Genomic DNA, 57,671 nt, shown 5'->3' with positions numbered 1-57,671 from the left:
TTATCCTGAAAATGAAAGAACCAATCGCTGCCATCTTCCGCTTGAACCCAGGCGCCTTGGTGCGGACCGTTGATTGGGCTTAAGCCTTGCTCTAATACGATTTTATCGTCATAGGGGCCTTCAATATTTTCGCGCGAAATACCGACTGCCAACCAAATTCAACGCCGCCTGCCGGTGCAAAGACATAGTAGTAGCCATTGCGTTTATAAAACTTTGGCCCTTCCAGAGTGCGATAGCCGGGCAATTTGTTCGCATCGATAATGATTTTTCCTTCAGGATCCAAAATAGCTTTTGCGTCGGGCGATATACGGCGCAGCGTAAGCAAATTATTGATACCTGCACGACTTTTCGCCCAGGCGTGGAGCAGGTAAGCGTTGCCGTCGTCGTCCCACAAAGGTGTTGGGTCGATCAACCCTTTGCCGGCCAACAATAAACGCGGCTCGCTCCATGGGCCGGAAAAATTTTCGGCGGTCATTACATAAATCCCAAAATCCGGATCGGGGTAAAAAATCCAGAACTTGTTATCGTGGTGACGCAGGCACGGCGCCCAAACACCTTTACCGTGTTGCGGTACTGCAAACACCTTACGGGGGATTTGTTGCGGTAACGCGTATCCCACCAGCGACCAATTGACCATGTCATCAGATTGCAGCAGCGGCAGCCCCGGCGAGCTGTTGAAGCTGGAGGAAATCATGTAATAGCGATTGCCCGCCCGAATTGCATCCGGGTCTGAATAGTCGGCGTGGAGAATCGGGTTTTGATAAAACCCATTACCCAGGTCTGGCTGCCAGGGGGATGTTGGTGATTTGCTGGTTTGGCAACCAACAAGGCATAGAGCGAGCATGCAGCTAAGGGAAATAGGTTTATATCTGTCCCAAATGGCCAGAGATTGAGTCATTGGTGGCTCCTGGGTTTCTAGATGCTCTGCTTTTGTAAGAAAATCATAGAATTGATGATTTTTAAGTAAGATTATCCTATTAAGGCTGACCAAAAAAATTATTAATCTTAGCCATGCAATCTTCAACGAAATTAACTTTTCTTGCTTTTTGCGCTATTTTTGATAATGGATACGGTTTCATTGGTTTGTTTTATTGTTTTGATAACGGATACATTTTTTATTAATAGTAATATTTAATTAAAAATGTTTTTTTTCCTAAAAGTAAAATTTCCTAAAAAATGGGAATTATTGGGATGATTTAACCTTTGGTAAGCGGCTTTTCTACGCATTAGTGCGAAGCGCCGCTAGTGGCTGTTTGAAAACGATTACATTTCGTTTTTGCGCGTTTTTAGGCTATTGTCAGCGAGTTTCTCGGGGGGTACATTGAACTCGGTATTGACCGAATACCATTGCCGATTTTGAGGCGCCTCCACTTGGATGCGCCTTTTTTTATGGCCGGAATTTGAAAATGAAGCAATAAAAAAGGGGCCAGTTGGCCCCTTTTTTTGGTGTTGCGAGTGAGACCTAGAACTTCAGTGTACCCTGGATAGCAACGCTTCTTGGGCGCTCGTAGAAGGCGTAGTAGCCTGAACCAGTACCGCGAGTCACGGTGGACGCAACTGGCAACCCATTGGCGTAAGACACGATGGATTCATCAGTCAGGTTTTTACCAATCAGGGCGAGTTCCCACATGTCATCATTACCACTCAATGCGATACGGGCGTTGATCTTGGTATAGGCCTCTTGTTCAAAGCGAGGGTCCAGTGATGGCGTTGTCAGGTATTCGTCGCTGTAGATAAAGTCCAGCGTGTTAACCAGCTTCAGTCCATTGCTAAATTCGATGGTGTAATCGGCTCCGACATTGCCTTGAATTTCCGGGGTGAATTCGCGGCGCTTTCCGGTTGCATCGCAGACTCCATCGCCAGCCGGGGCAATATTATCCGGCTGCCCGAAATAGCATTGCGAGGTGGGGAAGTCGGTGTATTCAAAATCGATAAAAGCAACGCCGCCACGCGCGAGCAGGCTGTCAGTAATTGCCCAGCGCCCATCGACCTCAAGGCCTTGCACGACTGCTTGACCCGCATTGGTAACGTTGAAGCTCAAACTGCCATCAAATTGGCTGGTTTGCATATCGTCGAACTCAGAGCGGAATAGTGCTGCATTGAGTTCCGCTGAGCCTCCGCCAAATACGAATTTGCCGCCAAGCTCATAGTTTTTGACTTGCTCTTCTTCAAATTCCCATGTGCCCTGAATGTTAGGGTAAACGCCGCCCAGATCATTCGGGGCGGCGTTGGAGCGAACATCAAAACCTCCGGATTTAAAACCGGTGGTGTAGCTGGCATAAAGCATATCGGTATCATTGATATCGAATTGGAGGGTAACCAGCGGTGTGAAGGCGGATTCATCTCTGTCCCCTTTCACTGTATGAGGATCAACTTTGAACTGGCTCCAGATAATATTGTAGGGGTCAGTCACCGCGCCTTCAGGCAAGGTTACGCCAGTATTGCTTACGTGGTACTGAATTCGGTTCGCATCCTTTTGTTCGGCGGTGTAGCGAGCGCCGAGGATCAGGCGAGCAAAATCGGTAAAGTTCCAGGTTGCCTGGGCAAAGACTGCTGCCAGATCGGTATCCTGCTCAAAGTCGCGTTGGGTAGACGCATCACGTAGCAAGTTAGCAGCCGTCGCGCCAAGTAATGGTGTAAAGGCTGTAGCGATAAAACTGTCTTTCGGTACACGTACTGCGTCATGAAAATCCAGCGAGCTACTTTGGAAGAATACACCGCCCAGATAGCTGATGGTTTGGTCTTCCGGCGATGTTAAGCGAAGTTCCTGGCTTATCTGGCTGTAATCTTCATCCGATAGGATGTTGAAGCCTGATGCCCCGGTGAAGTCACAGTCACACAGCTCTTCATAGGTGTAAGCGTTGTAACCAGTCACCGAGGTTAAGGTATTTTCACCTATCTCGCGCTCGATGGTCAGGGTTACGTTTTCGGTGTCATTGTAGCTGTAGTCGCCATTGGACTGGCGGTTCCAGTCGTGGGTTGTGTCGAGCAAATACTTGCCGGCAGTGAAGAATTGCAGGGCTTTGGCGTAGGGAGTTTTGTTGCCTGTGGCATCGGGAATTTCGATGGGTTTTACGACTTCGATGTTACGGCCATCACTATCAAAAGAGCCATCTTCCATTTTCAGGATAATGTCCCATACATCAGTTGGCTTCCATTGCAGTGTGGCGCGTACCACGCGGTTCTTATCTCCCGATTCGTCGCGCTCCAGAGTGGTGTTTTCCATAAAGCCGTCAATGCGGCTCTCCAGAATTGCCAAACGCCCCCCAACTGTGTCGGAGATGGGGCCAGAAAGCACTAGGCGTACATCTTGTTCGCCATGTTCTGGTTCATAGAGAGCAGTGATTTTGGCTTCATGTGCATCGCCGGGCTTGGCCGTGGTGATGCTGATTGCACCTGCAGTGGAGTTCTTGCCAAAAATAATACTTTGCGGACCGCGCAGGACTTCTACTCGCTCCAAATCAAGAAAGGGAGCGCGAGCCAATTGGGCGCGTCCGTAGTGGATGCCATCAATAAATTGGGCGGCTGATTGTTCAAAACCCTGGTTAACCCCTGAGCTAATACCGCGAATGGCGATATTGGTACCAATGCCTGTTTGGGTCATGTTAAAGCTGGGGATGTAATCGGCTATACGCTCAATACTGGTTATGCCGGCGTCTTCAATTTTTTCGTTGTTCAGCGCATTTACCGAAATGGGGACATCGCGCAAGCTTTGTACGCGCTTTTGCGCAGTTACTAGAATTTCTTCCAGTGCCGGGCTGTCATCTTGGGCGAGTACAGGGAGCGCTGGCGCCAGAGCAATCGCGATTGCCAGCAGGTTGTGTGTGCGTACTTTCACGGGAGAATCTCCTGAAGCTTTTATTGTGAATGTGAGCGTGAAGTCTATTTGTCCTTAATAGGGGGCAATAAATATCCACTAATTAATAGCTTAAAGCGCGAAAAATACCAGTTAATGACAGGTTTTGCCTGTTGGCTGGAATAAGGCTGGCACTTTTGGTGACGCAAATCACAAAAAAGTGAGACTTTGTCGCGTAATGCTGCTTGCATACGACTTATGTGGCGAGTAAGGTGCCACTTCGGAGTCGGCTCGGCAGTCGCTCTGGTGTTAACGAATGGTCTCTCTTGAGTGATCGTTGGTGCATCGGGGAGGAAAGTCCGGGCTCCATAGGGTAGAGCGCCAGGTAACGCCTGGGGGGTGTGAGCCCACGGAAAGTGCAACAGAGAGTAGACCGCCTAAGCGCTCGCAAGAGTGACGGTAAGGGTGAAAGGGTGCGGTAAGAGCGCACCGCGCAACTGGCAACAGGCTGCGGCATGGTAAACCCCGCTCGGAGCAAGACCAAATAGGCCCTCTATGATGCGACCCGTATCGAGGGCGGGTAGGTTGCTTGAGGCTGATGGTGACATCAGTCCCAGATGAATGATTGTCCACGACAGAACCCGGCTTACAGGCTGACTCCGACGTATTGAAAAGCCTGAGCTTTGGGGGTGTTTCACCCCTTTTGCTTAGGTTGCTACAAAAAATGCTACAAACGCTGCTACAAAAACGCTCCAATGGTTATTACTATTTCCGCTGGGTGTGCCCTCCTGCTATCAGAAAAGTCCTTGGTAAGCGGGAAATCATCAAATCCCTTCGCACTACTTCAAAAATTCAGGCATTAGCCAGAGCGGGAGCTTATTACATGGCTGTTGATAAATTTAAAGCGTTGGAGCTTGAGCTTCAGTCCAAGTGCGATAATGGCTTAATGGAAGAGCAGGACGCTATTGATGAGTTCTGTTTGCAGTATTACGAAGACTATGCTCCCAAATTGTTTTCAATGCTGATGGCTGGCGAACAGCCTTACAAAGCGGATTCACTTCTTGATGCGGAGTGGGATAGGGCACTATTCACAGCTGGTATGGAGGCCTATCGTAAATCGCTGACCAATAGGTTGGGAGAGTTTGCAGAGGGCATTTCTATTTACGATACCGTTGAAAAAATGGTTAGCGATTACCCTAATATTCCAGAATTGCAAGGTAACGAGATTGTTCGTGCTCTACACATGGTTGGGCAGGCATTCAGTGATTCTCCGGTCGTGTATGACCGTTTCATAAAAGACTTAACTCAAGTTCAATATTTCAATATCGAATCCTTTCGAAAGGATTTGGAACCAAGCCTTTTAGAGTTGCCTATACCCAGATTTTTAAAGCGAAATACTGTTTCAGAGCAGGCAATAGCTCTTCCGTCCCCTTTACTCTCAGCGGTTTTTGAAGAATTTCTGGCTCATAAAATTTCTAATGAAGATCTCTCACTGGGAGCGCAAAAAGACTACCAGACTAACTTTCCCGTGCTGCTTCATTTTATTGGTGATGTGCCTATCGCTGATATTACAGGTAGGAAGGTAAAGGCTTGTTTGCAGGCTTGTTTAAAGTTTCCCAAAAGGACTTTAAAGCCATACAGAGGGAAGTCTGTAGCTGAGATTGCAGCTTTAGATATACCCGAAAATCACAGGCTTGCAGCAAAATCGGTAGAGAACTACAAGAAGCTTTTACAGGGAATTTTTGCTTATGCAAAAGAGCAGGAATATATCCAACAATCGCCAGCGGTAGATTTGAATCTTGGTATTAAGGTGCCTAAGGTGAAGGCGCCATTCAGTAATTCAGAAGTGAGAATATTATTGCGAGCAGCTAATGCTCTCAACGGCAAGCATGAAGAGCGAAAATGGATTGTGCTTTTGGGGGCTTATACCGGCGCTAGGTTAGGTGAGATTACACAACTAAGACGAGAAGACATAAAGGTCGATTTAGAGACTGGTATTAAATATCTGCGAATCACATCTGAGGCGGGCGCTCTAAAAACAGATAATGCCAACCGATTGGTTCCTATTCATTCTAAGCTTCTTGAGCTGGGTTTTGAGGCGTTTGTAGGTAGTGTTGATGGTGAGGGGCGGTTGTTCGCAAATTACTTTGGTAAAGCTAGGAAGATCACAAGTTGGTTCCCTTCTTTCGTCAATGGATTAGCTATCCCTAAACTGAATGACTTAAATCAGTCGCGTACCTTTCACAGTTTCAGGCATTCGTTTATTACGGAAGCTAGAGGTGCAAGTCAGTCCATAGATTTGGTGCAGGCAATTGTCGGTCATGAAAAAACATCTGCTGGACAGACAGACGTGTATACGGGGCATTACACAGTGGATAAATTGCAGCCCGTGGTTGAATCAATTACATACCTTTAGCTAAGCCCCTCCCACTCTCGCATTCAAAAAAGTGGATCGGGTGTTGGGATTTCTGTGTGGGATCTAATGGTTAGGTGTATTACTTTTAACGCTATGTTTTTAAAAGGATTTTTTCTCTGGAGTGATATTTTGGCTTTAGTTAATCTTTTAATTTGAGCAAAAAAGAGCATAAAATTTAAAAAAAGTCAATGCTTTATCTATCCTCGGCCTTGACTTTTTTGGATGTCTTATGGTAATATTAGTAATGGATGAGAGTTTTTTTAAGTAGTTTCATCTAATCAGCTAAGTCTGGAAATTCTTCCGGCATCTGAATGGATGCTCGTTTTTTCGCCGAGTGTCCCACATTGGTTCCCTTCCCGCACCAATCCTAATAGTCCCTTTTCGTAGATTGCTTATCTCCAAGCTTTTTAGCTATTGGATGAGTTTTTATTGTCTTTGGGTTAGGTTAATAGTCTTTAGGTTGTGCTGGTAAGGGGTGTAAAAAAATATAGGAGGGTAACAAATCAATTCGTAATGGGAAGTGTTAGAAAAATTTACTCAGGATATGAGTTCAAGGGTTACAAGATATTAGATCAAGCACGAATACAAAAAAATAAAGTAACAGCGTTTTACAAGTCTATTTTGGATGGCATTTATCGGTTAGCTGTAGATGCGATCAATTCAAATATGGTGAGGCCGGAGGCGGTTATGCTGTCTTTTGCTTTTACTGACGAGTTTAGTGATTACGAAATTTCCGATGTCATTGACCGGCTGCGAGATAAATTCAGAAAGGTTGGTGTCAATCGAAAAAAAGCGAGTGTATTTAGGCTGCGGTATTTGTGGGTGCGTGAAACAAAGTACCTAATCCCTAGTGATCCTGAGTACGAGCAGTCACTTACAAAAGATGAAAAGGCTGTGTTTCGCTCGGCCTATCAGGATGGGTGCCCCTTACCCTATCCGCATTATCACATGCTGTTGGTTCTTGATGGCCACAAGGCTACATGGAGTGCAGTAAGAAAGGTGATGCAGTCGTATGTTGATGAAGGGGTTGTAAGACCTGGGTTTCACTTCAGTGAGAACTGGCAATCGAAAAAGAAAGAGATGCCGTTAATATCTGAAAGCGAACTTGGTGATTACATGTACAGGGCGAGTTATCTAGCCAAAATAGATACGAAAGATGTAAGCAGTAATCGCTTCTGGTCAATGAGCCAGTAAGCGTTAATCCTTCCTGAAAAATCAAATTGACAAAAATGAATTGACTAAGCGATGAGCAATCATCTCGCCTATAGGTGAGCTATTGTCTGGAGATTTTTAGGGAAAACTTTGAATATTTAAATAGGAATTTTTTAATGATTTTAGATGTAACAAATAGTACTAATTTACTTGCAACTGTTGGCCATCAATTTTTGATGGAAGGTTGTAGGGTGAGCTATCCGATTGGCAGCTCCAGTGCGGTGCTAATAGATGAGCGTATACTGGTAGTAATAAAAATGGCGACTGATATTTTTCATGATAATGCCAGTCAGTTCACGGCTACCCAGGAGTGGATTGACACTTATGATCAGTTCTCTTTGAGCTATCATGTTTTTGTTGCTTGTTTTTGCAGGAAAGAAAAAAGATTTTGCACGTTGTCATGGGCTGAGTTTAAAAAAATGCGTAATGATCGCCTTCAGTCAATGAAGATTGAGGGTGAGAATCAATTTCCTTTTAGGGTTGAGGTGACAAGTAAAAAGAGTTTTAGGGCTTATGCTCTGGGTGGTGGGCGTAAATCTAAAAAAGTTGGCTTGGTTAAGAAATCTACTGGGTTGATCATTAAGGAAATAAGAAAGTTAATCAACTCATAATTGAGGTATTTGTTCATTTGAGTGTTTGGAGGCCTTGCGAGCCTGTAAAAAATTCTGTGTAACTGCCAGCTCAACGATAATCCATCAATCGCTCATCAAACACAATCATAAAATGATTGAGCGCTGCTCTCCAATTGCGAATGGGCATAGTCCATTTTTTGGAGGCATCCTGGATTGCCAAGAAAATCACTTTCTTGGCTGATTCATCCGTTGGAAATAATTTGCGCTTTTTGATTGCCTGACGGATTACGCTATTCAGCGATTCAATCGCGTTGGTGGTGTAAATTGCGCGACGAATGTCTTCAGGGTAAGCAAACAAGGTGCGTATATTTTCCCAATGGGTATGCCAGCAGCGACTAATTTGCGGGTACTTTTCATCCCAGCGCGCACCGAGCTGCGCGAGCGCCAGCAGTGCCTCTTCTTCAGTGATGGATTGGTAAATTCGCTTCAGGTCTGCCGTAACGGCTTTGTAGTCCCTCCACGGCACGTATTTCACTGAGTTGCGTACCATGTGTACGATGCACAGTTGAATCTGCGTTTCGGGAAAGGCCGCGTTAATCGCCTCCGGAAACCCTTTTAGCCCGTCAACGCATGCGATCAAAATGTCTCGAACACCGCGATTCTGTAGCTCCGTCAGCACGCCCAGCCAAAATTTTGAGCCTTCATTTTCCGAGAGCCACATGCCTAATAATTCTTTCTGGCCCTCCATGGTAACGCCCAATGCAAGGTAAATGGATTTGTTGATAACCTGCTTATCCTGGCGAATCTTTACCACGATGCAGTCGAGATAAACAATAGGATAAACCGAATCCAGCGGGCGCGATTGCCATTCGACGACCTGCTCAATAACAGCATCTGTCACTTTGGAAATAAGAGTAGCAGAGACGTCTGCACCATACATGTCCTTGAAAGTGGCTACGATTTCGCGGGTGGTCATGCCCTTGGCGTAGAGGCTTAGTATTTTGTCATCCATCGACGTAAAGCGGGTTTGGTGTTTCTTCACCAACTGCGGCTCAAAGCTGCCTTCGCGATCACGCGGCGTTTTGAGCTCCATCTCACCGTCTTCCGTTTTCAGGGTTTTGGTGGTGTAGCCGTTGCGGCTATTGGCAGCACCTGATTTTTGGTGTTTCTCGTAGCCAAGATGGGCATCAAGTTCACCGTTGAGAGCTGCCTCAACGGTGATTTTGGTGAGCATTTGACTGAAGTCGCTCAGGTCTTTCTCAGTCTTCATGTGCTTTGCTGCTTCGCGCGCAAAGGCTTCAAGGTCTTTTTTGTTCATACTGTTTATCCTGCCTATATGAGGTTAATGATAAACAGTTACACAGATTTATTTACAGTCTCGGCCTTGCGGCCTCCTTTTTGCTTATAATGTCTTGGTGCGACTTTGTTGTTCGGTATGAATTGTTCTGATTCCTATTTAAACAGTTTCTACTGGGTGTGAAACTTTTATGATTGGTCTATCACTTCAATAATATCGCCATTTAAATTAACTCTGACCTTAACGAAATTTTTTACCACTCCCCCAAATGCATTCTTTCCTCTAAAAGTGGTTTGAACAATTAGTGAGTCGATAGCATCGTTATCCCAATAGACGGTCTCTACATGCTCGTAGCTGTTTGGGTCATTCATTTGTTGTTTGATCATCCTTTCAAGTTGGATGTGTGAGCCATCCCAAGGGTGAAACTGCGACTTTATTTTTTCCTCTCGCTCCAGTTTGGCTGCTGCTTTCTCTTTTTCTTCTTTTTGCTTTTTTTGTAATTTGTCTGCGTAATACGATAATTTTTCTTTAAATTTCTCGTTGTTAGGATTCATGCTGACCAATTGTTGATATAGGTTTTTGTTTTCTTCTGTCTCGGAGCTTGGCAATTTCTTTGCTTTTTCCAGTAGCTCTTTTGTTCTTTTTTCTATCTGAATGGCGTTTAATGCTGATTTCGCATTTTTGTAGATGTCTATAACCTCTGTGTTTCCAGTAATCATATACTTTTCGGCGTTCGAGATTGCTGCTTCATAGTTTTTATTTTCAAAATCACTCTTTAAAGAGCTTATTACGGATTCTTTGTTTTCAAAAAAGTGCTTTTTTATTGCATTTATTGATTGCATTTCTTGGGCTTCTTTTCTCTTTGCTTCTGCTTCTGCTTGGGCAGCAGCTATTGCATTGTCTCGCTCTTTCTCTTCTTGGTTGACGAGTATAGGGGCGGAAATAAGGAGACCAGATACTATTAAGAATTTAATTTTCGGCTTTATAGAAATTGTTGTTTTTTTGTAAAAGAATTCCGTTGAAGCTGGTATTAAAAATAGACTGGCTAAAATAACACTGATAGCTGCTTTGTATGACAGTGTGAAAAGCGATATGCCGGTTATCACGAAAAATATGCCGACCAGCCAAAGCAATAATTTTTTAATAAGCTCCATAATTGGTGGTATCCCCTTGAATTCTAAATACTAGGTGTGTCAGTGAATAATTACTTGTATCTCATAACCGCCACTAGGCCAGTCAATTTTTTCAACGGTCACGGATGCGTTATTGATCGTGGTAGAAATATTAGATCTTGATGCTATCGCTGTTTTTAATGCCTGAGTAATCGCGGAGCCAGTAAATTCAGTTACAAGTAATGCAGCAGCCTTTTGAAGCTCTGCATAGGCATTTTTTGTGTTGCTTGTGTCGTTAAAGTTAAGGACGATTTTTACTTTGTCTACTTTTGAGCTGTTACCTTCGGCATAAAAGGCGAGGTTGTTCGGCAGGGGGTATGCATTGCCAATATCTTTGTAGGGGCTTGAGCATCCGTAAGAGTCTTCATATCTGTTTTTCCAGCCGTTGGTGATTAGTCCCACCTTCGCCATTGCGTTGCATGCTTGCTGTGGTGAACTTTTTGTTAGGTTGGATGCATACGTTGTGCAGCTTAGGGTGCCCAAGACTATTACTTTGCAGATAGTGGTTATTTTCATGAAGTGCTCCTTGTTGTTATATCTCAATGTCACGATTAGTGTGTTCACGATTAGAGCACATAAGCCCAGCATGGGCAAATGCCCAATCAATCCATTCGCAAAGCATTTGGTACTCGCGTTAGAGAGCTTCGTCTTGCCTCCGGCATGACTCAGGAAGCTTTTGCGGATCATTGTGGCTTTGCCAGAACCTACATGTCACGGCTCGAAACGGGTGGGGCAAACCCAAGCCTTGATGCCATCAAAACACTTGCTGACGCACTTAATGTTCCCTTAAAAGACCTGTTCGATGATCTCTAGTATCAACAATCGAACGGTTGCCGATACCGGCCAAATTTGCGTTATTTTGGTATCAAAAAAATAGCCTTTTAATTTTTCGATACTCTTGATATGATACCTCTAGGTTTTTTGATACCAAAAGAGGGGTTAATCATGGGTCGAGTTTTCGCATACTGCCGCGTGAGTACAGCAGATCAAACAACTGCTAATCAATTACATGAGATAACAGCCGCTGGCTTTGCTGTAGAAGCCCATAGAGCGATTGAGGAGGTTATATCTGGTTCGGTGGAGGCCAAGCAGCGAAAGGGCTGGAATCGACTTATAGAGCGACTGGAGAGTGGTGATGTGCTTGTCGTGACCAAGTTGGATAGGTTGGGGCGTAACGCGATGGATGTTCGTTCGACGGTCGAGGATTTAGCAGGCAAAGGTATTCGAGTTCACTGTCTGGCACTTGGGGGTGTTGACCTCACCAGTCCAGCCGGAAAGATGACAATGCAGGTCATAAGTGCTGTAGCAGAATTTGAACGTGATTTGCTGATAGAGCGCACTCAATCTGGCTTAGCAAGGGCCAAAGCGGATGGTACGAAGCTGGGGCGGCCTGTGGCCATTGAGACAAGAGCTAGCGTTCAAGAGTTGAAAGAGCAGAAGTTTAGTCAATCGCAAGTGGCGGCGAAGCTGGGTATTAGCTTGCCGACTGTAAAGCGGCACTGGAAAATAAAGGAATATTAATGGTGTTTGTAATGAAAAAAAGATCTAAACGGTGAGAGGATATAGTAATACCGTTGTTTTTAACATGTTATACACTTTTTATGCACAATAATAATAAAACGTTTTCCATCTTTATCAGTGTGATAACAGCTTTATCCACAGGCTTTTGTATGTTTATCCAGTTGCTGTTTTTTTTCTAAGCGGGCTGAAGGCTGAACTTCATGGTTATCCACAGCTTTTCAAGCTTGCACAAAACTCATAACCGCATTATCTTGCTTCCCATTGAGGTTTTCCGAACAAAAAACACATCATGTTGTGTTTGATCGTTTTATCGACTTGGGGGATTTAGGATGAGAAGATGGTGAGGCTGATCTAGCAGCCCTAGCCCAAAAAAAACGGCGAACGCCCCGACCAAGAGATGTTCACCGTTTTTATCTAGATCACATTTCAACGCGCCCTCTGCTGATTGGCAGAGGGTTTTCGTGATCAGACATGATTCTTGCAAAACTGCGCTGCCTTTGCAATGCCATGTCAAATAAGAGGTTTTAAGCCATGTCTAGTAAGCATGAGTACACTTCCAAGTCGGTTGCTAGTAAAGCAGCAAAAATCTTGGCTAACCCTAAGTCAACATCCGCCCAGAAAAGTGTGGCGGGCAGTGCTTTGACTCAGGCGCGACCGAAGAAGAAGTAGTTAGTTTATGAAAGCGAAAAGGGGGTGCTAAGCCCCCTTTTTATTTGCTCTTTTGTTCAATGGATATTTTAAAAAAGCGGCGTAATGGGGGCGGGGTTGCTTATCTGTGCTTAGCGCTCCGTCTGAGGCGCACAGGGATTGCTACAGCTATTGCTACAAAACTCCCGCTAGGGTAGCCTGCACCCCTTGAAATATCGGTGCCCCTATCGGCTTACAGGCTGACTCCGATTTATTTTCTGTGGTGTGTTTGTGTTGTTTATTGTGGTTTCCGCGTTTTATCAAGGTCGATATAGACCGAATCCTTCTATAAATCCTGATTTTTCACTGCAAAATAATTTGAAACTTAATGTATTACATTAGGTTTGCATTCTATTGCTTTGATTTTGTTGTTTAAGTTGATTTTTGTGCTGCCTGAATCCTGCTGTTTCCCGTCTTGTTTGCCGATATTTCCTGATTTTTCCCGTGAAATCGCGCGTATTTTCGCGCCGCTTCCCTTGACTTTACTCACCCCCGACTTATAGTGAGCGTCGTGGGAAAAAGTGGGTAATTGTGGATTTTTGTGGAATTAAAACCCCTCAAGTGGTGAAAAGTGTTTACAGGTAGTCATTCCATCAGCATGGACCCAAAAGGTCGCATGGCCGTACCGGCGCGCATTCGCGATGCGCTGGTCGAGTCCAGTGCTGGCCGGATTTGGGTGACTGCCCACATGTATGAACGCTGTTTACTCATTTACTCCGAGCCTGAATGGGAGCCAGTTCTGGCCAAAGTTCAGGCACTACCTGCGGGCAACGAGCAGGTTCGCAAAATCCAGCGCCGGTTTATGGGCCAGGCAGTGAATCTGGAATTGGATGCGAATGGCCGTGTTCTTGTGCCCCCCACACTGCGCGACTTCGCGCATCTGGACAAAAAGCTGATGTTGGTTGGTTTGGGCAATAAGTTGGAACTGTGGAACGAAGACAGTTGGAATGCCCTGATGGACCAAGCTGCTGATGGCGATATGCCAGCCGAATTACAAAATCTTTCTTTCTAGGTAACCGTGTGACTGACTCACAACATATCACCGTGCTCTTGAACGAGGCGGTAGAGGCGCTGGTTACGGATACTTCCGGTTTTTACGTGGATGGCACTTTCGGGCGTGGTGGTCACAGCAGTTTGATTCTGCAAACGCTCGCAACGGGTGGCCAGTTACTGGGAATTGATAAAGACCTGGCCGCCATTGCGACTGCTAATTCCCGTTTCGGCAATGACAGTCGTTTTGCGATTGCGCACGGTTCCTTCGCTGAGCTTGCTAGTTTGGTCGCCGCTCGTGGCTTGATGGGAAAAGTGACGGGGGTATTGCTGGATCTGGGGGTGTCGTCCCCGCAACTGGATGAAGCGGAGCGCGGCTTTAGTTTTATGCAGGACGGTCCGCTCGATATGCGTATGGATCAAACCTGCGGCCAGAGTGCAGCGGACTGGGTAAACACTGCGAGTGAAGAAGATATCACCTGGGTATTAAAGGAATATGGTGAAGAGCGTTTCGCAAAACGTATGGCGCGCGCAATTGTCACCGAACGTCAAAAAAAGCCATTTACGCGCACCAAACATTTGGCAGAAGTGATTAAAGAGGCGAATCCTGCTTGGGAAAAAGGCAAGCATCCCGCAACACGTGCGTTTCAGGCAATTCGAATTCAAGTGAACAACGAGTTGGGCGATCTGGATTCAGTGTTGGAGCAAGCGCTTGAAGTATTGGCTCCTGGCGGTCGTTTGGTAGTGATCAGCTTCCATTCTCTGGAAGACAGGGAAGTTAAGCGATTTATTCGTCGCCAGGAGCAAGGCGATCCGGTTCCTAAAGGGCTGCCGATTCGCGATGACCAATTAAATAAACGTATGCGCTCGCTGGGCAAAGCGATTAAAGCGAGCGACGAAGAGGTGAGTATCAATGTTCGTTCGCGCAGTGCGGTCATGCGTGTAGCGGAAAAATTATAGATCCCGGTTTTCGTTAGACCATAAAGCAAAAAGAAATACCAAAAAAGTTCGACCTGAAACAACTGATAAACCCAGGGATTCCATGAACAGAAGCCATCCATCACAACAAAAACCGTTATCGCCCGGGGCGATAGCGGTTGTTGCGTTATTGTGGATAGCTGCTATCGCGTCGGCGTTCGCCGTTGTTGCCACTACGCAAGTGGTGCGTCGCGATGTAAATACCTTGGAAACCCTGCGCCGCGAAGCTGCGCAACTTCAGGTGCAATGGGGGCAGTATCTGCTCGAACAAAGCACTTGGGCTGCGTACAGTCGCGTAGAAAACGCAGCGATCTCTGAGCTCAATATGATGGCTCCAACTCCGGAAGATATTGTGATGATTTCCGGCAATAAAGTGGTGGGCGAAAAAGGCAAGGCAATCGCGCCCGCGGCGGGTGGTCAATGAAGCGCACACCTGATCAGTCACCGCGTGCCGACGTGATTCGCCCGCAGCGTAACTCAGCATTTGAGCCGCGTACTGCACGCCCCGCGCCACAACCCAATCGCAAGCCGCTTAAAGTAGCGCAATGGCGTTTTTATGGTGTGGGTGCCGTATTGGTGGTTTTGGTTGTTGTGTTGATCGGTCACGTTGCTAGCTTGCAAGTGTTGCCAAATGCCGACAAGGGTTTCGAATTCTTACAAGATCAAGGTGAGTCGCGCACTCTGCGGACTGAAACCATCCCCGCTTATCGCGGTGTAATTACTGATCGCAATGGCGACCCACTCGCGGTAAGTACGCCGGTTTCTACGCTCTGGGCTAATCCGAAAGTTCTGTTGCAAGCTCCGCATCGCTGGGCGGAATTGGCGCAAGCGCTCAACGTAAACAAAGCGGAATTGGAAGCGCGTCTCGCGCGTTATGGCACAAAAGAATTTATGTACTTGCAGCGGCAAATGTCTCCGGATGCGGCGCAAGCAGTTCTCGCGTTGGATATTCCGGGTGTTTACGAGCAAGTTGAATATCATCGCTATTATCCAGCGGGCGAGGTGGCCGCGCATTTGGTGGGCATGACCGATGTGGATGATCGTGGTCAGGAAGGCATGGAGCTGGCTTACGATGCATGGCTCACCGGTGAGAACGGCGCAAAAGAAGTTTTAAAAGATTTGCGTGGGCGCACAGTGAAAGAGTTGCGTCTGGTAAAAGCCGCGCGGCCGGGGCAAAACCTTACGCTCAGTATCGATTTACGTTTGCAGTATCTCGCCCATCGCGAATTGAAAAAAGCGGTTGAAGAGAGTGGAGCCGTTGCCGGCTCCATTGCCATTTTGGACGTGCTTACCGGAGAAGTGTTGGCGATTTCCAATTTGCCGTCTTACAACCCTAATGATCGCGCGCGCGCGCGCGGAGTTGGATTGCGCAATCGCGTGATTACTGATTTGTATGAGCCTGGCTCAACGGTTAAGCCTTGGGTAATTCTTGCCGCGCTCGAAAGCGGAAAATTTAAACCGGAAGATATTATCGATACCAATCCCGGTTATTTCATGGTGGGCAGCAAGCCTATTAAAGATCACCGCAATTATGGTGCAATGGATTTGGCGATGGCGATTGCCAAATCGTCCAATATTGCCATGACCAAAATTTCTTTTGCTCTGGAAACCAATACCGTGCGCGATATGTTTGCGCGTCTCGGCGGTGGCCAACCTGTGGGAACCGGGTTTCCCGGTGAGGGTACTGGCAATATTCCAATTCTAAAACCCCTGCAAAAAATTGAACGCGCCAACATTTCTTACGGCTATGCAATGACCATGACGCCGCTGCAGGTGTTGCAAGCTTACGGCGTAATTGCATCGGGTGGCATCAAGCGGCCTGTCTCTTTGTTGCGCGTAGATACCCCGCCGGAAGGTCAGCGCATTGTTGAAGAAAAATATACCGAACAAGTGAAGGAAATGTTGAAGCGCGTAGTGACCGCAGAAGGTACGGGCTCGCGCGCAAAAGCAATTTCCTATTCGGTGGCGGGCAAAACCGGTACCGCATACAAAGCGGTAAATGGTCGCTACTCCAATTTGCAAATGTCGTCGTTTATCGGCATGGCGCCGGTAGATAAGCCACGTATTGTGGCAATGGTTATTATCGATGAGCCGAAAGGTGCGGGCATCACTGCTAACGGTGGTTATGTGGCTGCACCCGCTTTCTCCAAAGTGGCGGAAGATGCGCTGCGTATGTTGCAAGTTACGCCGGATAATATTGGTAAGCCTGAAGAGGCTGCTCCTGTAGTTGCTGATCCCACTGAAATTGCTCCCGCCAAACCGGCGGTTACCCAGGCAGCAAATAATGGGAGGTCAGACACATAATGACTCTCTCCCAACATTTTGTTGCGTTAAAAGATTTACTGCCTGAGCTGGATATGGGCGGCGCGGCGAATATTGCTGTGTGTAATCTTTGTTTGGATTCTCGCCAAATAAAAACGGGCGATGTTTTTATTGCGCTGGTTGGCATTAAAGTTGATGGGCGTGATTTTATTGCCAAAGCTATCGAATTGGATGTGACGGCAATTTTTGTTGAAGCTGATAAAAATTGGCAGGGCATTGACTGGCTTGGCAAAGTGCCAGTTATTGCTGTGGAAAATCTATCGGAAAAAGTCAGTGAAATCGCCGGGCGCTTTTTTGCGGAACCGAGTAAGAAAATTCCATTAATCGGCATCACTGGCACCAATGGTAAAACCACCTGCAGTTTGTTGGCGGCGCAACTCATGGCAGGGTTGCAGCAAAAATCCGGTGTCGTGGGGACTATCGGTTACGGCCTGGTGGATGCAAAATCCATTGCACCTGTGTCCCAGCAACTGGGTTTGCTTACGTCTACCGGTTTAACAACACCGGATCCAATTGCGTTGCAGAGGATTCTCGCAGAGTTGGTTAATGCCGGTGCCAGTTCAATTGCGATTGAAGTTTCTTCCCACAGCTTGCAGCAAAAACGTGTTGCCGGTTTGCAATTCTCTCACGCCATTTTTACAAATCTCACTCAGGATCATCTGGATTACCACGGCGACTTGATCAGCTACGGCAATGCCAAGGCACAACTCCTACGCGCTAGTGGGCTCAAAACTGCCGTTATCAATGCTGATGATGAGTGGGGAAAAAGCCTCGCCGCTAAAGCACCTGCGGGTGTAAAAGTGATTAGTTATTCTACGCGTGGGCAAGCGGATGTTTATGCGCAGAATATTCAATTGCATGCGGCGGGTACTCGCGCACGCATAATTTCTCCCTGGGGAGAGGCAGATATTAATTCACCACTGCTTGGCGAATTTAATATGGGTAATTTGCTGGCTGTTATCGCCTGCGTGTGTGATCAAGGTTATTTGCTCCATCAAGTGTTGCCATTAATTGAAAAGCTGGAAGCAGCTCCCGGGCGTATGCAATTGGTCACTGTAGATCAGGCTGCCCAGGAAATTCAGGTGATTGTGGATTATGCCCACACACCGGATGCATTGGAAAACACGCTGAATGCAATACATCAGCATAAGCCCGGACGTGTCTGGACGGTGTTTGGCTGCGGTGGTGATCGCGACAAATCCAAGCGACCACAAATGGGCAAAATTGCCGAGCGTTTAAGTGATTGCGTCATTGTGACTAACGACAATCCGCGCACGGAAGAGCCTTCTGGAATTGCCGCTGAAATATTGCGTGGCATGAATCATCCCAGCGGCTGTCTGGTGATTGCTGATCGTGCCCAGGCGATCGACTTTGCTATCCAACAAGCCAAGCCGGGCGACATAGTATTAATTGCGGGTAAAGGTCATGAGGATTATCAAATCTTCGCGACCCAAACTTTACCCTTTAGCGATAGCAAACACGCGCGTATTTCTTTACAGCGTCGCATCGCCAAACGTGAAAATCAAATTGAAGATTCGAAAGGGGCTCAATCATGATCAAGCCTCTTACATTAAAGTGGGTTGAAGAGTTTATTCGGGCGCAGTCGTTGACGCGTCCGCTCAGTGTGCAGCGCTATGGTGATGCCGAGTTTAGTGCGGTGAATTCAGATACGCGCAGTCTCGTCGCGGGTGAGTTGTTTGTGGCGATTCGTGGTGAGTTTTTTGATCCGCACCATTTTATTGAGCAAGCCGTCGCTAAAAATCCCTGTGCGTTAATTGTTGAAGAATATTTTCCGAATGTTGCTTTGCCGCAATTGGTGGTAAGCGATTCCATTTTGGCGTTGGGTCAAATTGCCGCGCTGAATCGCAGCCTATTTGGCGGCAAGGTAATCGGTATTACCGGTAGTAGCGGCAAGACCACGGTGAAAACCATGGTCGCTAGTATTCTCGCCGAGTGTGGAAAAACCTACGCGACGAAAGGCAATCTAAATAACCACATTGGTGTTCCGGTCACATTACTACAGCTGACTTCCGAGCATAAATTTGCAGTTGTTGAAATGGGAGCAAGCGGCCCCGGAGAAATTGGTTACTTGTGCGCACTTGCCACGCCGCACGTCACTATGATTAACAATGTAATGCCGGCGCATATTGAAGGCTTTGGTTCAATTGAGGGCGTTACCAAAGCAAAAGGCGAAATTTATGCCGCACTTGCAGCGAATGGAACGGCGATTGTTAATCTTGATGATCAATTTGCTCCCTCTTGGTTAGCGCAATTGCAACATCATCGGGTTTTGTCAGTAGGTCTGCATAATTCCAATGCGAATGTTACGGCGCAAAATATTGTGTTAAACGATGCGGATTTGTCGTTTGATCTAATTGCAGACGGTCAAACTGCCGAAATTTTTCTCGCTGCCGAAGGTGAGCATAGTGTGCGCAATGCACTTATGGCGGCCGCGTGTGCATTGGCAGTCGGTGCCAATTTAGCGCAAATCAAAACTGGTCTTGCGAATTTCGCGCCGGTTGCCGGGCGTATGAGTAAACACATTGGTGTTAACCAAGTGCAAATTATTGATGACAGCTATAACGCTAACCCCGGCTCCGTGCGCGCGGCGATTGATGTATTGGCGCAAAAAAAGTGCGGGGTTTTGGTGTTAGGTGATCTTGCCGAGCTGGGGCCCGATGCGGCGCGCTTGCACGGAGACTTGGGTGACTACGCGCGCAACAAACAATTACCACACATCTTTACGCTGGGAAATTTGAGTCAAAACGCCAGTCAACATTTTGGTGTGGACGCGCTGCATTTCACCGAGCGCGCCGCATTAGTTGCTCATTTAAAACAAATTGCCAAGGCAGACATGACCTTACTAATTAAAGGTTCGCGCAGTTCCAAGATGGATCTGGTGGTGCGCGAACTTTGCGACTCTGCAGGAGATACACACTAATGCTGTATTGGTTGTCAGAATATCTACAAGAATACCTGCGCAGCTTTGCGGTGTTTCAATATCTCACTGTGCGCGCGATTTTAGGCGTGCTCACGGCTTTAGGGTTCTCGCTGTTACTTGGCCCCTGGTTTATTCGTCGCTTAACGGAGTTGCGCATCGGTCAAGCGGTGCGCACCGATGGCCCGCAAACCCATCTCGCGAAATCGGGTACACCCACTATGGGTGGCGCATTAATTTTGTCAGCGATTTTTGTGAGTACTTTATTGTGGGCCAACTTATCCAATCGCTATGTGTGGGTAGTATTAATTGTGACTGCTGTATTCGGTGCGGTTGGTTGGGTGGATGACTATCGCAAAGTAGCAAAGCGCGACCCGAAAGGTTTGCCGGCACGGTGGAAATACTTTTGGCAATCCGTTGCGGGTTTAGGTGCGGCGATTTTCTTATACGTGACCGCGCAAAACCCGGCAGAGACGCAATTATTTATTCCTTTCTTTAAAAATGTCGCGTTGAACATGGGGCTGTTCTACATCGTGTTTACGTATTTTGTGATTGTGGGTACCAGTAACGCCGTGAATTTAACCGATGGCTTGGATGGCTTGGCCATTATGCCAAGCGTTATGGTTGCTGGTGCTCTGGCGGTAATTGCCTACCTCGCGGGCAACTCACAATTCTCTGATTATTTAAATATTGCCTACATTCCCGGTGCGGGCGAGTTGGTTGTATTTTGCTGTGCATTGGTAGGCGCTGGTCTTGGCTTTTTATGGTTCAATACTTATCCCGCCCAAGTATTCATGGGGGATGTCGGTGCGTTAGCTCTCGGTGCAGCGCTTGGGTTAATTGCGGTAATAGTCCGTCATGAATTTGTACTGTTCATTATGGGTGGAATTTTCGTATTGGAAACTGTGTCGGTAATTTTGCAGGTGGCCTCGTTCAAATTAACGGGTCGTCGCATTTTTCGTATGGCCCCCATTCATCATCACTTTGAATTAAAAGGTTGGCCGGAGCCGCGCGTGATTGTGCGCTTCTGGATTATCACCCTGATTTTGGTATTGATTGGTCTTGCGACATTAAAGTTGCGTTAATCGTCAGCTATTTATCACTTGGAAAGAGAGCGTATTTGTGTCACAGATGATTGCCACCAGTAAAGTAAAAGCCGTAATCGGCACCGGTATTACCGGTTTGTCGGTTGCGCGCTTTTTGGCGGCGCAACAACAAGCGTTTGTGTTGCTGGATACTCGCACTACGCCGCCGAATCTGGACAAGGTAAAGCAGGAATTTCCAGGTATTACTATTGAATGCGGCGAATTAAATCTGCACACCCTGTTAGCTTGCGATGAAATTATTGTTAGCCCCGGTGTGGCGGTGGCGACTCCAGCTATTGAGCAAGCAAAGCAAACGGGTATTCCGGTTGTGGGTGATATTGAGTTATTTGTGCGTTATGCAAAAGCACCGATTGTGGCAATTACCGGCTCCAATGCAAAGAGCACTGTGACGACCTTGGTTGGGGAGATGGCCAAGACGGCGGGTATCAACGTTGCAGTGGGCGGTAATCTGGGAACTCCGGCGCTGGAATTGCTGGATAACGCGGTTGAGCTGTATGTAATGGAGCTATCCAGTTTTCAGTTGGAAACGGTCACCAAGCTCAATGCAAAAGTTGCCACTATTTTAAACATCAGTGCTGATCATCTGGATCGTTACGACAATATGCGCGCTTATATTCTCGCCAAGTTGCGGGTGTATTTCGGTGCAGAGCATATTGTTGTTAATCGCAAGGACGTATTAACCCATCCGCCCTTTGCTGCAGGTGTTAAGCCTGTTTATTTTGGCGGTAATGCAGATTTCGGCAGCTTTGGATTAATCGAGGAAAATGGCGAAGAGTATCTCGCAAAGAATCTTACCCCATTGATGCCCGCGCGCGACTTAACAATTCGCGGGCGCCACAATGTGGACAACGCATTGGCAGCCTTGGCGCTGGGTGATGCCGCAGGAATTCCAATGGATGCGATGCTCACCGCACTCAAAAATTTTAAGGGTTTGAAGCATCGCTGCGAATTTGTTTCGGTTAAAAAGGGTGTTGAATTTTATAACGACTCCAAAGGCACCAATATCGGTTCCACGCTGGCCGCTGTGCAGGGTTTGGCGCGCGACCCGCAGCAATTAATTGTAATTCTCGGCGGTGAAGGCAAGGGGCAGGATTTCACTGAATTGGCGCCGGCGTTAAAAGCAATTAATAGTCAGGTGGTGTTGATTGGTCGTGATGCACCCATTATCGAACACGCGGTGGAAAATGTTACACGTGTGACTCACGCCACCAGCATGCAGGATGCTGTTAACAAAGCGTTTAACCTCGCAAATAGTGGTGATGCTGTATTGCTATCACCGGCCTGCGCCAGTTTTGACATGTTTAAAAATTACGAAGATCGCGGTGAAAAATTCTGTGCTGCAGTGCAGGAGTTAAACGCATCATGATCAAAGCTGCCACCACTCCATTTAATCAATTGCCGTTAAGCGCCCGTATCGATTGGCCATTATTGAGCCTGTGGTTTGCGCTTATGTCGATTGGATTAATTATGGTGGCGTCTGCATCAGTTTCTTTTGCCGCACTTACCTATGACGATGCATGGTATTTCGCGAAGCGTCACGCGATATATATGTTGATGGGAATGGTGCTCGCATTATTTGTTGTCTCTGTGCCTATGAGTGTATGGCAACGTTATTCTGGCCACTTTTTGTTGATCACATTATTTTTGCTGGTAGTGGTCTTAATTCCCGGTATTGGTAAAAAAGTCAATGGTAGCCAGCGTTGGTTCAGCTTGGGTGTGATATCTATCCAAGTATCGGAAATCGCCAAGTTTTGTGCGGTAGTTTTTTTTGCCAGCTTTTTTGCGCGTCGGTATCAGGAATTGCATTTTGGGTGGCAGGGCTTTTTAAAACCATTGTTGGTAGTCGGTGTGTTTGTCGGATTGCTACTGCTTGAGCCAGACTTTGGTAGCTCTGTTGTATTGAGCGCAACTGTATTTGCCATGATGTTTATCGCCGGTGTGCGCATGCTGCACTTCTTCTTGTTAATTGTAATTGGTGTCGGTGGTTTGGCTTCCGTTGCAATTTTGTCCCCTTATCGTATGCAGCGGTTGATCACTTTTCTAGATCCTTGGGCGGATCAGTTCAATACCGGTTACCAGTTGACACAATCATTGATTGGTTTTGGGCGCGGCGAGTGGTTTGGTTTGGGGCTAGGCAATAGTTTGCAAAAACTGTTCTTTTTACCAGAGGCGCACACCGACTTTATTTTCGCAATCATTGCCGAAGAGTTTGGTTTGGTCGGTGCGGTCGTCTTGGTGGGTTTGTTTGCAGCGCTGATTTTACGAATTTTTAAACTCGCGAAGCAGAATCTGGCGGCCGGAAAAATGTTTGCAGCGTTGGCGACCTTCGGTATCGCCATACTTTTTTCGTTCCAGGTGTTTATCAATATGGGTGTGTCTTCCGGGCTTCTACCCACTAAAGGTTTGACCCTGCCATTTATCAGTTATGGTGGGAGTAGTTTATTGATGTGTTGCGTGTTAATGGCTTTTGTAATGCGCGTGCAATGGGAATTGGCAATTTATGTTCCTGAAGTGCCTGAAGCAACCAAGGTAACACGTACACGTTTAGTGGAGGCGGCAGCATGAGCAAGTCTCTCACTGTATTAGTAATGGCCGGTGGTACCGGCGGACACGTATTTCCAGCACTGGCTGTTGCGGAAGAATTGCGCGCACGTGGCCATAGCATTCATTGGTTGGGCACTGCACGCGGAATTGAAATGCGCTTGGTGCCGGCAGCCAATATTCCACTGCATTTAATTAAAGTGGAAGGCGTGCGTGGGCGCGGTGTTACGGGTTTGTTTAAAGCCCCTTTCTTAATTAGCTACGCCTTGGGGCAGGCAATTCGGTTAATGCGTAAAGTGAATCCGGATGTCGTTATAGGATTTGGCGGTTTCGCGTCTGGCCCCGGTGGCATGGCTGCAAAAATATTAAGCAAGCCGCTGATCATTCACGAGCAAAATGCGGTAGCCGGAACGACTAATCGGTTGTTGGCGAAAGTGGCGACCCGAGTCTTGGCCGCGTTTCCTGATGCATTTAGCTCGGTGCCGGAAAAGTCGGTTCAGGTCGTTGGTAATCCGGTGCGTAACAACATTCATGGTTTGGTTGATGTCACCACTCGCTATAACGTGCGAGCTGAAAAAAATTCACCGCCGCAATTATTAATTTTGGGTGGAAGCTTGGGCGCTAAAGCGATTAATGAATTAGTGCCTGAAGCGCTGGCGCAATTGCCACGTGAGTCGCGTCCACTGGTTTGGCATCAAGCAGGAAAAAATCATTCAGATACGACAACTGCGCTGTACATGCAGCATCAGGTAAATGCCAAGGTGGATGCATTTGTTGAGGATATGGCGGCCGCCTATGCCTGGGCAGATTTAGTGATTTGCCGCGCGGGCGCGCTCACGGTTTCTGAATTAACAGCGGCAGGTGTTGCAGCGATGTTAATTCCATTGCCCAGTGCAATTGATGATCACCAGACCTATAACGCCATGCACTTAAGCAGTGTGGGCGCAGGAATTTCGCTGGTGCAAAAAGAATTGACGGCTGCGAAATTGGCGGCTTTGTTATCAACTGAATTAGCTGATCGCCAACATTTATTGTCGATGGCGGAAAAAGCACAGCAATTGGCTATGCCCTATGCGGCCGCGCAGGTTGCTGACATTTGTGAGGAGGTTACCCGTGGATAATTCTGCGCAGAAATCCATCGGCCAGTTTTGCGTACCGGAAATGCGCCGCATCCGTCGCATTCATTTTATTGGTATTGGTGGTGCCGGCATGAGCGGTATCGCTGAGGTGTTATTGAATCAGGGTTATGAGATTTCCGGTTCGGATATCAAAGCATCCAGTGTGACTGAGCGTTTAAAAAATAAAGGCGCGCAGATTTTTATTGGCCACGCTGCTGAAAATGTTTACGGTTCGGATGTGGTTGTTAATTCCAGTGCGGTTAATACGCAAAACCCGGAAATGTTGGGTGCGCGAGAAATGCGTATCCCGATTGTGCGTCGCGCTGAAATGCTCGGTGAGTTAATGCGTTATCGTCACGGTATTGCTGTGGCTGGTACCCACGGTAAAACCACAACAACCAGCTTGCTTGCATCTATTCTTGCCGCTGCCAACCTTGATCCTACTTTTGTTATTGGTGGTTTGGTAAATAGCACAGGTACCAATGCGCAATTGGGTGCGAGCCGTTATTTGGTGGCAGAAGCGGATGAAAGTGATGCATCTTTTTTACACCTGCAGCCGATGGTGGCGATTGTTACCAATATCGACGCCGACCATATGGAAACCTATGGTGGTGATTTTTCCAAACTGAAAAAAACCTTTATCGAGTTTCTTCACAATTTGCCCTTTTATGGGTTGGCGGTGCTGTGCGGTGAAGATCCTGTGATTCGCGATATTATTCCTGAAATCGCCCGGCCAATTTTAACTTACGGTTTTGGTGATCATTGCGATTTCCGTGCGATCAATATCAAGCAGGACAAAATGCACTCCGAGTTTGATGTAGTTCGCCCCGGCTTCGATAAACCCTTGCATGTTCGCATCAACATTCCTGGTATCCACAATGTGCTTAATGCAACGGCGGTGATTGCTGTTGCAACGGATGAAGGCATTAGCGACGTCGCTATTCAGCATGGCCTGGAAAACTTCCAGGGGGTGGGGCGTCGCTTCCAGGTGTATGGCAATTTCCCGATTGACTCGGGCGATGCGATGTTGGTCGATGATTACGGCCATCACCCGCGTGAAGTTGCCGCGGTTATTAAAGCCGTGCGCGATGGTTGGCCGGATCGTCGTTTGGTCATGATTTACCAACCGCACAGATACACACGCACACGCGATCTTTATGAAGATTTTGTCGAAGTGTTGTCAACGGTCGACGCATTGGTATTGTTGGAAGTGTATAGCGCAGGTGAAGATGCGATTCCGGGTGCAGATAGTCGTCATTTATGTCGCAGTATTCGTGCGCGGGGCGTGATCGAACCCATTTTTGTGGAAACCGTTGATGGTGTTCCTGCCATTATCAAAGATTTAGTGCGTGCGGGTGACATAGTCATCACTCAGGGCGCCGGCAATGTCGGTGTGCTTTCACCGGAATTAGCGAAACGACAATTGCGTTAGCAGTGAATTGGCTGCGATAGAGGTTAGCGATGCAAGCAGTAAAACTGCCGGTTGATCCGGTACTGAAACAACAAATCGGTCGAGTCGGTGTGCTCTACGGCGGGCTGTCTTCCGAGCGCGAGGTTTCCTTGCAAAGTGGTGCAGCGGTGATTGCTGCATTGCAAGAGGCAGGTATCGACCATGTTGCGATAGACGTAAGCGAAAATATTATCGCCGATATTCAGGCAGCAAAGATTGATCGGGCATTTTTGATATTGCATGGCCCCGGTGGAGAGGATGGTCGAATCCAAGCATTGCTGGAGTTTTTAAATATTCCATATACCGGTAGTGACGTGCAGTCCTCTGCATTGGCGATGGACAAGTTGCGCACCAAATATTTGTGGACCGGTTTGAGTGCGAATAGCTCGTTCAAATTGCCAACACCGGAATTTGCGGTACTTGTGCGTGATTCCGATTTCGTCGCTGTGCTGGCAAAGCTGGGCGGTGAAGCCATGGTGAAACCGGCTAACGAGGGCTCAAGTATTGGGATGTCGCGTGTGAAAACCGCTACTGAGCTGGAAGCAGCGTTCAACATGGCTGCAAAATATCAGGGCAGTGTGCTGGTCGAGCGCTTGATTGTCGGCGCGGAATACACAGTTGCGATTCTGGATGGCGAGGCGCTACCACCAATCAAACTGGAGACTCATCACAGTTTTTACGATTACGACGCAAAATATATTGCTGAAGATACGCGCTATTTGTGTCCTTGCGGTCTATCGGTAGAAAAAGAAGCAGAGTTAAAACAACTTGCACTTAATGCATTTAATGCGCTGGGTTGTCGTGGCTGGGGGCGCGTTGATGTTATGGCTGACGCGCAGCAAAATTTCTATTTGCTGGAAGTTAATACGGCGCCGGGCATGACTAGCCACAGTCTGGTGCCTATGGCTGCAAAAGCGGTGAATCTTACTTTTGCTGAGTTGGTGCTGACTGTGTTGCGCGCCAGCCTCAAGGTAGCTGCGTAATTTGCCATGCGCGATTTCAAACCGGGCGAGCGTATTGAACCAAGGATTGGTGCGGATCCATTAATGGATGAAAACCCGCGGCAATCGCGTCGTCGCGCAGCGGCTACACGCGATGATGTTCGCGCTTCGGTGAGCGAGCGGAATGAAAAAAATGAGCAACCAGAAGCGCATGTGGTTAAAGATGTTTTGCTGGAAAGTCCATCACCACGCTATGGCGCAGGTGATATGCCAGTCGCGCGAACGGAATCCGCTACGCGTAGGGAGCGCGGTTATACAAAAGCATCTCCACAAGGACGAAAAAGCCGGGGCGCTGATGCAGCCGCAGGGCGAAAAGGATTGAAGCCTGCATTTACCTGGAATTTTTCCTGGTTAAATCGTCGTTTTGCGGCGGGTGTGATGGTTGTTGCTTTAGGGGCTGCTGTGTATTGGGCGAGCGGCCCAATTGCGAAAGTATTCGAGCGTCCAATTAAAAGTGTCGTGGTCGAAGGTGAGTTCCATCTCATTTCCAAGCAGCGCGCAACAGAGTTAATTGGAGGCGAAATTGACGGCGATTTTTTGCAGCTGGATTTGATGCGGTTAAAACAGGCGCTGTTGAGTGACCCATGGGTGGAAAAAGTGATGCTGAATCGTCGCTGGCCTGACACTCTGGTAGTGAAAATTATCGAACAAAAGCCGATTGCTCGTTGGGGCGATGGTTTCTTAAATCAGCGCGGGGAAATTGTTCGTGTTGACGATGCTGGCCCACTTTCGGGTTTGCCTTGGTTACAGGGAAATGAATCTGATGCGATTGAAATTTTGCAGCAATATCAGGATTTATCCCAACTTTTGCGCTCGCGAGGATTGGATGTGCTCGCATTAAAGTGTGATAACAAAAAATCCTGGCGATTAACGGTAAAAAATCACGTAGAAATTGCAATTGGACGCGATCAAGTGATGGAAAAAATTCGTAGATTTGTTACTGTATATGATGCGCACTTAAGCAGTGTTTGGACGGATGTAAAAGCGATAGATGTAAGGTATACCAACGGTGTCGCAGTGCGTTGGGTTGCTGATTCAGCGATGGCAAAAAAATACATAAAAAGCCCATTGCAGGTTGGTGTTCCCGCTCCGGCAGCATCTGTTAATTCACAAGTTCATTAAGTTTAAAAAACGCCAGTTGCATGGAAATTGGCTGACAACTGGTAAATGAGGTTTTGCATGGCAAACGCTAGTGACAACAAAATGATTGTAGGCCTGGATATAGGCACATCCAAGGTTGTGGCTATCGTTGGTGCTATTACTCCTGAAGGTCAATTGGAAATAGTCGGCATTGGTTCTCACCGTTCCAATGGTTTGAAAAAAGGGGTGGTGGTAAATATTGAATCGACGGTATTGTCAATTCAACGCGCGATCGAAGAAGCGGAATTGATGGCAGGCTGCCAGATTCATTCGGTGTATGCGGGGATTGCTGGTAGCCATATTCGCAGTTTGAACTCCCACGGTATTGTGGCAATTCGTGATCGCGAAGTATTTCCGCAAGATCTAGAGCGTGTTATTGATGCTGCCCAGGCGGTGGCGATTCCGGCAGACCAGAAAATCCTGCACATTTTGCCGCAGGAATTTCTGATTGATGACCAGGACGGGGTAAAAGAACCATTAGGAATGTCCGGTGTACGCTTGGAGGCCAAGGTGCATTTGGTGACCTGCGCGGTCAATGCGGCACAAAATATTGAAAAGTGTATTCGTCGTTGCGGTTTGGAAGTGGAAGACATCATTCTCGAGCAACTCGCTTCCAGCTACTCGGTGCTGACTGACGATGAAAAAGAATTAGGCGTGTGTGTTGTCGATATCGGTGGCGGCACGACAGATATTGCAATCTTTAAAGATGGCGCTATTAGACATACCGGTGTCATTCCCATTGCTGGTGATCAAGTAACTAACGATATCGCCATGGCATTGCGTACCCCAACACCGAATGCTGAAGAAATAAAAATCAAATATGCCTGTGCGCTGGCAAAGCTGACCAGTCCGGATGAAACCATCAAAGTACCTAGTGTGGGTGATCGTCAGCCGCGCGATTTATCACGTCAGGCGTTAGCGGAAGTCGTTGAGCCGCGTTACGACGAATTATTTACTCTGGTGCAGGCCGAATTACGTCGTAGTGGTTATGAAGATTTGATAGCTGCCGGCATAGTACTGACCGGTGGAACCTCCAAAATGGAAGGCGTTATTGAACTGGCGGAGGAGATTTTCCATATGCCGGTGCGCTTAGGTGCTCCGCAAAATATTCGCGGGTTGTCAGACATAGTGAACAACCCGATTTATTCGACGGGTGTTGGTTTACTGATTTATGCCATGAAGCAGCAACATGGCGGCGGCGGAGGTCGTGCAGCAACTGGCACCAAAGAGTCGCAGGGGTCTATTTTTAGTAAAATTAAAAAGATGTTTCAGAGCAACTTCTAATGATGCGCGAGCATTCTTGGGAAAATAAATTTTCGCAAATTGTTCTTTATAAGTAGTAGTGCCAGAGAGCAATTTGTTTCGATCGCAGGTTGAATCAAAGGAAACAAAGGGGTGTGGCCATGTTTGAACTCGTTGATAGCGTTCATCAAAACGCGGTAATTAAAGTGATTGGTGTGGGCGGCGGCGGCGGTAACGCGGTCAAACACATGATTGCCAGCAAAATCGAAGGCGTTGAATTTATTTGCGCCAACACCGATTCGCAGGCGTTGAAAGATATTGATGCTCGTACCGTATTGCAACTGGGCAACTCCATGACTAAAGGTCTGGGTGCCGGTGCAAATCCGGAAGTGGGTCGTCAGGCAGCGATGGAAGATCGTGAGCGTATCGCTGAAGTGTTGCGCGGTGCGGATATGGTATTTATCGCGGCCGGTATGGGCGGTGGTACAGGTACTGGTGCAGCACCGGTTGTGGCTGAAGTTGCGCGCGATTTGGGAATTCTCACTGTGGCCGTCGTAACCAAGCCATTTCCATTTGAAGGTCGCAAGCGCATGACCATTGCGGAAGCGGGCATCAAAGAATTGGGTGAGCGCGTAGATTCGCTGATTACAATTCCTAATGAAAAACTATTGTCGGTGCTGGGAAAATCCACCAGTTTACTGGATGCATTTAAAGCAGCGAACAACGTATTACTCGGTGCTGTGCAAGGTATTGCGGACCTGATTATTCGTCCGGGTATGATCAACGTGGACTTCGCAGACGTTCGCACGGTAATGTCTGAAATGGGTATGGCAATGATGGGTACCGGTAAATCTACCGGTGAAAATCGTGCGCGTGAAGCGGCTGAAGCTGCAATTCGCAGCCCATTGCTGGAAGATGTCAACCTGCAAGGCGCGCGCGGTATCCTGGTTAACATCACTGCCGGTATCGATTTATCCCTGGGTGAATACTCCGAAGTGGGTAGCATTATTGAAGAATTTGCGTCAGGTGATGCGACTGTGGTGGTTGGTACGGTAATCGACCCTGAACTGACTAACGAGTTGCGCGTAACTGTCGTCGCGACTGGTTTGGGCGTTGTCGCCAAAGCGGCCGCTCCGGTTAAGGACGCCAAACCGGCGCCGACTAAAGTTATCGATAATACCCGTCGCTCTGTTGATTACGCAGTAGAGCGTCCAGCGCAGTTGCGTGCCAACACTAGCGCGGCGAGTGCCGCTGCTCTGGCAGCTCCCCTGGGTGAAAAAGAATTGGAATATCTAGATATTCCTGCCTTCTTGCGTCGTCAGGCAGATTAATCTGTCTGTGTTTTAAGTTAATGGCTATGACAGGTATTGCCGGTTTTAACTGGCTGATCCCTGTCACCATTGGTAACATGCCCGGGTAAATGTGGGGTGAAAGTGGCCCTGATTCTTATTCAGCATTGGTTAATGGCTTGTTTTCAATACTGCTTTGAACAATGCGAGTAAAACGACTGCGGGTGAAAAAATGATTAAACAGCGAACCTTAAAAAGCGCGATACGTACAACCGGCGTCGGCTTGCACACTGGGGACAAGATTCAATTGACCCTTAAGCCTGCGCCTATTGATAGCGGTATTGTGTTTCGCCGGGTGGATTTGGATCCACCGGTGGAGATTAAGGCTACTGCGAAAAATGTAGGGGAAACCACGCTTTCCACCTGCCTGATCAAAGATGATGTCAGGGTCTCTACCGTTGAGCATTTGATGTCAGCTTTAGCCGGGTTGGGAATTGATAATGCGATTGTTGAACTTAATGCACCTGAAATTCCGATCATGGATGGCAGCGCCGGACCCTTTGTGTTCCTGATTCAATCTGCCGGCGTTCAGGAACAAAACGCGCCTAAAAAGTTTGTACGCATCAAGAAAGAAGTGACCTTGAGAGATGGCGATAAAGTCGCCAGCTTTCTCCCCTTTGATGGTTTCAAAGTATCTTTTTCCATCGAATTTGATCACCCGGTATTTAAGGATCGCCGGCCACAAACTGAGTTGGATTTTTCCAGCTCATCCTTTGTGACTGATATAAGCCGAGCGCGTACTTTCGGTTTTATGCATGAGATTGAGTACTTGCGTTCTAAGGGGTTAGCCCGAGGTGGCAGTATGGACAATGCGATTGTGGTGGATCAGTACAAAATTCTAAATGAAGATGGCCTTCGCTTCGAAGATGAATTTGTGAAGCATAAAGTGCTGGATGCCATCGGTGATTTGTACATGTTAGGTAACAGTTTGTTGTGTGAGTATCGTGCTCATAAATCGGGGCATTCGTTGAATAACCGGGCGTTGCAGCTTTTGTTGGAGCAGCCGGATGCTTGGGAGATTGTTACTTTTGAGGAAAATCAAACATCGCCAATTACCTACATTGAGCCTATAGCGGCAGCCTGATGACCTTTTTCGCCCTGTTTAAAGTGTGAACAGGGCGATAAATTTCTACTTGTTAAACCCTTCCTTTCTGTGCGATATTTCGGATGCGCGCACTTATGTGCCCTTTGCAAGGAATCTCCGCACTGCCATATTTCCGCTGTGAAATTTGTGTAACTGCTTGTTTTAAAACGCTTTTAATCGTCTCTAAATAATTCGAAAGTGTTTTAATCGGATGTATTGAATTCAGTGTATTGAAATAGTCGTTACCTGAGAGTCGAACTTTTTAGTGGGGACTTTACGCAACATTCATGGTTGCAGGGTTTCTTTTAATGAATAAAAAAGTAGATTTCTAAATGAAGATTATTATCGTCAACAAAGATCATGCGCAGGCCCGCAGTTTTACCCTTGGTGGGTGGACGCGCGCGTTTCTGTCTGTGTGTCTGCTGGGAATTCCCACCTTTGTTGGCGCTTGGGGCTACAGTTGGCTGGTATCTGATGAGCGTGATGGCTTCTTTAATGCTGATCAAGCTTGGATGGATATCTTGTCTGCCCGTGAAACCGAGATTGAGCAGGAGCGGGAAGCCTCAGAAGAGCAGCTAGTTGCCTTAACCAAAAAGTTGGGGGAGCTGCAGGCGAGATTGATGCGTCTGGATGCCTTAGGTGAGAAGCTCACATCCGCAGCCAATCTTGAGCAAGGTGAATTTGATTTTAGCCAGGCGCCTGGCTTTGGTGGTCCGTCGCAATCCACCCCCGATAATACTTACACGACTCCCGACTTCTTTGCTGCTGTTGATCAATTATCCCAGCAGGTAGACAGTCGCGAGCAACAGCTAAATACTATTGACGCGCTTTTGGCCAAGCGTAGTTTGAGTGAAGAAACTGCTGTGTCTGGCTCACCAGTTACCAATTCTTTTATTTCCTCCCGTTTTGGCTATCGCACTGATCCTTTCACAGGAAAAACCGAATTTCATGCTGGATTAGATTTTACCGCCCGTCAGGGGAGTAAAGTTAGCAGTGTTGCGGCGGGCATAGTTAATTGGGCCGGGCGCCATCCTGAATACGGTAATATGGTCGAGATTAAGCACAGCGATGGCTTGGTTACTCGTTATGCGCACAACAAATCCAATCTGGTTAAAGCCGGGGATGTCGTAAAAAAGGGGCAGTTAATCGCTTTGTCTGGCTCCACCGGACGTTCAACCGCTCCTCATGTTCACTTTGAAGTCTACAAAAATGGGCGAGTAGTTGACCCTGCCGCCTACATTCGCCGCACCAATCGCTAATTCTTTTCTTCTTTGCCACTAGCTTGATTTCGCTCTTGCTTTAGTCGGCTCCTTCCTATTTACTTGCCAGCCACTTTTTATGGCTCATCACATTATTTTTGCTCTGTGTGCTGCGCAATTTTTGTTCGGTTTTTGGAATTATTACGGTATTTAACATGATCGGTAAGTTAATCAAGGCGGTGTTCGGTTCGAAAAACGAGCGCGAATTAAAGCGCATGAATAAAGTCGTCGTGCGCATTAATGCGCTTGAACCTGATATGCAAAAGCTCAGCGACGAGCAACTCAAAGCCAAAACAATAGAATTTCGTGAGCGTTTCCAAAAAGGTGAAACACTTGATCAATTATTGCCTGAAGCCTTTGCGACAGTACGCGAAGCTGGTCGTCGTGTCATGGGCATGCGTCATTTCGATGTACAGATGATTGGTGGTATGACATTGCACGAAGGTCGTATTGCAGAAATGCGTACTGGAGAAGGTAAAACGCTGGTGTCAACGTTGCCCAGTTATTTGCATGCACTCGCGGGTAAAGGTGTACACGTGGTTACCGTGAATGATTATCTGGCGAGTCGCGATGCTAATTGGATGAAACCACTCTACGAATTTTTAGGTATGAGTGTAGGCGTTATCCAATCAATGCAGCCGGCCACGGTAAAGCGTGAGGCTTATGCAGCAGATGTGACTTACGGCACCAATAACGAATATGGCTTCGATTATTTGCGCGATAATATGGCGCTAAGCAAGCGCGACAAAGTGCAGCGCCCCCTTAATTTTGCAGTGGTCGACGAAGTTGACTCAATTTTAATTGATGAAGCGCGTACGCCGCTTATTATTTCCGGTGCAGCTGAAAATAGCGCTGAAACCTACAAGCGTATGAACCAACTGGTTTTAAAGCTCAAGCGTCAAATTGATAATGGTGAAGATGGCGATCGCCGCGTAATTACTGAGGCTGGTGATTTCACGGTAGATGAAAAATCTCGTCAGGTTGAATTGACTGAAGACGGCCATCAAAAGGTAGAAGATTTATTGATCCAGTCTGGCATGCTCCCGCCGGATCAAAATTTGTATGCAGCTAACAACCTTTCACTATTGCATCACGTTAATTCTGCGTTGCGCGCTCACGCGTTATTTCATCTGAATGTTGAGTACATCGTACAAGAAGGCCAGGTCGTTTTAATTGACGAGCATACTGGCCGTACCATGCCGGGTCGCCGCTTGTCTGAAGGGTTGCATCAGGCGATTGAAGCCAAGGAAGGTGTTGCCATTCAAAGTGAAAGCCAAACGCTCGCCTCAACAACTTTCCAAAATTATTTCCGCTTATACCCAACACTTGCGGGTATGACAGGTACTGCGGATACCGAAGCTTATGAATTTCGTGAAATTTATGGCTTGGACGTAGTTGTAATTCCTACTAACAGAACGATTCAGCGTATCGACATGAATGACAAAGTGTATTTGTCATTGGAAGAAAAATACCTTGCGATAGTTGAAGACGTCAAAACTTTTCAAGCTAAAAACGCACCGATTTTGGTGGGAACTGCATCGATTGAAACGTCTGAAGAAATGTCTCGCCGTTTAACGAAGGCGGGCATTAAACATCAGGTCCTGAATGCAAAATTCCACGCACAAGAAGCGGAAATTATTGCGCAAGCGGGTCGTCCGGGTGCAGTCACGATTGCCACAAACATGGCTGGTCGCGGGACCGATATCGTGCTCGGTGGGCGTTGGGAGTCTGAGGTTGCCAAGTTGGAAAATCCAACGCAGGAACAAATTGACGCAATTAAAGCTGAGTGGAAGCAGCGTCATGAAACTGTATTGGCTGCGGGAGGCTTGCATATCGTCGGGACTGAGCGCCACGAGTCGCGTCGTATTGATAACCAATTGCGCGGTCGCGCGGGCCGTCAGGGTGATCCTGGTTTAACACGTTTCTATTTATCTCTCGAAGATAACTTGATGCGTATTTTTGCCTCCGAGCGTGTGCGCAATTTTATGCAGGCGTTGGGTATGGAGAAGGGCGAGGCGATTGAGCACCGCATGGTGAACAACGCGATTGAAAAAGCCCAGCGCAAAGTGGAAGGTAGAAACTTTGATATTCGTAAACAGCTGCTTGAGTTTGACGATGTTGCCAACGAACAGCGCCAAATTATTTATCATCAGCGCAATGAACTGCTAGACGCGGATTCTATTCGTGACACGGTTACGGCGATTCGTGCAGAAGTTGTTGAAGAAATGGTAAATGGTTTTATTCCTCCGCAGTCTATTGAAGATCAGTGGGATATTTCTGGTTTGGAGAAGCAAATTCAAATGGATTTCGGCTTGTCGCTGCCTGTTGCCAAGTGGCTGGAGGAAGATACGCGCTTACATGAAGAAACTCTGCGTGGGAAAATCCTCGATGAGATTCAAGGCGCTTATAACGCGAAGTGTGAGCGTATTGGCGAAATTCTTATCGAGATTGAAAAGCAGGTCATGCTGCAAGTTTTGGACAATGCGTGGAAAGAGCACTTGGCAACCATGGATCATTTGCGTCAAGGAATTAATCTTCGCTCTTATGCGCAGCGAAATCCAAAGCAGGAATACAAGCGCGAAGCCTTTGAGTTATTCCAAAGCCTGTTGATGACCGTGAAACGTGAAACTGTACATTTGATGGCACGTGTAGAACCAATTACGCGCGAGCAAATGGAGGCGATGGAGAATCAGCGTCGCGAAGAGCTTGCGCGTCAAAAAATGCAATTGCGTCATGATGAACTTTCTGCGTTGGGTGAGCCCGATGAAGAGCCCGCAATGGCGCCACGTCAGCAATCTCCTGTGGTGCGCGAGGGGCGCAAAGTAGGTCGTAATGACCCCTGTCCCTGTGGTTCAGGAAAAAAATACAAAAGCTGTCATGGTCAACTGGAATAATTTTTTGCTTTTATTGTTTGAGTCATAATTCGGGTACATTTTTTTAGAGAACATAGTTATGGCAGTTGGTGAATATCCTTTTCCGCAGATGCACCCCGTAAAAGGTGTGAAATGTACTGCCGTTAGTGCAGGCATAAAAAAAGTTGGCCGCCGCGATGTGGTGTTATTTGAATTGGCTGAAGGCTCTAGTGTAGCGGGTGTATTCACAAAAAATGCATTTTGTGCAGCACCGGTTACCCTGTGCAAAGAGCACTTGGCGAAAGCAGAAATTCGCTTTTTAGTGATTAATTCCGGCAATGCCAATGCATGCACCGGTGAGCAGGGCCTGTTGGATGCAAAAGCAACTTGTGCCGCTATTGCCCAGCTTGCTGGCGTAAAACAAGAGCAAGTGTTGCCATTTTCCACCGGGGTAATTGGTGAGCCTTTACCGGTTCAAAAAATTACCGCAGTAATTCCAGAGGCTTTACAAAAAGCCCATGAAAACGGCTGGGACGACGCTGGTGCAGGTATTATGACCACCGATACCCGTGCGAAAGGGTTTAGCCAGCAGTTTGAGTATCAGGGCAAAACCATCACCGTGAATGGGATTTCCAAAGGCGCGGGCATGATAAAGCCCAATATGGCCACTATGCTTGGTTATATCGCGACCGATGCAAAAATTTCTCAGTCTTTATTGCAGCAACTCGCGCGTGAAGCAGCGGATAAATCGTTTAATCGCATTACGATTGACGGTGATACATCAACCAATGATTCTTGTATTTTGGTGGCTACAGGTCAGATTGACTTGCCGGAAATTACGGATGTTGCCAGTGAGTTATACGCGAAATTACGCGAAGTCATTATTGCCGCGCATGTTCATCTTGCCAAAGCAATTGTGAGTGATGGTGAAGGTGCTACCAAGTTCGTCACTGTAGCTGTAAGTGGTGGTGCAAATCGCGATGAATGTCTTGATGTTGCTTATGCTGTTGCTCATTCACCATTGATTAAAACAGCGCTGTTTGCGTCAGACCCAAATTGGGGGCGTATTGTTGCTGCCATTGGGTATGCCGGTGTTCCCAGTTTAGACGCAACCAAAGTTCGCGTGCATCTAAATGAGACCTTGATTGTAGAAAATGGTGGGCGTGCAAAAACCTATACCGAAGAGCAGGGGCAAGCTGTAATGAATCAGGCGGAGATTGCGATTAATATTCATCTTGGTCGTGGTGATTTCGCTGAAACTGTTTGGACGACTGACCTATCCTACGAATATGTTCGAATTAACGCGGACTACCGTTCGTAATTAATTTAGTTATACCGTGTCTAAATTAATTCATGTTGCCGTAGGTGCAATTGTTGGCAATGACGGTCGTATCCTGATTGCCAAGCGTCCGCAAGCTGCCCACCAAGGCGGCTTGTGGGAGTTTCCCGGTGGCAAAGTTGACGCCGGTGAGTCTGTTCAGCAGGCATTAGCGCGTGAGTTAAAAGAAGAGCTCGCGATTGAAGTGATTGCCAGTGAACCGCTGATACAAATCCGTCATCATTATCCAGATAAATCTGTCCTGTTGGATGTTTATAAGGTTACCCATTTTGTCGGAATACCCATTGGTGCAGAGGGACAGCCCGTATGTTGGGTTCCGATAGATGAGCTGGTTAGTTACGAGTTTCCCGCCGCGAACAAGCCTATCGTGAAGGCGCTTTCACTAGCGGATAGATATTTAATCACTGGTGACTTTGTCGATGATGACGATTTTTGTCAAAGATTGTTGAAGGCCTTGCGTCAAGGCATCCGCCTTGTGCAGTTTCGCGTAGATAATCTGGATTTAAGTCGGCATAAAAAACTGTTGTTTGAGGTAATCTCCCTTACCGAAAGCTTTTCTGCAAGTTTATTCATTAATTCTTCAGTTGGTTTGTTTGAAGATATTGTTGAGTTGTTCCCTTCTGCAAATATTGCATTACATTTGAATAGGCATAATGCGGCGGCTATATCCTCACGTCCAATTACTACTAGATATACGCTGGGGGTTTCCTGTCACAGTGAATTGGAAATCGCGCACGCGCAAGAAATTGGAGCAGACTATTTGCTACTTTCTCCAGTGAAAAAAACCACGTCTCACCCCGGCGCGGTGCCAATGGGTTGGAGCAATTTCAAAGCTCTGGTTGAGCTGGCGAATGTGCCTGTTTACGCATTGGGTGGTGTTGGTCAGAGTGATCTTCCACAGGCAAAATCGGTGGGTGCACAAGGTATTGCAGGCATTAGCGCGTGGTGGTGACTTAGCGTTGAAGCTCATCTTCTGAATTAATGTCCAGATTGTCGCCGGCAATGCGATGATTTTCGCTGGCCCACTCCCCCAGATCGATCAACCGGCAGCGGTCGCTACAAAAGGGGCGAAAAGGAAAGTCAGCATTCCAAACCACAGCTTTTTTACAGGTTGGACAGGCGAGTGTGATTTCCGGAGACGTCATTTCTGAGTGGGTAGGTTGTTCTGCCATAAATAATTCGTTTTATTTGGATTGGTTGTGGCTAGCGAGTTCTAGATAAAGCACGTGCAGTTTTTCTACTTGTTCATCCAGAGCACTAATTTCGCCGTGGTTTTGAATAATATCATTCGCTCTTGCGCAACGCTCCTGACGTGATAGCTGAGTTTGCATTATGGCTTTTATTTGAGCTTCATTATTAGCATCGCGGTGACTGGCACGCTCAATTTGTAACTGCTCTGCGGTATCAACGACAAGAATCCTGTCAACCAACAAATACTGTTGAGTTTCCAGCAATAACGGTGATGCAAGAATACAGTAGGGGCTTAAGGCATTTTCCAGCTGGGTACGAATTCGTTGATTAATCAATGGGTGTAATAGCTGCTCTAGCCAGGCTTTTTCATTGGGGTTGTTAAAAATAATTTCGCGTAGTTTTGCTCGGTTGAGCGGCGGTGTTTGATTGTCTTTTGCTGCTGATAAAATGCTGTCGCCAAAATGCGTCCGGATTTGATCGAGCGCTGGCATCCCGGGTTCTACAACTTCGCGCGCAACTATATCGGCATCAACAACAATAACACCCTTCGCGATAAAGCGGCGGCACACTTCGGATTTACCGCTGCCGATACCTCCAGTGAGGCCAATAATGAGTTTTTTTGGAGCCATCTTTAGTAGCTGACAAATAACTTCAAGTAGGCGTGGTTAATCGTATCGCCCCATACAAATGCAATCCAGCCTGCGATCGCTAAATATGGGCCAAATGGGATAGGAATATTTTTATCTCGACCGCGCACCACAATTAAACTAATCCCGATTACTGCGCCAACCAGTGATGACAATAAAATAATTTGCGGCAGCATCTGCCAGCCCATCCAGGCGCCCAGTGCAGCCAGCAATTTAAAATCGCCATACCCCATGCCTTCTTTTCCCGTCAGTAGCTTAAACAGCTTGTAGACTGACCAAAGTGACAAATAACCAGCAACTGCACCCCACAGGGCACTGGGTAAATCAGTAAACGCATTGAAGCTGTTAGCGATTAAGCCGAGCCATAACAAAGGTAGGGTAATGTCGTCAGGTAGTAGATAAGTGTCGAAATCAATCATGGTTAGTGCGATTAGCGACCAGGTAAATATCAGCGCTGCCAGTCCGTTCCAATTGGCTCCCGTGTAAAAGATGACTGCGACTGATAGCAGACCTGTCACAAGTTCTATGGTTGGATATCGAGCGGAGATTGTTGCTTTACATGCGGAGCATTTGCCGCCCAATATCAGGTAGCTAACCATGGGAATATTCTCCCATGGTTTTATTTTGTGTCCACAGCTCGGGCAGCGCGAGCCAGGAACCATTAGGTTAAACGGTTCCTCGGGTTCGCTAATCGGGGGAAGTGAAGCTACATCTCCGTTTTGAGAGCTGAGCTCATTGCATTGTTGCTTCCATTCACGTTCCATCATTTTTGGAAGCCGGTAGATCACTACATTTAAAAAGCTGCCGACTAATAAACCCAAAATTAATACGCAGCTTAGTTCGAGCGCCGGATGAGCGTGCACCAAGGAGAAAAAATCCACGTCTATACAACCGATCCAAGCTGGAAGATAGGCAGATACATCGCAATCATCAGTCCACCAACCAAGATCCCCAACACCGACATAATCATTGGTTCCAGCAGGGATGTCAGGCTGTCAACCATGTTGTCTACCGCCTCTTCATAATAAACAGCTACTTTATCCAGCATGGTGTCTAGCGCACCGGATTCTTCTCCTATCGCTGCCATTTGGATTAACAGCGTAGGAAACGTCCCTCTCGCTTTCAGTGCGGTATTCATCTGGATGCCTGTTGACACATCTTCTCTGACCTTAATAATTGCGTCAGTATAAATTTTATTGCCCGTAGCACCTGCTACTGACGTGAGAGCATCGATTAGGGGGACACCGGCGGCGAATGTTGTCGCAAGTGTGCGCGAAAACCTTGCCATGATAGAGAGATAAATAATTTGGCCAATAATTGGCAATTTAAGTACGTATTTATCGACTAAGTATGAAAATTTTGGAGAACGACGATTAAGTTCTTTAAAGGCAAACGCTCCACCAGCCATCCCTAGAAGAATGATAAACCAGTAGGCTTGCGCGAGTTCGGACAAGTGTAAGACAAACAAGGTAAATGCTGGTAAGTCGGCGCCAAACCCACTAAAGGTAGATGCAAATTGAGGTACGACCTTAACTAGCAAAATACCCGTCACTATAATCGCTACCACTATTACCGCAGTAGGGTAAGTAAGTGCCTTTTTGATTTTTGCTTTCAGAGCCTCAGTTTTTTCTTTGTATGTGGCAATTCGGTCCAGCATGGTTTCTAGTGACCCTGATTGCTCACCAGCGTCTACCAGGTTGCAGAATAAATCATCGAAGTATTTGGGGTGCTCACGAAGAGCGTTGGCAAAACCTCCACCAGCTGAAACACTGTCTTTGATTTGCAAGACCATTTTGCGAAGATTTTGATTCTCCAAGCCATCCGCGACAATCTCAAACGCTTGTACCAGTGGAACCCCGGCCTTCATCATAGTCGCCATTTGACGAGAAAATACGGCGATGTCAGCGGGTTTAATCGATTTTCCGCCCGCGCCGAACAGCGGCTTCGCCTTTTTTGAAATCGAGCGAGTGGTTATGCCTTGCTTGGCGAGTAATGTTTTGACAATCGTTGGGCTGATGCCGTTGATCTCTCCCTGAATTTTATTGCCTTTCTTGTCCACGCCTTTGTAGACGTAGGTGTTTGTAACCGGCACAGCCTTTGGCTTTATGGCTTGCTTGGCCTTGCTTGTTGAAGCGCTGGATGATTTTGTTGTAGATGCTAGTGCCATGGAATTAATCCTTGGTGACTCGGTTAGCCTCTTCAAGGCTGGTTAAACCCATTGCGACTTTACGCAATGCGGAAATTCTCAGGTTGTTAAAGCCTGCTTCTTTGGCCGCTCTTGCAATTTGTAAAGAGTTGCCGCCTTCCATTATAAGGTTGGCAATCTGTGGGGTGATGCGAACCACTTCATATACACCCACCCGGCCTTTATAACCCCCATTGCATTTTTCGCAGCCAACGGGATGAAACAACTGGAATTCTGAGCGCGGAATACTGACTTCGTCAAACCCTTCCTGCCGAAGTATCTCTTCCGGGATATCAGTGGCAGGTTTGCGACACGCGGTGCACAGACGGCGGGCAAGGCGTTGGGCGATAATCAAGCTCACCGATGTCGCCACGTTGAATGCGGGTACACCCATATTTAGCAGGCGCGTAAGCGTTTCAGGTGCCGAATTGGTGTGTAGCGTTGACAATACCAAGTGTCCAGTTTGGGCCGCCTTAATCGCGATTTCAGCTGTTTCAAGATCGCGAATCTCCCCCACCATGATAACGTCGGGGTCTTGGCGCAAGAAAGACCTGAGTGCCTCCGCGAAGGTTAAGCCAACTCTTGTGTTCATTTGCACCTGGTTAATACCTTCCAGGTTTATCTCAACCGGGTCCTCTGCCGTGGAAATGTTGACTTCAGAAGTATTGAGAATATTTAGGCCCGTATAAAGCGATACAGTTTTACCACTACCGGTGGGGCCGGTAACCAGAATCATTCCTTGCGATTGTGCCAATGCGTCCAGGTAGAGTCTTTTTTGGTCATCCTCATAACCCAATGCATCGATTCCCAGCTTTGCAGAGCTGGGGTCGAGAATACGCAGCACAATTTTTTCACCGAAGAGGGTAGGCAGGGTGTTAACCCGAAAATCTATCGCGCGAGTTTTGGAAACTTTCAGTTTTATGCGTCCATCTTGTGGTAAACGTCGCTCGGAAATATCCATTTGCGACATTACTTTTAAGCGTGCCGCCATCCTGGTCGCAAGGTTAACCGGTGGTCGCGAGACTTCATGGAGTACCCCATCTGTACGGAAGCGAATACGGTAAGTTTTCTCGTAGGGCTCGAAGTGAATGTCTGATGAACCACCTTTTATCGCGTCAAGCAATACCTTGTTAATGTACTTTACGATAGGTGCTTCATCGGCTTCGGGAGTGTCGTCACTGTTGTTCTCATCAACTGTCTGAACATCCAGCTCGTCAAGATTCTCATCGAGCGTTCCCAGTGCATCACCCAAGTTACCTTCTTGAAGGTTAAAGTATTGCTCGATCGCAGCTTTGAGTTTGTCTGCTTCTACCAGAACAGCTTCCGTGTTGATTCCAGTGTTGAACTTTATTTCATCCAGTGCGTGGATATCGGTGGGGTCTGTAACCGCTAAAAATAGCCTGTTGCCCCTTCTGGCGATTGGCAGGGTGTGATGCTTGCGAATGAGCTTTTCGTCAACCAGCTTTAGCGGTATGGATTCTTTGTTTAGCGCTGTGAGGTCAAAAACCGGTGAGCCAAATTCCTCTGCGGCGACACGAGCTATGGTGCGCGCATCCAAAATTTCTTTACTGACAAGCATATCAACAAAAGGAATGCCGTCTTTTTTTGCCTGAAGCATCGCCTTTGCGGCTATTTCGCCATCAATCAGGTTGTCTGCGACCAAGCGTCTCGCCAATCCGTTAAGCGCAGTGGAGTTTGCTGGGGTGTTCATAAGTGCATCCGAGAGAAAATTCGTTACATTCACGAGAGAATACTAGCTCATATGGTACTTAATGTATGCGCAAATATGGAATGACAAAAAATGTCACTTATTGTCCATGTTGGTTGCTTCAAGTGCCCGTTAGGCACGCTAAAAACACCCACTGCCCAGCTCTGCTGAGCAATAATCTCGGTTAAATAAAGGGATTCGAGCAGTTGGTATGCGCATTGCTTGACTTTAACTGTGTTTAACAAAACGGCTAGTCGCCCAACTTAATCGGAGTTAGTTATGAAGCAAATGCAAAAAGGTTTTACGTTGATCGAATTGATGATCGTTGTGGCGATCATTGGTATCTTGGCTGCTGTAGCTCTGCCGCAATACCAGACCTACGTAGCTAAGTCACAAGTGTCTCGCGTGATGACTGAATTGGGTTCTTTAAAAACAGTAGTGGAGACCTGTTTGCTGGAGGGGCGTGTCAATCCGGTGAATGTTGATGCGGCACCAGATGCTGACGAATGCGTTATCGGATTTGCCGGTAGTACTCTGCTTGGAGCTTCGGGATCGGATCTGGGGTCGGCTACTGGTAAGGGTGGTGTAAATATAACTATCGCTGATGACGGTACAAGTGATAGCACAATTGGCGGTGCGTTTGGCAACGGCGCTGCGGCAGCCATTGCTGAAAAAACTCTGTCGTGGACTCGCGATCCAAATGGTTCCTGGACTTGCTCTTCAAGTGTTGATGGCAAGTACGCTCCCAATGGTTGTGGTTCAGGCAGTTAATCGACTCAGTATTTCGCTGGTCAAAAAAGGCGCCTTGGGGCGCCTTTTTTTTAACTTTCTGTGCTGTTTATGTTATCAGTGTTATCTAGTAGTGTTTTTATGTGTCAGCGTCAGGGACGTATCGTCTCCATTTTTATAAGGAAGCCAGGGTTCATGTGGTTAGCGTTATTTGAGGTCAAAATCGCACGGTATTTTGCAGGAAATAGCACTGTGCATTACTCGGGGTTGTGGGCGGGTATATTTTTTTTATGGGTATTGTTTTTTCCATATGCCGGAATAATGCATGACGCGCAATTGTATACATTACAGGCGCTCTCTCATCTAGCTCCAGAGCTTTACCAAAATGATATTTTTCTGCGTTTCGGCTCGCAAGATAGCTTTACACTTTTTAGCCCAGTATATGCAGTCCTAATTGAATTATTAGGAGTTGAATCGGCCGGTGCTTTAATTACACTCGCGGGTCACTGTTTATTTTTTAGTGCTGTTTTTCTGCTTGCAAAGAGAATTTTGTCCTACAGTGTTGCGATTTTCTCTGTGGGACTGATTTTGGTGCTTTCAAGTTCCTATGGTTCGGAGCGCGTTTTTTTCTACATTGAACCTTTTGTTACCCCCCGCATGTTGTCGGAAGCATTTACTCTTTTCTTCATAGCTGCGTGGCTTGATAGGAAAAAAATAGCGGCGACGGCGCTCTTACTGGTCGCGCTATTACTTCATCCATTAATGGGCATGGCTGGCGTAATATTTGCTCTGTCAAGTATATATATGGCTCATTGGCGAAGGTTGTGTTTACTTGCCGTTGCAGTTATCGCGTTGTTGTTAATTGCAAATAATGCGCAGTTGCTAACTCGCTGGCAGTTTGATGCAGAGTGGCTGAGCATAATCGAAGATCGCAACACTTATTTATTTTTCTATTTTTGGTCAATGGATGATATTGCCAATGCATTGGTGCCGTTAATAAGTCTGATTAGTGCCTGCATTTTCGTCAGCGGCGATACCGAAAAGCGATTAGCGGTTGCAGCTGTATTTACCTGCGTTTTGGCAGTGCTTGTGCATGGCATAGGCGGTGACGTTTTGCACCTAACCCTGGTGACTCAAGGGCAGGCATGGCGCTGGTTTTGGTTAGTCACCCTGGTGGCCATTTTACTTTTGCCAAACCTAATTCTGAAGCTTTGGGAAGTAAAAGCAGAGGGTAAAACAGTTGCAATTACGCTAATCGCCGCTTGGTTAATGCGTAGCCAATTAACAGGGTTAGTGGTGGCTGTGTGGGCGTTGGTTCTCGTTCTTGCTTTGAAAAAAAATTGGGGAACTGTGCTTTTTTGGGCGTTCAGTAAATGGATGGGGATCGCGTTATTGTTTCTGCCTGTGCTGTTATTAGTCGTGGTTAGTCATTTCCATATTGGGGTCGTTACTGCGTTATTTGATGGTTCGCGGTTGCAAGATTTTTCTGGTGTTTGGCATGAATGCGCGTTGCCACTATATCTGTTTTTTGTTTGTGTATTGGTCTATGTGTCTGCTTATAAAACTGTGCATATACCTGTAATTTTTAGCTTTTTCCTTGCGGCATGCCTTGCGTTTTGGTGTTTGGGCAAAAGTTGGGTGCCAGAAAATAGAGTGGCAAAAACACAGCGTCTGGAGAGGCTCAGAGAACTTATACCCATCGGCGAGGATGTTTTTACGTTTGGCCCGCCAGCAACGATCTGGATTAGCCTTCAACGTCCTAGCTATTTATCGGGTATCCAAATGGCAGGGATCGTATTTTCTCGCGCTACCGCAGTGGAGGCCAATCGGCGTGAAAAGGCAATATTGCTCTTATGCCCCAGTACAGATATGGACTTTTGTAAACGCGAACGAAACCAATGGATACGCTCGATTAGCGATTTTACGCCATTTTGTAAGACCGCCGGCGTGAGATTTGTAATGAGTTCGTTCCCGCTTGCGGCAAAAGGTTTGATTGAAGCAAAGCTTTCGGGTAACGAGCCTTCAACGAACCTATATCAATGTGATAACAAACAAACCCATAATCTTGGAAGAATCTAATGCAGCTTCTGAAATTGATGTTAATGCCTTTTTTTACCATATTTTCAAATGAGTCGTACTTTGTTCGCCGTCTTGAATTGGTAGGCGAATTAAAATTTTTCTTGGGCAGTAAATATTACCTATTGTTGCTGCAATTTTGCCGTTATGTGTTGGTGGGCGGTGTAGCATTTGGGGCGGATTTTATCGTCTTTAACAGCGTGCTAAGTCTTGGTGGGCATTACATTTTGGCGACCTGGCTAGGTTTTTTGGTTGGCGTAACGGTAAATTATTTGATGTGTGTGTGTTGGGTGTGGCGTGGCACGCGCGCGCGTACACGGAGGGATCTTGCTATTTTTATCCTCATTGGAATTGGTGGCCTAATGTTGACATCAGTTTTGATGGTCGTATGTGTAGATCTATTAGCGTTTGATGCGCGAATGTCCAAAATTGCCATTGCGATAATGGTGCTGTTTTGGAATTTTGGTTTGCGCAAAATTTTTGTTTTCTTCAGATAGGTTTGGGTTGTATCGCATGAAAAAGGTCGCATTAATTATTGGGGCAGGGCCAGCCGGCTTGACGGCGGCGTTCGAGATGTTGGAGAAAAACAGCGGTATACATCCTATTATCTTGGAGTCCACAGATCGTATCGGTGGAATTTCCTGCACGATTAATCACAAAGGAAATCGAATAGATATTGGGGGGCACAGATTTTTCTCAAAAAGTGATGTGGTAATGGATTGGTGGGCTAAGCGCATGCCGCTTCAGTCGGCGCCATCTCAAGATGATATTCTACTGAAACGAGAAAAAGCTTGGGCGGAATCGGGCCCGGATCCGGAAAAGGAAGATCGCGTTATGCTGATTCGCCAGCGAATTTCGCGAATTTTCTACCTGCGCAAATTTTTTGATTACCCTATTTCGTTAAAGCTGGGTACCATTTTAAATCTTGGAATAGCGCGTACGATTTACGCTGGTTTTGGTTATCTTATTTCTCAAATTAAAAAGCGCCCATCCGAGGATTCACTGGAGAATTTTTTAGTCAACCGTTTCGGTGTTCCGCTTTATAGAATGTTCTTTGAAGGCTACACAGAGAAAGTGTGGGGCATGCACCCAAAGAAAATTTCTGCTGAATGGGGGGCTCAGCGTATCAAGGGATTGTCTCTATCAAAAGCCGTTTTTTCCGCATTAAAAAAAGTTTTTGGTGCTAGAGCGGATGCAGCTGATCTGCGTCAGAAGGGAACTGAGACTTCTTTAATTGAACAATTTTTCTACCCGAAGTTGGGGCCAGGCCAGTTATGGGAGTGCGTGGCGGACGATATCCGCAAGATGGGAGGCGAAATACATATGCTTCACAAAGTGACTGAAATTCACTTGCAGGGAGACCGTATAGCTAGTGTGAGTGCGGAATGTAATGGTCAAGTAGTTAGCTTTGATTGTGATTTTTGTTTATCCACAATGCCGATTAAAGATCTAGTCAAAAGTATTGCGGGCAGCGACATTTCAGCAGACGTACACAGAATTGCTAAAGACCTTCCTTATCGCGATTTTATGACAGTCGGAGTATTAGCTAAAAAGCTTAAGATTAAAAATGAGACGGACATACCAACTGTTGGCAACATCGTCCCAGATACCTGGATTTATATTCAGGAGCAAGACGTAAAACTATGCCGTTTGCAAATTTTCAATAACTGGTCTCCTTATATGGTCGATGACCCTAATAATATTTGGGTTGGATTAGAATACATGTGTTCAGATCAGGATGATATTTGGAAAATGTCCGATGAAGAATTTATTCGTCTTGCGGTAGCTGAGTTAATCAAGATCGATATACTGGATGCAGAGGACATTCTAGATACCTGTAGAATTAGAATAGAAAAAGCCTATCCCGCCTATTTCGGAACTTACAATGAGTTTGACAAGATAAAGACGTTTCTTGATGGGATTTCGAATTTGTATTGTATAGGTCGTAATGGACAGCATAGATATAATAATCAGGATCATTCGATGTTGACGGCGATGGAGGCGGTAAATTGCATTATGGATCCGTCACGACCGCGTAGCGAATTATGGTCAATCAATTCTGAGCAGGAATACCACGAAACAAAACAAAGCAATTAAGTTTTATTTCAGATAGTCAACGCTAAATTACGCAAAAAAATATAATGAAGAAATCATCGCTTTCATTTTTACACTTGGTATTAATTAAGCCTCTTTCGAGGCAGGAAATTGAAGTAAAAGCGCTCATTTTTTTTTCGTTATTTTTTTTCGTGGCATTTTTGAAAGTTGGCCAGATCTGCATGCCATCATTTCAAGGGGGACGGTTTGCCTTTGATCACTACACTCTGCCCCTTTTGTTGGGTAGTTTGATTGTTTTGGGTGTGGCTCGAAATAACTGGCGTAAAGTCGTGCTGCTATTCCTATTTCTTGTGTTGTCGGTTTATTTCCACTTCAATTTCAAGTCTTGGGCGCCAATAATTAACCCTAATAATTATGACCCAGAACTGCATGCTCTCGATGTTATCTTGAGGTTTCCTGGGTTAATAAGAGATGTTAGGTTTGACCTCTATAATTACTTATCGTTTGATTTGAATTTTTTATATCATAACTTATTTGTGTTTAATTTTTTTATTGTTAATCTTTTTATGGCATTTAAAGGGTTTGGAAGGTTGCGATCCCTGAATCTTGCCATTGGGTTGGTTTTATTGGTTGGCGGCGTCCTTTATTGGGTGATTCCGGCAGCTGGGCCTTTCGTTTATTTTAATAGTTATTATTTTGAGGTTAATCTCCAGCAGGCAGAGATGCTCGATACCTATAATCAGATAAAAAATACCGGAGTAATCCCAGAAGGATTTTTTGTTTCTGGATTGGCAGCTATGCCTAGTTTGCATCTTGCACATGCTACAGTGTTTTTAATTTATTCAATGTCGTTAAGTGTTTTCTTTAGGGTTTTATTTGTATTGAGCTGGTGTGTTTTCTTTATAGATAGCATGGCTTTAGGGTGGCACTATTTTATTGATATTCCAGTAGGTGTTTTGTTAGGTATTTTGGCTAGCAAATTTTCGCTGCGACAATTTAAAACAGTCTAAAGTCAGTCCTCAATTATTTGTTTGCTCTATGTAGGGATGGGTTTGGTTGCCGTTAAGCGGCATATGTAATCCAGGTATAGGTGATTTTTTTTTGTGTCATCGGTATCGCTTTTTTTAGGCGCAGCCGTGAGAAGGGGGCGATCTTTAAAGGGGGGTAACCGCTGTGAGGTTAGTGAAAGCGAAAGCCGTTAAGTATTTCGTTACTACGGTGGTAGTTGCGGTGTCTTTTTGGCTTTATTTCCAGATTGATACTTATCCCTATAAGGTGGCGCGCTGGTTTCAACCCTACGAGGCCTTTGTAGTTAATACTTTTGCGCAAGGATGTTCGACTGAATTCTCTTGGCTGAAAACTCTTCCTGAGTATGCGGTTCAGGAGCGCGGAGCTTATTCTGTGCAGGCGGTGTTTTTGTCGCCGGAGAAACATTTGGAAACCTGCAACCTTGGCTTTAAGGATAAAATGTTTGGCGAGCCAATTCGGGACGGTCATCGATATCGGTATGCCAGTACCACAAAGCTAATAACATCGGCCGCAATCATGCGACTCAAATCACAAGGCTTAATTAGTCTTGACGACAAACTGGTTAGCTTTCTTCCGGAACTTACCGAGTTTAAAGACGTAAGGGTTCGTCAAATTAGCATTGCCCACTTGCTCAACCATCAAGCTGGTTTTAATCGCTTGAGTCTTAATGGAGATCCAATGTTTCTAAGGCAAAGCAGGCCTTGGTGCCCGAAGAGCCTGGATAGATTGAAAACACTTACGCTCGGTTTTGCTCCCGGTCAAAAGCAAGTTTACTCAAACGAAGGTTATTGTCTTTTAGGTGAAGTGATTCGCCGCGTGACCGGTGAGCCGTATCGAAGTTATGTCGAGCGTGTGTTTACATTGGCGGCGCGTGATATCAAATTTGCCGGTGACCACTTTGATCAAGATGAAGTCAGGTATGATTATCGCTACGAGGAATGGTACAACGAAACTTACTTGGGACTTTTTGATTTTGACTCACTTTCCTCGTTAGCGGGATTAACGGGCTCTGCAGCGGCCTTGGCTGGATTGTTATGGGATATCAAACATCATTCCTCTTTTCCTTTTGTGCCGCCTTCGCCCGCGCAACCTTGCAGCTTTATCAGCAATAGCCGCTGTGTCTTTAACGGAGTGTTTCAGTATCAGCCTGAAAAAAATGGAATGGCACTTTATTACCACGAAGGGTACTTGCCCGGATCTTCTTCTATTGCCGTAGTTGATAGCTATGGTGGTGTGACTGTTTTGTTGCGAAGTGGCGCCGATAAACTTCAGGGCAGTCCCTCTAACGAATGGATTGTGTGGATTTATAAACAGCTAAATATTCATTACACGATGCAGGGTGTTCTACCCTTGTTGAGTGCATTACCTGAAAACTAATCATATTGAGATAATTTATGCGATTTAGATTGCGTTACTTCGCAGCGCACTTGCTACTTTCTTTTTTTGTCGCGCTAGCGTCATTGTATTGTGTGTTCGGAGTTTGGTATCCATCGCCACTCGATGTAGGTTTGGGAGTTACTGGCATATTTATGTTGTTGCTGGGTGTTGATGTAATAGTTGGACCATTGCTGACGTTATTGGTGGCAAAACCAGGTAAGCGAACGCTAAAAATGGATTTGGCAATTATTGGAATATTGCAGGCGATCGCTCTTGGGTATGGCTTATACATCGTGGCACAAGGGCGTCCGGTGTGGTTGGTATACAGCAATAAACATTTTGTGGCCGTTCAGGCGTATGAAGCTGTAGTGCGCGGGGAAAATACTAGCAAGGATTTTTCGTTATCATTTAGTGGGCCTAGCTGGGGGGCGGTGTCAGATAAGGCGACAGATCAAGGGGCTGACGCTGCTTACAGCCAGAATTCTTTGGTCCCTTTTAACGAGCGGTCACATAACGCATTCTCAAATGCGCTTCCTATTGAAATTCTTAATCGTTTTAATGACAAAGCGAAGGTGGAGTCGATATTGCTGCAATATCCAGAATCTGACAGTTATATTCCTATGGCAGCTAAAAACAAGTCGTTGGTTGTTTTGGTGAGCAAAACGCAAGAAAAGTTAATTGCGATAGTGGAACTGGCTCCATGGTAGCTCATGAGATTTTTTGTGCAGCATTAGCCACTCAGTTTTTCGCTACCGTCTTCTTTCACTTTGTGACGTTTTGCGTCAACCGAGTAAAATGAAATATAACTCTACGCCATAACTGGAGTTTCTTTTTGTTCCAATTTTCTTGGAACCTCGATTTTTACTGCGTATTTTTTTGTTTTTTTAAGCTGGCTTGAAACTTGCTGACCAGGGATAGCAACGGCCTTTTTTGGACTCTAAGATGAAAAGATACAATTCACATGGTTTTACGCTAATCGAATTGATGATTGTAGTAGCAATCATTGGAATTCTTGCAGCTGTTGCGCTCCCCTCTTATCAGGTTTACGTTGCCAAATCCCAAGCATCCAGAGTGATGTCCGAAGCCAGTAGTTTGAGGGCATTGGTAGAAAGTTGTTTGAACCAAGGTTTAGTTGTAATCGGGGGCGCTGATGGAGAGTGTGATCCTGGCGCGGTTGGTTCTAGTCTGATCGATGGCGCCTCGCAAACGGGCGCGGTTTTGCCTGCGGGACAAGGTGTTCCGCAAGTCGCGATCGCTGTGGGAGGCGAGGTGACAATTGTTGCAACCTTCGGTGTGAGTGCAGTACCGGCGCTATCTACTAGAACTTTGACATGGACGAGGACTGCGGAAGGTTCATGGAGCTGCGCTACCACACTCGACGCTCCTTATCGCCCTAAAGGCTGTGACCTCTAGCCGAAACGGGAACTGCTTAATCCATTTCCGGTGAGCATGCAGTTGCGTGGAAATCAAGTCAATCTCATCGACAAATCCACCGCCCTGCAATGTTTCGTGAGCGCTCCAATCGAAATAAAATCCACCCCGGTTTCTGCCGTAGGAATCAGGGTGGCTTCATTGATATTTCCGGATGCCTCGAGTTTTGCGCGCTTAGCTGTAATTTCCACTGCTTTTTTCATATCTTCAATAGAAAAATTATCAAGCATAATAATATCCGCTTTAGCAGATAATGCCTGCTCCAACTCATCAAATGTTTCTACCTCGACTTCTATCGGTTTTCCCGGCGCAATCTGATTTGCCCTCGCAACTGCTTGGACTATTCCACCACAAGCAGCAATATGGTTTTCTTTAATCAAAAAGGCATCGTAGAGGCCAATGCGATGGTTATGGCAACCGCCACAAGCAACGGCATATTTTTGCGCAGTCCGCAGTCCCGGAATGGTTTTTCGCGTGTCCAGCAGTTTTACTTGGGTATGCGAAACACGCTGAGCATATTGGCGGCTGATGGTGGCAGTACCTGAGAGTGTTTGTACAAAATTAAGGGCAGGGCGCTCGCCAGTTAATAAGCTGCGCGCGTTGCCTTTTAAGCTAAATAGCAAGCTGTTTGCTGCTACCTGTGCTCCGTCTTCCACGAACCAGTTGATTTCAACTGTGGGATCTAGCTGGCTGAAAACTTCTTCAACCCAGGCTTTACCACAAAAAACACAGTCGTCTCGAGTAATGATTCGGGCTTCAGCTTGTGCGTCGGCGGCAATTAATTGGGCAGTAATATCGCCTGCACCTATGTCCTCCTCGAGTGCCATTGCAACGGTTTTGGTTATATCTTCGCGTAATGTGGGTAGATTTTTGCTATAAAAAATATTCATAGAAAGTGTCGAATAATTAAACAGATTATTTGATAAAAGGGGGCTAAATGGCGCGTTTTTCAGCCTTTAATTACTAAATATACTTAAAAACAGCAAAACAGGCCTAGTGGTTATAACTGTTTGTGATATGCCTCTCGATCCTGTCATTTGCCTATTTGGTGTCTCTTGCCCTTGGTTATACTTCAATTACGCAAGTTTTTACTAATGGTAATCCACCATGTCTGAGCATCTCAAAGCAGACCCCAAAAAGGTCGTTCAATTAAATGTAGAGCGGAATTCTACCGCGAATTCGCAAGTTGCACTCGCGCGTTTGCCTGCTGCAATGCATACATTGCGTGATAAGGCTCGCCAGCAGCTGCAATTATTTTTGCGCGAGCTGTTCGATAAAGTGGACGACGCCATGTTTGAGTTGGCAGATAAAGCCAACAATAACCATGACCAAAATATCTTTTTTGACTCCATGCGCGAGGTACGTATTCGCCGTCGCGCAATGGAAGCTGCTTTTTTCCGTAGTGTTGATATCAGCTTTGCCCGTCTATTGGACCCCAATGCCTACCGCGATGAAAAGCAAGCGAACGATAGTTCTGTGTCGTTGGATGATCTGTCGCTGGTTAAAAACGACGAGCTGGAGGAAATGGTTGCGGTTGACGGGATGGTTAACAAAGCCAACGAACAGTTCAGTGAAGCTATCCAGCATTTGACATTACGTATTGATCATTTGGTGCCGATTAAGGTTTACCAAAAGAATAATCCGCTGGGCGTCGACGTGATTTGCGGAGCATTTATCGACTCCACTAAAACACTCAATGTTGATGTTAAGGCCAAGTTGGTATTGTTCAAGCTGTTTGACAATATCGTAATGTCAAAATTAGGCAGGTTTTTTGATGTGCTCAATCAAACATTGGTTGATGCCAATATTTTGCCGTCGCTGAAACAGGCTTCGCGCGCACCCAAAAAAGCTACCTCCAATGTTGCCGATAGCTTTGGTAAAGGGCTGAGTGCGGAAGTCGATATGGGTTTGCAAGCAGCGCCTATTGGCGGCGGCTTTGCGCCAAGCTATGACGAGCAAACAAATCAAGTGCTAAGTCAGTTGCGCAATTTGCTAGGTTCAAGTCGTAACACTGCACGTGTGCAATTGCCCGGTGAAGAAATTACCACGCAGGATTTAATTAAAATTCTGTCGTTGGCCCAGCAACAAAATAGTTATAGCTCACCACTTGCCATGGGGGGCGTAACGGGAAATTTGCGCTCGATGTTAAATGAGCTACTGCATCAACAAACCCAAACAGCGGCTGCGATTAATCAGGTTGATGATGACGTGATTAATCTTGTCAGTATGATGTTTGAATTTATTCTGGATGACCGCAATTTGGCGGCTCCCATGAAAGCGCTGATCGGTCGTCTACAAATTCCTATGGTGAAAGTAGCTATTGCCGACAAGACCTTTTTTAGCAAGGGCGGCCATCCTGCTCGTCGGTTATTAAATGAGATGGCGATGGCCTGCTTGGGGTGGCAAGAATCCACAGAAGAAAGCCAACGCAAAGATAGCCTCTACAGCAAAATGGAAGAGACTGTGCGTGCTGTGCTCACGGAGTTTGATACCGACATGGGTATCTTTGAGCGCTTGCTGGTGGACTTCCGTTCTTATTTGGACAAAGAAAAGCGCCGCGCACAAATTCTAGAGCAGCGCACCATTGATGCAGAAGACGGCAAGGCAAAATCTGAGCGTGCCCGCGCACAAGTGGATGCAGAATTAAATCGCATTTGTATGGGAAAAGACCTGCCTTTGGCGGTGACAAAATTATTGCGTGAAGCATGGGCCAACGTAATGTTTATCACCAGCTTGAAGCAAAGTGTAGATAGCGATGAATGGCGTAATTGCTCTGCCACTGCGCAGCAATTGGTGTGGAGTGTGACAGCGCCTATGGATAAAGATAATCGCCAGCGGCTATTAAAGTTGGTTCCAGATTTGCTGCAAAAGTTGCGAACCGGTCTGGAAAGCATCTCATTTAGTCCGTTCGAAACCACTAACTTGTTCAAGCAATTGGAAGTGGTTCACTTGGCGCGGTTACGTGGCGAACCGAAAGCACAGGCTGATACTGCCCCCTCCGTCTCTGCCGATGCACTGGCTGTTAAAGCGCAAGAATTGGCCGCCAAAAATGCAAGTATGAAGGCAGCAATGGTTGAGGCTCAGCAAAAAGCGCAATTAGCGGCGAATGCCGAGGCGGCAAAATTAAAAGCAATTGCAGAGGCGGAGGTTGTTGCTGAAGTTGTTGTTGCAGCCCAAATGCCTGTAGTAATTGATGTGGTGAGTGATGTTGTTGTGCCGCAAGCCGAGACTCCAGCAGTTGAAGCTGAAATTGTTGCGCCGGTTGAAAATGTTGTAGTAGAAAATTCTGCGAGTGCAGAAACAATTACTGATGCAAGCGAACCAGTTGCCGTGGCGATGACGGAGGCTGTTCCGCCGGTTGAGGTAACCGTTGAAGACGAACCTGTTGTGCAGAGTATTCAGGCTGATTCACAGCATCTCGCTCTGGTTAATAACATTACCCAGGGGACCTGGTTTGAAATGCAAGGCGAGGCCGGTGAAAAGTATCGTTGTCGTCTGGCTGCAATTATCCGCTCAGTTGGGAAATATATTTTTGTTAATCGCTCCGGCATGAAGGTGGCCGAAGAAAGCCGGGAAAGTTTGGCGATTGCATTGCAAACCAAACGCCTTACAATATTGGATGATGGCATGTTGTTTGATCGTGCGCTCGAAGCAGTAATTGGCACTTTGCGTGAGCAGCGCATGACTAGTTAAGTTTTTGTTGTTTGTTCTCCTTGGATGTTAACCCGGCCTGCGCCGGGTTTTTTATTTTATGATTCAAGTCTCTTCCAATACCACCAGCGTCTGCCCCGCCTGTACTCGCGCCCCATCATTTTTTAACAAGTGAGTGATTTTTCCGGCGCAGGGGGCGCTGATGTTAATTTCCATTTTCATGGATTCGAGGATTAATAAAACATCGCCCGCCTTAACTTGCTGCCCGATTTTGACTTGGGTTTGCCAGACGCTGCCGGAGACGGAGCTGTCTACGCAAATGGCATCTTCAGAAAATTCTTGTTCGGTTTCGCTTTCGATGGTTTCAGGTTGTTCGTAGTTGGATTGGCCGTTGGCGTGCCAGCGGGCGAGTTCTTCATCGAAGGCCTGTTCGCGTTTTTCAGTAAAGGCGCTGATATCTTGCTGGTTCTCGGCGATAAATTTTTGGTATTCCGCGAGGCTGAAGCGAGTTTCTTCAATGCGGATATCGTAGCGGCCCAAGGGGAAATCGCGGCGAATTTTTTGTAGCTCTTCGGCGCTCACCTCGTAAAAACGAATTTGATCGAAGAAGTTCAGTAGCCAGGGCTGCTTGAAAGCTTGGGTGGTGCGGTAGCGATTCCACATTTGCAAGGTGCGGCCGACAAATTGATAACCGCCGGGGCCTTCCATACCGTAAACACATAAATAGGAGCCGCCAATGCCGACCGAGTTTTCCGCAGTCCAGGTGCGTGCGGGATTGTATTTGGTGGTGACCAAACGATGGCGTGGATCTACCGGAGTTGCCACTGGTGCCCCCAGATAGACATCGCCTAGCCCCATCACCAAATAGGAGGCGGAGAATAAAATATCTTTCACTTCCTGAATGGAATCCAGGCCGTTAATGCGGCGAATAAATTCCAAATTACTTGGGCACCAAGGCGCATTGGCGCGCACCGATTGCATATATTTTTGAATCGCCAATTGGCAGGCTTCATCATCCCAGCTGAGTGGCAAATACACAGTGCGCGAGGGCACGCTGAGTTGGGTGAGTTGCTGGCTCAGGGATTTTTCGGCCGTTTCCAAATGGGCCAATAGACTTTCCAAACTTAATTGCTGGCTGTCGTAATGGATTTGCAGTGAGCGAATCCCGGGTGTCAGTTCGCGCAGGCCTGGCAGGAAATTTTGTTGCAGCCACTGCATAAGTGCGTGCGCGCGGAAGCGCAATTGAATATCCAATTCCAGCGGGCCATATTCCACCAGCAGGAAGTGATCACCGGCGACCCGGTAAATAATATCTTCACCAAATTCCTGCGCCGATAATTTTTTAACAATCGGCGTGTCTATTGCGGCAATTTGCGCGTTGTAGGTAATTTCGCCGAGTTGTTGCAGCGATTGGATTTGCGCTTTTTCAATCGCTACGGCATCGCTAATACTTACCGGCGTGAAGCGAATTTTATCGCCCGCGCGCACTTGTCCCAGCTTCCACAAATCCGCGCTTATCACTGTAGCTGGGCAAACAAATCCGCCCAGCGAGGGGCCATCGGGGCCGAGAATGACGGGCATATCGCCGGTGAAATCGACCGTGCCGAAGGCGTAGGCGTTGTCGTGAATGTTGGATGGGTGCATACCCGCTTCGCCGCCAGAACTGCGCGCCCACTGGGGTTTGGGGCCGATTAAACGCACACCGGTACGACTGGAGTTGTAATGCACTTCCCAAGCGGTGGCGAAAAACGTTTGTATATCCTCACCGGTGAAAAAATCCGGCGCGCCATGAGGGCCGTAGACCACGCGCAATTGCCATTCGTTGGTAATGGAGGGAACCAAGGCTGAGGGCAGCGCGGCGGAATTGATGGCGCGATTGCAATCGCTGGCGAGCGCCAACACATCGCCCGCGCGCAGCGCGCGGCCATTGTGACCGCCGAATTGGCCGAGCGTGAAAGTCGATTTCGCGCTCAAATAATCCGGGCACTGAATGCCGCCGGCCACACAGAGATAAGCGCGTGCACCGGTGGTGATGCGCCCCAGCTGCAATTGCTGGCCCGCGTTCACTGCAACTATTTCATTGGCAGCAATGGCAATACCATCGAGTTTTGCATCGATTTGTGCGCCGGTAAGCACAATTTTTGTAGCGCAACCAAATTTCAGCGTTGGGCCTTGTAAGGTAATTTCCAAGCCGGCGGCTTTGATGTCAT

General features: G+C 46.8%; 47 protein-coding genes and 1 other RNA gene (2 of these 48 only partly in view). 35 read left to right on the top strand and 13 right to left on the bottom strand.

The features are described 5' to 3' along the window. From D0C16_RS24440 to D0C16_RS11415, 3 genes are all read right to left on the bottom strand, one after another. Window positions 1-152: the beginning of a hypothetical protein gene (locus D0C16_RS24440; protein WP_225318993.1), read on the bottom strand. 772 nt of this gene lie to the left of the window's left edge; 152 of the gene's 924 nt are visible here — the first part of the coding sequence; the start codon lies at window positions 150-152; its stop codon lies beyond the left edge, outside the window. After that, a complete protein-coding gene (locus D0C16_RS24435; RefSeq protein WP_225318992.1) occupies window positions 92-898 on the bottom strand; it encodes a glycoside hydrolase 43 family protein in 807 nt (268 codons plus the stop codon). The genes D0C16_RS24440 and D0C16_RS24435 overlap by 61 nt, the downstream gene beginning before the upstream one ends. Before the next feature lie 564 nt (window positions 899-1,462). Further along, entirely contained in the window at window positions 1,463-3,838 is a 2,376-nt protein-coding gene (locus D0C16_RS11415; RefSeq protein ID WP_151032504.1) for a TonB-dependent receptor, read from the bottom strand. Window positions 3,839-4,078: 240 nt separating this feature from the next. Here D0C16_RS11415 and rnpB point away from each other — a divergent pair. From rnpB to D0C16_RS11395, 4 genes are all read left to right on the top strand, one after another. Then, window positions 4,079-4,461, top strand: an RNA gene (rnpB, locus tag D0C16_RS11410) — RNase P RNA component class A. Window positions 4,462-4,463: 2 nt separating this feature from the next. After that, the gene (locus D0C16_RS11405; protein WP_151032503.1) at window positions 4,464-6,212 is read left to right on the top strand and encodes a DUF6538 domain-containing protein; all 1,749 of its coding nucleotides are present in this window, start codon (window positions 4,464-4,466) and stop codon (window positions 6,210-6,212) included. Between the two features lie 513 nt (window positions 6,213-6,725). Beyond that, window positions 6,726-7,406, top strand: a complete 681-nt coding sequence (locus D0C16_RS11400) for an inovirus Gp2 family protein (RefSeq protein WP_151032502.1) — start codon at window positions 6,726-6,728, stop codon at window positions 7,404-7,406. A gap of 134 nt (window positions 7,407-7,540) precedes the next feature. Continuing rightward, complete coding sequence (locus D0C16_RS11395) at window positions 7,541-8,035, top strand: hypothetical protein (RefSeq protein WP_151032501.1); 495 nt, start codon at window positions 7,541-7,543, stop codon at window positions 8,033-8,035. Window positions 8,036-8,105: 70 nt separating this feature from the next. Here the strand turns inward: D0C16_RS11395 and D0C16_RS11390 are convergent, their stop codons facing one another. From D0C16_RS11390 to D0C16_RS11380, 3 genes are all read right to left on the bottom strand, one after another. Next, entirely contained in the window at window positions 8,106-9,314 is a 1,209-nt protein-coding gene (locus tag D0C16_RS11390) for an IS256 family transposase (protein WP_151031701.1), read from the bottom strand. Between the two features lie 167 nt (window positions 9,315-9,481). Continuing rightward, window positions 9,482-10,447, bottom strand: a complete 966-nt coding sequence (locus D0C16_RS11385; RefSeq protein ID WP_151032500.1) for a hypothetical protein — start codon at window positions 10,445-10,447, stop codon at window positions 9,482-9,484. 39 nt (window positions 10,448-10,486) lie between these two features. Then, window positions 10,487-10,981 carry a DUF6030 family protein gene (locus D0C16_RS11380; RefSeq protein ID WP_151032499.1) on the bottom strand — a complete coding sequence of 165 codons (495 nt, stop codon included), beginning with the start codon at window positions 10,979-10,981 and terminating at the stop codon, window positions 10,487-10,489. Between the two features lie 78 nt (window positions 10,982-11,059). Between D0C16_RS11380 and D0C16_RS11375 the strand changes: the two genes are divergently transcribed. From D0C16_RS11375 to D0C16_RS11270, 22 genes are all read left to right on the top strand, one after another. After that, window positions 11,060-11,278, top strand: coding sequence for a helix-turn-helix domain-containing protein (locus D0C16_RS11375; RefSeq protein WP_151032498.1), 219 nt, complete (start codon window positions 11,060-11,062; stop codon window positions 11,276-11,278). A gap of 132 nt (window positions 11,279-11,410) precedes the next feature. Next, a complete protein-coding gene (locus D0C16_RS11370; protein WP_151032497.1) occupies window positions 11,411-11,986 on the top strand; it encodes a recombinase family protein in 576 nt (191 codons plus the stop codon). 1,258 nt (window positions 11,987-13,244) lie between these two features. Continuing rightward, window positions 13,245-13,685, top strand: a complete 441-nt coding sequence (mraZ, locus tag D0C16_RS11365; RefSeq protein WP_151032496.1) for a division/cell wall cluster transcriptional repressor MraZ — start codon at window positions 13,245-13,247, stop codon at window positions 13,683-13,685. Window positions 13,686-13,693: 8 nt separating this feature from the next. Next, window positions 13,694-14,623, top strand: a complete 930-nt coding sequence (rsmH, locus tag D0C16_RS11360; RefSeq protein ID WP_151032495.1) for a 16S rRNA (cytosine(1402)-N(4))-methyltransferase RsmH — start codon at window positions 13,694-13,696, stop codon at window positions 14,621-14,623. Window positions 14,624-14,705: 82 nt separating this feature from the next. Further along, on the top strand, window positions 14,706-15,065 hold the full coding sequence (ftsL, locus tag D0C16_RS11355; protein ID WP_151032494.1) for a cell division protein FtsL: 360 nt from the start codon (window positions 14,706-14,708) through the stop codon (window positions 15,063-15,065). Then, window positions 15,062-16,945, top strand: a complete 1,884-nt coding sequence (locus D0C16_RS11350; protein ID WP_151032493.1) for a penicillin-binding protein 2 — start codon at window positions 15,062-15,064, stop codon at window positions 16,943-16,945. The genes ftsL and D0C16_RS11350 overlap by 4 nt, the downstream gene beginning before the upstream one ends. Beyond that, on the top strand, window positions 16,945-18,519 hold the full coding sequence (locus D0C16_RS11345) for a UDP-N-acetylmuramoyl-L-alanyl-D-glutamate--2,6-diaminopimelate ligase (protein WP_225318991.1): 1,575 nt from the start codon (window positions 16,945-16,947) through the stop codon (window positions 18,517-18,519). Before D0C16_RS11350 ends, D0C16_RS11345 begins: the two co-directional genes overlap by 1 nt. Beyond that, window positions 18,516-19,904: a UDP-N-acetylmuramoyl-tripeptide--D-alanyl-D-alanine ligase gene (gene murF / locus D0C16_RS11340; protein WP_151032491.1), complete on the top strand. Its 1,389-nt coding sequence runs from the start codon at window positions 18,516-18,518 to the stop codon at window positions 19,902-19,904. The genes D0C16_RS11345 and murF overlap by 4 nt, the downstream gene beginning before the upstream one ends. Continuing rightward, window positions 19,904-20,986, top strand: a complete 1,083-nt coding sequence (mraY, locus tag D0C16_RS11335; protein WP_151032490.1) for a phospho-N-acetylmuramoyl-pentapeptide-transferase — start codon at window positions 19,904-19,906, stop codon at window positions 20,984-20,986. The genes murF and mraY overlap by 1 nt, the downstream gene beginning before the upstream one ends. Before the next feature lie 46 nt (window positions 20,987-21,032). Further along, window positions 21,033-22,373: a UDP-N-acetylmuramoyl-L-alanine--D-glutamate ligase gene (gene murD / locus D0C16_RS11330; RefSeq protein ID WP_151034900.1), complete on the top strand. Its 1,341-nt coding sequence runs from the start codon at window positions 21,033-21,035 to the stop codon at window positions 22,371-22,373. Further along, window positions 22,370-23,572 carry a putative lipid II flippase FtsW gene (ftsW, locus tag D0C16_RS11325; RefSeq protein ID WP_151032489.1) on the top strand — a complete coding sequence of 401 codons (1,203 nt, stop codon included), beginning with the start codon at window positions 22,370-22,372 and terminating at the stop codon, window positions 23,570-23,572. The genes murD and ftsW overlap by 4 nt, the downstream gene beginning before the upstream one ends. Then, window positions 23,569-24,669 carry an undecaprenyldiphospho-muramoylpentapeptide beta-N-acetylglucosaminyltransferase gene (gene murG / locus D0C16_RS11320; RefSeq protein WP_151032488.1) on the top strand — a complete coding sequence of 367 codons (1,101 nt, stop codon included), beginning with the start codon at window positions 23,569-23,571 and terminating at the stop codon, window positions 24,667-24,669. Before ftsW ends, murG begins: the two co-directional genes overlap by 4 nt. Window positions 24,670-24,709: 40 nt before the next feature. Next, complete coding sequence (gene murC / locus D0C16_RS11315; protein ID WP_225319037.1) at window positions 24,710-26,098, top strand: UDP-N-acetylmuramate--L-alanine ligase; 1,389 nt, start codon at window positions 24,710-24,712, stop codon at window positions 26,096-26,098. A 29-nt stretch (window positions 26,099-26,127) separates the two neighbouring features. Then, entirely contained in the window at window positions 26,128-27,099 is a 972-nt protein-coding gene (locus tag D0C16_RS11310) for a D-alanine--D-alanine ligase (protein WP_151032486.1), read from the top strand. A 6-nt stretch (window positions 27,100-27,105) separates the two neighbouring features. Further along, window positions 27,106-28,239 (top strand): cell division protein FtsQ/DivIB, encoded by a 1,134-nt coding sequence (locus tag D0C16_RS11305; protein WP_151032485.1) that lies wholly within the window; start codon window positions 27,106-27,108, stop codon window positions 28,237-28,239. Window positions 28,240-28,296: 57 nt separating this feature from the next. Further along, a complete protein-coding gene (gene ftsA, locus D0C16_RS11300) occupies window positions 28,297-29,541 on the top strand; it encodes a cell division protein FtsA (RefSeq protein WP_151032484.1) in 1,245 nt (414 codons plus the stop codon). A 119-nt stretch (window positions 29,542-29,660) separates the two neighbouring features. After that, complete coding sequence (gene ftsZ / locus D0C16_RS11295; protein WP_151032483.1) at window positions 29,661-30,830, top strand: cell division protein FtsZ; 1,170 nt, start codon at window positions 29,661-29,663, stop codon at window positions 30,828-30,830. A gap of 190 nt (window positions 30,831-31,020) precedes the next feature. After that, a complete protein-coding gene (gene lpxC, locus D0C16_RS11290) occupies window positions 31,021-31,932 on the top strand; it encodes a UDP-3-O-acyl-N-acetylglucosamine deacetylase (RefSeq protein ID WP_151032482.1) in 912 nt (303 codons plus the stop codon). Window positions 31,933-32,264: 332 nt separating this feature from the next. Next, entirely contained in the window at window positions 32,265-33,191 is a 927-nt protein-coding gene (locus D0C16_RS11285; RefSeq protein ID WP_151032481.1) for a M23 family metallopeptidase, read from the top strand. A gap of 155 nt (window positions 33,192-33,346) precedes the next feature. Further along, a complete protein-coding gene (gene secA / locus D0C16_RS11280; RefSeq protein WP_151032480.1) occupies window positions 33,347-36,085 on the top strand; it encodes a preprotein translocase subunit SecA in 2,739 nt (912 codons plus the stop codon). Window positions 36,086-36,143: 58 nt separating this feature from the next. Beyond that, window positions 36,144-37,364, top strand: coding sequence for a bifunctional glutamate N-acetyltransferase/amino-acid acetyltransferase ArgJ (gene argJ, locus D0C16_RS11275; RefSeq protein ID WP_151032479.1), 1,221 nt, complete (start codon window positions 36,144-36,146; stop codon window positions 37,362-37,364). 16 nt (window positions 37,365-37,380) lie between these two features. Continuing rightward, complete coding sequence (locus tag D0C16_RS11270) at window positions 37,381-38,334, top strand: Nudix family hydrolase (protein ID WP_151032478.1); 954 nt, start codon at window positions 37,381-37,383, stop codon at window positions 38,332-38,334. 1 nt (window position 38,335) lies between these two features. On the opposite strand, the gene yacG is transcribed toward D0C16_RS11270, so the two are convergent. The 5 genes from yacG to pilB are packed head-to-tail and all read right to left on the bottom strand — an operon-like array spanning window position 38,336 to window position 43,116. After that, a complete protein-coding gene (gene yacG / locus D0C16_RS11265; RefSeq protein ID WP_370458210.1) occupies window positions 38,336-38,554 on the bottom strand; it encodes a DNA gyrase inhibitor YacG in 219 nt (72 codons plus the stop codon). Between the two features lie 12 nt (window positions 38,555-38,566). Continuing rightward, the gene (gene coaE, locus D0C16_RS11260) at window positions 38,567-39,202 is read right to left on the bottom strand and encodes a dephospho-CoA kinase (protein ID WP_151032477.1); all 636 of its coding nucleotides are present in this window, start codon (window positions 39,200-39,202) and stop codon (window positions 38,567-38,569) included. Window positions 39,203-39,204: 2 nt separating this feature from the next. Further along, on the bottom strand, window positions 39,205-40,101 hold the full coding sequence (locus D0C16_RS11255; RefSeq protein ID WP_151032476.1) for an A24 family peptidase: 897 nt from the start codon (window positions 40,099-40,101) through the stop codon (window positions 39,205-39,207). Window positions 40,102-40,103: 2 nt separating this feature from the next. Further along, window positions 40,104-41,387: a type II secretion system F family protein gene (locus tag D0C16_RS11250; protein ID WP_151032475.1), complete on the bottom strand. Its 1,284-nt coding sequence runs from the start codon at window positions 41,385-41,387 to the stop codon at window positions 40,104-40,106. A gap of 4 nt (window positions 41,388-41,391) precedes the next feature. Then, window positions 41,392-43,116 (bottom strand): type IV-A pilus assembly ATPase PilB, encoded by a 1,725-nt coding sequence (gene pilB / locus D0C16_RS11245; protein ID WP_151032474.1) that lies wholly within the window; start codon window positions 43,114-43,116, stop codon window positions 41,392-41,394. A 276-nt stretch (window positions 43,117-43,392) separates the two neighbouring features. On the opposite strand from pilB, the gene D0C16_RS11240 reads away from it, so the two are divergent. The 8 genes from D0C16_RS11240 to D0C16_RS11205 all read left to right on the top strand — a co-directional run bounded on the left by D0C16_RS11240 (window position 43,393) and on the right by D0C16_RS11205 (window position 51,792). Next, complete coding sequence (locus tag D0C16_RS11240) at window positions 43,393-43,884, top strand: pilin (RefSeq protein ID WP_151032473.1); 492 nt, start codon at window positions 43,393-43,395, stop codon at window positions 43,882-43,884. A gap of 153 nt (window positions 43,885-44,037) precedes the next feature. Further along, window positions 44,038-45,921 (top strand): hypothetical protein, encoded by a 1,884-nt coding sequence (locus D0C16_RS11235; protein ID WP_151032472.1) that lies wholly within the window; start codon window positions 44,038-44,040, stop codon window positions 45,919-45,921. Beyond that, entirely contained in the window at window positions 45,921-46,415 is a 495-nt protein-coding gene (locus D0C16_RS11230) for a GtrA family protein (RefSeq protein WP_151032471.1), read from the top strand. The genes D0C16_RS11235 and D0C16_RS11230 overlap by 1 nt, the downstream gene beginning before the upstream one ends. Before the next feature lie 16 nt (window positions 46,416-46,431). Further along, window positions 46,432-48,015, top strand: a complete 1,584-nt coding sequence (locus D0C16_RS11225) for an NAD(P)/FAD-dependent oxidoreductase (protein ID WP_151032470.1) — start codon at window positions 46,432-46,434, stop codon at window positions 48,013-48,015. A 44-nt stretch (window positions 48,016-48,059) separates the two neighbouring features. Then, window positions 48,060-48,983, top strand: coding sequence for a phosphatase PAP2 family protein (locus tag D0C16_RS11220; protein ID WP_151032469.1), 924 nt, complete (start codon window positions 48,060-48,062; stop codon window positions 48,981-48,983). A 172-nt stretch (window positions 48,984-49,155) separates the two neighbouring features. Then, window positions 49,156-50,379 (top strand): serine hydrolase, encoded by a 1,224-nt coding sequence (locus D0C16_RS11215; RefSeq protein ID WP_191968693.1) that lies wholly within the window; start codon window positions 49,156-49,158, stop codon window positions 50,377-50,379. 17 nt (window positions 50,380-50,396) lie between these two features. Beyond that, entirely contained in the window at window positions 50,397-51,086 is a 690-nt protein-coding gene (gene tfpZ, locus D0C16_RS11210; RefSeq protein ID WP_304487113.1) for a TfpX/TfpZ family type IV pilin accessory protein, read from the top strand. Window positions 51,087-51,321: 235 nt separating this feature from the next. Then, entirely contained in the window at window positions 51,322-51,792 is a 471-nt protein-coding gene (locus D0C16_RS11205; protein WP_151032466.1) for a pilin, read from the top strand. Window positions 51,793-51,845: 53 nt separating this feature from the next. On the opposite strand, the gene nadC is transcribed toward D0C16_RS11205, so the two are convergent. After that, on the bottom strand, window positions 51,846-52,700 hold the full coding sequence (gene nadC / locus D0C16_RS11200) for a carboxylating nicotinate-nucleotide diphosphorylase (protein WP_151032465.1): 855 nt from the start codon (window positions 52,698-52,700) through the stop codon (window positions 51,846-51,848). Window positions 52,701-52,917: 217 nt separating this feature from the next. On the opposite strand from nadC, the gene D0C16_RS11195 reads away from it, so the two are divergent. Beyond that, a complete protein-coding gene (locus tag D0C16_RS11195; RefSeq protein ID WP_151032464.1) occupies window positions 52,918-55,503 on the top strand; it encodes a DUF1631 domain-containing protein in 2,586 nt (861 codons plus the stop codon). Between the two features lie 63 nt (window positions 55,504-55,566). Here the strand turns inward: D0C16_RS11195 and uca are convergent, their stop codons facing one another. Continuing rightward, on the bottom strand, window positions 55,567-57,671 hold the 3' portion of the coding sequence (uca, locus tag D0C16_RS11190) for an urea carboxylase (protein ID WP_151032463.1). It continues 1,495 nt past the right edge of the window; 2,105 of the gene's 3,600 nt are visible here — the last part of the coding sequence; the start codon falls outside the window, past its right edge; it ends in the stop codon at window positions 55,567-55,569.

Source organism: Cellvibrio sp. KY-GH-1 (genome assembly GCF_008806975.1).
GTDB lineage: Bacteria > Pseudomonadota > Gammaproteobacteria > Pseudomonadales > Cellvibrionaceae > Cellvibrio.
Note: the sequence above shows the minus strand (reverse complement) of the source record. Positions and strands in the feature narration are given on the sequence as shown.

What these genes read in the sequence shown, in the direction of transcription:
- D0C16_RS24435 (WP_225318992.1), bottom strand. Translation starts at nt 898, where the DNA reads ATGACTCAATCTCTGGCCATTTGGGACAGATATAAACCTATTTCCCTT.
- D0C16_RS11400 (WP_151032502.1), top strand. Translation starts at nt 6,726, where the DNA reads ATGGGAAGTGTTAGAAAAATTTACTCAGGATATGAGTTCAAGGGTTAC.
- D0C16_RS11395 (WP_151032501.1), top strand. Translation starts at nt 7,541, where the DNA reads ATGATTTTAGATGTAACAAATAGTACTAATTTACTTGCAACTGTTGGC.
- D0C16_RS11390 (WP_151031701.1), bottom strand. Translation starts at nt 9,314, where the DNA reads ATGAACAAAAAAGACCTTGAAGCCTTTGCGCGCGAAGCAGCAAAGCAC.
- D0C16_RS11385 (WP_151032500.1), bottom strand. Translation starts at nt 10,447, where the DNA reads ATGGAGCTTATTAAAAAATTATTGCTTTGGCTGGTCGGCATATTTTTC.
- D0C16_RS11380 (WP_151032499.1), bottom strand. Translation starts at nt 10,981, where the DNA reads ATGAAAATAACCACTATCTGCAAAGTAATAGTCTTGGGCACCCTAAGC.
- D0C16_RS11375 (WP_151032498.1), top strand. Translation starts at nt 11,060, where the DNA reads ATGCCCAATCAATCCATTCGCAAAGCATTTGGTACTCGCGTTAGAGAG.
- D0C16_RS11370 (WP_151032497.1), top strand. Translation starts at nt 11,411, where the DNA reads ATGGGTCGAGTTTTCGCATACTGCCGCGTGAGTACAGCAGATCAAACA.
- ftsL (WP_151032494.1), top strand. Translation starts at nt 14,706, where the DNA reads ATGAACAGAAGCCATCCATCACAACAAAAACCGTTATCGCCCGGGGCG.
- D0C16_RS11350 (WP_151032493.1), top strand. Translation starts at nt 15,062, where the DNA reads ATGAAGCGCACACCTGATCAGTCACCGCGTGCCGACGTGATTCGCCCG.
- D0C16_RS11345 (WP_225318991.1), top strand. Translation starts at nt 16,945, where the DNA reads ATGACTCTCTCCCAACATTTTGTTGCGTTAAAAGATTTACTGCCTGAG.
- murF (WP_151032491.1), top strand. Translation starts at nt 18,516, where the DNA reads ATGATCAAGCCTCTTACATTAAAGTGGGTTGAAGAGTTTATTCGGGCG.
- mraY (WP_151032490.1), top strand. Translation starts at nt 19,904, where the DNA reads ATGCTGTATTGGTTGTCAGAATATCTACAAGAATACCTGCGCAGCTTT.
- murD (WP_151034900.1), top strand. Translation starts at nt 21,033, where the DNA reads ATGATTGCCACCAGTAAAGTAAAAGCCGTAATCGGCACCGGTATTACC.
- ftsW (WP_151032489.1), top strand. Translation starts at nt 22,370, where the DNA reads ATGATCAAAGCTGCCACCACTCCATTTAATCAATTGCCGTTAAGCGCC.
- murG (WP_151032488.1), top strand. Translation starts at nt 23,569, where the DNA reads ATGAGCAAGTCTCTCACTGTATTAGTAATGGCCGGTGGTACCGGCGGA.
- murC (WP_225319037.1), top strand. Translation starts at nt 24,710, where the DNA reads ATGCGCCGCATCCGTCGCATTCATTTTATTGGTATTGGTGGTGCCGGC.
- D0C16_RS11310 (WP_151032486.1), top strand. Translation starts at nt 26,128, where the DNA reads ATGCAAGCAGTAAAACTGCCGGTTGATCCGGTACTGAAACAACAAATC.
- D0C16_RS11305 (WP_151032485.1), top strand. Translation starts at nt 27,106, where the DNA reads ATGCGCGATTTCAAACCGGGCGAGCGTATTGAACCAAGGATTGGTGCG.
- ftsA (WP_151032484.1), top strand. Translation starts at nt 28,297, where the DNA reads ATGGCAAACGCTAGTGACAACAAAATGATTGTAGGCCTGGATATAGGC.
- ftsZ (WP_151032483.1), top strand. Translation starts at nt 29,661, where the DNA reads ATGTTTGAACTCGTTGATAGCGTTCATCAAAACGCGGTAATTAAAGTG.
- lpxC (WP_151032482.1), top strand. Translation starts at nt 31,021, where the DNA reads ATGATTAAACAGCGAACCTTAAAAAGCGCGATACGTACAACCGGCGTC.
- D0C16_RS11285 (WP_151032481.1), top strand. Translation starts at nt 32,265, where the DNA reads ATGAAGATTATTATCGTCAACAAAGATCATGCGCAGGCCCGCAGTTTT.
- secA (WP_151032480.1), top strand. Translation starts at nt 33,347, where the DNA reads ATGATCGGTAAGTTAATCAAGGCGGTGTTCGGTTCGAAAAACGAGCGC.
- argJ (WP_151032479.1), top strand. Translation starts at nt 36,144, where the DNA reads ATGGCAGTTGGTGAATATCCTTTTCCGCAGATGCACCCCGTAAAAGGT.
- yacG (WP_370458210.1), bottom strand. Translation starts at nt 38,554, where the DNA reads ATGGCAGAACAACCTACCCACTCAGAAATGACGTCTCCGGAAATCACA.
- coaE (WP_151032477.1), bottom strand. Translation starts at nt 39,202, where the DNA reads ATGGCTCCAAAAAAACTCATTATTGGCCTCACTGGAGGTATCGGCAGC.
- D0C16_RS11250 (WP_151032475.1), bottom strand. Translation starts at nt 41,387, where the DNA reads ATGGCACTAGCATCTACAACAAAATCATCCAGCGCTTCAACAAGCAAG.
- pilB (WP_151032474.1), bottom strand. Translation starts at nt 43,116, where the DNA reads ATGAACACCCCAGCAAACTCCACTGCGCTTAACGGATTGGCGAGACGC.
- D0C16_RS11240 (WP_151032473.1), top strand. Translation starts at nt 43,393, where the DNA reads ATGAAGCAAATGCAAAAAGGTTTTACGTTGATCGAATTGATGATCGTT.
- D0C16_RS11235 (WP_151032472.1), top strand. Translation starts at nt 44,038, where the DNA reads ATGTGGTTAGCGTTATTTGAGGTCAAAATCGCACGGTATTTTGCAGGA.
- D0C16_RS11230 (WP_151032471.1), top strand. Translation starts at nt 45,921, where the DNA reads ATGCAGCTTCTGAAATTGATGTTAATGCCTTTTTTTACCATATTTTCA.
- D0C16_RS11225 (WP_151032470.1), top strand. Translation starts at nt 46,432, where the DNA reads ATGAAAAAGGTCGCATTAATTATTGGGGCAGGGCCAGCCGGCTTGACG.
- D0C16_RS11220 (WP_151032469.1), top strand. Translation starts at nt 48,060, where the DNA reads ATGAAGAAATCATCGCTTTCATTTTTACACTTGGTATTAATTAAGCCT.
- tfpZ (WP_304487113.1), top strand. Translation starts at nt 50,397, where the DNA reads ATGCGATTTAGATTGCGTTACTTCGCAGCGCACTTGCTACTTTCTTTT.
- D0C16_RS11205 (WP_151032466.1), top strand. Translation starts at nt 51,322, where the DNA reads ATGAAAAGATACAATTCACATGGTTTTACGCTAATCGAATTGATGATT.
- nadC (WP_151032465.1), bottom strand. Translation starts at nt 52,700, where the DNA reads ATGAATATTTTTTATAGCAAAAATCTACCCACATTACGCGAAGATATA.
- D0C16_RS11195 (WP_151032464.1), top strand. Translation starts at nt 52,918, where the DNA reads ATGTCTGAGCATCTCAAAGCAGACCCCAAAAAGGTCGTTCAATTAAAT.